Raw genomic sequence first — 55,153 nt, forward strand, 5'->3', positions numbered from 1 at the left:
GTGCACTGGAAAGCCGGCGCGCGCTGGAGGTGGCCCAGGCCGCCCGCGATCGCGTGGCTCAGTTGCGCGCCGCCGCGCCGGCGACGCCGCGGCCCGCCGCCCGCAGCCGCAGCGAGCCGGCCGAGAACCGCAGCGCTGCCGAGGCGCGCGCGCTACTCGGCATGCCCTGGGAGCCGCTGCTGAGCCGAGTCGAGACGGCCGGTGCCGAAGCGCGGCCGATTGCCTGGCTGGGCCTGGACGCCAAGGCCGGGCGTGGTGAATTGCGCCTCGAAGGCCTCACGCCCGACCGCCTGCTGGCGCTGCAACTGGCGGAGCAGCTGGGCACGACGCCGGGCTGGAGCCAGGTGGTGCTGTCGCGCTTTTCCACGGCCGAGACCGGGCTGGTGGGCCAGCGCTTCGAGATCGTCGCCCGGGTGCCGGCGGGAGGTGGCTCGTGAGGCCGGCGCAGCTCTGGCGCCAGCTCGGGTGGCCCGGCGCGGCCGGGCTGCTGCTGCTCGTGCTGGCCGCGCTGGCCTGGGGCTGGGGTCAGCGCTGGGACGCCCAGGCGGCCCTGCTGCAGGCCGAAGCCCGCGCGCTGCGAGCCCAGGCCCGGCCGGTGGCCACGGCATCCGCTCCGGTGAGCCTGCAGCAGTGGCAGGCCGCGCTGCCGCCGGCCAGCGCCCGCCAGCAGCGGCTGGCTGACCTGCTGGAAATGGCCCTGCGCCTGGACCTGAACACCGCCCGCACCGAGCACCGCCTGGCCAGCGCCGAGGGCCTGGAGCGCTTGCGCGTGACCATGCCGGTCACCGGCAGCTACGCCCAGGTGCGGCGCTTCATTGCGTCGGCGCTGGCGCACGACCCAGCCTTGAGCCTGGATGCGGTCAAGCTGCGTCGGGCCAGCCCCATGGCGGCCGAGGTCGAGGCCGAGCTGCAGTGGTCTTTGCACGGGAAGGCGGCGCCATGACCCTCGCACCGCGCCAACTGGCCCTGGGTGCCGCGCTGGCGGGCACGCTGGCCGCCACGGCCTGGGTGGCCCTGCAGCCGGACGACGAACCGGCTGCGGTGGCTGCACTGCCCGCACGGCGTACCGCGCCGGTGGCGGCTTTGTCAGCGAGCGGTCCCGCCCCGGCGACCTCCGCGGCGTCCACGGCCTCCTCGGCCGCAGCGCGTGAGCCCTGGGCCGAGCCCACGCCCGCGCAGCTGGCCGCCTGGCAACCCCCGCCGCCGCCGCCGCCGCCGCCCGCGCCACCGCCGGTGGCCGCAGCACCGCCACCGCCACCCGTGGCCCCGCCGGCGCCGTATCAGATGATCGGCCGGGTCATCGAAGGCGAGGGCGCGCGCGCCGTCGAGGTGGCGCTGCTCAGCGGCCCGAACAAGGCCGTCAGCGCGCGGCCGGGCGACGTCATCGACGGCCAGTGGCGCGTCGAGCAGGTGTCCGAGAGTGGCGTGCGCCTGACCTGGCTGCCCGGCCAGCTTCCCCAGAACATCGTCTTCAGGCAAGCCCCATGAAGCACTTCCTTCTTCTTTGCAGTGCCGTCCTGCTGACGGCCTGCGCCAACCCGGCGCTGCGCCAGGCCGAGGACCTCGGCCGCAGCAACCAGTGGCCGGCAGCGCTGCGCGTGCTGGACGATGCCGTCGCCAAAGACCCGACCGACCCGCAGCTGCGCGCCGCCCAGGTGCGGGCACGCGAGCAGGCCACGGCGCGGCTCATCCTGCAGATCGAAGCGCTGCGCGGTGCCGGCCGCTGGGACGAGGCGTCCGCGCTGCTGAGCCAGCTGGCCCTGGCCGACCCGCGCCACCCGCGGCTGGCCGCCCTCACCACCGAAGTGGAGCGCAGCCGCCGCCAGGACGGCCAGCTGGCCGCCGGCCGGGCCGCGCTGAAGGAAGGCCGCATCGAGCGTGCCGACGCCATCGCCCGCGAGGTGCTGGCGGAGTCGCCCCAGCATCCCGGCGCGCGGCTGCTGGCCAGCCAGGTGGCGCAGGCGCGGCCGCTGGAGTCCGCCGTGGGCGAGCTCGGCCCGGCCTTCCAGAAGCCGATCACGCTGGAGTTCCGCGATGCGCCGCTGCGCCAGGTGTTCGAGTCACTGGCGCGTTCCAGCGGCGTGAACTTCGTGTTCGACAAGGACGTGCGCTCCGACGCCCGCATCACCATCTTCCTGCGCAACGTGACGCTGGACGAGGCCATGCGCGTCGTGCTGAGCACGCAGCAACTGGACCGCAAGCTGCTCAACGACAGCTCGGTGCTGATCTTCCCGAACACCGCGGCCAAGCAGCGGGAGCACCAGGAGCTCATCACCCGCACCCTCTACCTCACCAATGCCGACGTGAAGCAGGTGCAGGCCATGGTGCGGTCCATCGCCAAGGTGCGCGACATCCACATCGACGAACGCCTGAATCTGCTGGTGGTGCGCGACACCCCCGAGGTGCTGCGGCTGGTGGAGAAGCTCATCGCCTCGGTGGACCTGCCCGAGCCCGAGGTCATGCTGGAGGTGGAGGTCATGGAGCTGGCCACCGACCAGGTCGAGGCACTCGGCCTGCAGTGGCCGGAGACGGCCCAGCTCGGCATCAGCGATGCGGCGGGCAACATCCCGTCCCAGGTGTTCGTGGGCGGCAAGAACCCGATCAACTTCCGCGCGAGCATCGCCAATCCGGTGGTGGTAGCCACGCTGCGCGGCACCTCGGGCAACTCCAACATCCTGGCCAACCCCAAGATCCGCGTGCGCAACCGCGACAAGGCCAAGGTGCACATCGGCCAGAAGCTGCCGGTGTTCACGACCACCACCAACTTCACCGGCTCCACGTCGGTGGCCGCGTCGGTCAGCTACCTCGACATCGGCCTGAAGCTGGATGTCGAACCCACCATCCAGCTCGACAACGACGTGGTCATCAAGGTGGGCCTGGAGGTCAGCAACCTGATCCGCCAGGTGACCGGCCCCGGCGGCACCACGGCCTACGAGATCGGCACCCGCAACACGTCCACCGTGCTGCGCCTGGCCGATGGCGAGACACAGGTGCTCGCCGGCCTCATCAACGACGAAGACCGCAAGAGCGCCTCCGGCATTCCGGGGCTGTCGCGCATCCCGCTGCTGGGGCGGCTCTTCGGCACCCACACCGACACGCGCAACAAGACCGAGGTGGTGTTGCTCATCACGCCGCGCGTGGTGCGCAACCTCGCGGTGCCCGATGCCTCGTTGACCCGCCTGGCCAGTGGCGTGGACGCCAGCCCCGGCGCCTTCAGCAGCCTGCTGCGGCGCGAAGCGCGGGTGGGCGGTGCGCCGGCCACGGCTGCGGCCAACCCGGCACCAGCCCCGGCGCCCGGCCAGGCACCGTCAGCTCCCGCCGCACCGCCCGCTGAAGCCGTGCTCAAGCTCGACGTGACCCCGCAGGTGCCGGCCGGCGGCACGATCTCGGTGGCACTCAAGAACGACAGCGGCCTGCAGATCAAGGGCGAGGTCGAGTACGACGCCACCAAGCTCGCGCCCGCCCAGCCGCTGCAGGGCGCCGCGCCCGGCCGCTACCCGGTGGAGCTGGCGCCGCGCGGGGAGCGTGTGGTGGCCTTGCGTGCTCTGCCCGCGGCGGCCGGCCAGGTGCTCAACATCAACCTGGGTGGCCTGTCGGCAGCCGGGTTGAACGGTGAGTCGGCGCCGGTGCGGGTCGACGGCAGCGGCCTGCTCACGGTGGACGCCGCCCGCTGAGGCCGGACATGCGCAGCCGCGGCTTCACGCTCGTCGAGATGCTGGTCGTGCTGGCCATGCTGGGCGTGCTTGCCTCGGCCGCGCGGCCGCTGCTGGAGCTGTCGGTACAGCGCAGCCGCGAGCAGGAGCTGCGCCAGGGCCTGCGCACGCTGCGTGAGGCGCTGGACGCCTACAAGCGCGCCGCCGAGTCGGGCAGCATTCCGCTCGGCCCCGAAGACAGCGGCTACCCGCAGAAGCTGCAGCAACTCGTCGACGGCGTGGCCGATGCGCGCAATCCCAATGGCCGCAAGCTCTACTTCCTGAGGCGCCTGCCGCGCGACCCCTTCGCGCCGGCCGAGCTGCCCGCGGCGGAGACCTGGGGCCTGCGGTCCTACGACAGCCCGCCCGATGACCCGCGTGCGGGCAAGGACGTGTTCGATGTCTTCTCCCGCTCCGAGCGCCGCGCGCTGGACGGCAGCCGGCTGAAGGACTGGTGATGCGCCGCACCCGCCTGCGTGGCTTCACGCTCATCGAGCTCATCGTCGTGATGGCCATCGTCGGCCTGCTCGCGTCCATCGTCGCGCCGCGCTACTTCGCGTCCCTCCACAAAAGCAAGGAGACCGCGCTGCTGCAGTCCCTCACGACGATGCGGGATGCGATCGACCAGTTCGCGGCCGACAAGGGCCGGTATCCAGAGTCACTGCAGGAGCTGGCCACGGCGCGCTACCTGCGCCAGGTGCCGGAAGACCCGCTCACCGGCAGCCGCGACAGCTGGGTGGAGCTGCCACCGCCCACCGACATGCAGGCCGCCGGCCGCGTCTGGGATGTGCGCAGCGGCGCCGCCGGCCGCAGTGCCGACGGGCGGCTGTACGCCGACTGGTGACGATGCGCCCCGCTCGCCGGGCCGCGCAGCGCGGCTTCACCTACCTGGCGGTGCTGTTCCTGGTGGCGCTCACCGCCGCGGGCCTCGCGGCGCTCGGCCAGGCCTGGAGCACGGCGGCGCAGCGCGAGAAGGAGCGCGAGCTGGCGTTCCGTGGCCAGGAGATCGCGCGCGCCATGCGGAGCTACTTCCGCGCCACGCCCACCCCGCCGCAGCAATACCCGGCGTCGCTGCAGGACCTGCTCGAAGACCGGCGCGGCCCCGTGGTGCGTCGGCATCTGCGGCGCCTGTATGCCGACCCCTTCACGGGCCAACCCGACTGGGTGCTGGTGGCGGCGCCAGGCCAGCCCGATCGTTTCAGCGGCGTGCACAGCCGCTCCAGCCAGCCGCTGCTGCGTACGGTCGCACCCGACGGGACCACCGCCGCCACGGCCGAACAGCGGGTCTTCCTGGCCGAGGCGGACGCGGCCGCCGTGCCGGGCCTGCCCCTGCCGGCCCCGGCGCCGGCCGCCTCCGCAGCCTCCCTGCCACGCTGAAGCCGTCCCGTTCATTCAGTTGTCACCGGTGAAAACCCTCCACCCCCGCAGGTGAAGGGCCGGAGAACTTGGGATATGCGTGAATTTTTGCGTGAACAGAATCGAGCGCTTCCGGCGGCGGCCATTCCTGCCCCGGTTGGCGCTTCGGCATGCGGTCGCCCGATCGGCGGCTGCCTTGTTGTCCGGCAGCACGTTTTTTCAACTGATCGCAGAAGGTAGGTAGTGCAATGAAAAAGGTTGGGATCCGATTGGCCCTGGCGGCCGCAACCCTGTTGACGTCCCTCGGCGTGCAGGCCGGTGTGTTGCGCTCGACGGTCACGTTCGACCCCGTCGACACGTCGGGCCTGTTCTTCCCGCCTGCCCTGGTCTACGGCGATGAGTTCTACCAGTCGGCCTTCGGCCGCACGATGTGGTTTGACCCGGCCTCCAACTCGCCGACCGGGCAGTTTGGCGACCTCGTTGGCGCCATCCAGACCGGCCCCTGCGCTGACCTGGTCTGCCCCGTCAACAACGCCACGAACTATGTGAGCCTGGTGAACGACGCCTTCCTGGCGTTCGGCATGGCTGACGGGTTCACGTTCTCCGTGAAGAGCCTGGACGCCAGCTTCATCGGCACGGGTGACCCCGTGGCCGCCACGCCGGCCTACCTCGCGCTGCAAGGCGTGCGCGGCGGGCAATCGCTGACGGCGTACTACGCGCTGACCGGCCTGGACGGCAATGGCAACCTGAACTTCAGCACCATCAACACAGGTGTGTTCGGCGACTACGAGTTTGACACCGTCTACGCCTTTGCCTACGTCTGCAAGGACTCCAGCTGCCAGGCCTTCTCGACCAACCAGGCCCAGTTCGCACTGGACAACATCAACGTCGAGCACGTGCCCGAGCCCGCCAGCCTGGCGCTCGTCGGCATGGCCGGCCTGGCCTGGATGGGCGCCCGCCGCCGCCGTGCCACCGCCGCCTGAGCCCGCTGCCGTCTCGAAAGGATCAACCCATGAAGATGAAACTCAAGCCCGCCGCGTTGGCGACTCTGCTGTTGGCCACGGGCCTGGCGACCAGCGCCTTCGCGCAGGACCGCAAGACCTACATCGTCCAGCTCAAGGATGAGCCGGCGGCCTCCTACCAGGGCGGCGTGACCGGCCTGACCGCCACGCAGCCCGCGCCCGGCGAAACCTTCAAGTTCGGCACCGCGGCCGTGCAGGCCTATGTGAACTATCTGGGCCAGCAGCAGAGCAACGTGCTGTCGCTGGTGGGCAATGCGCCAGTGCTGGCGCAGTACAAGGTGGTCTTCAACGGCTTTGCGGCCAGCCTGACCGATGACGAGGCCCGCACGCTGGCCGCGAATTCGCAGGTCGCTGGCCTGTGGCTGGACGAAGCCCGCAAGCTCGAAACCATCTCCACCTCGCGCTTCCTGAAGCTCACTGAACCCGGCGGCCTGTGGTCGCGCACCGTGGGTGGCCAGCCGCTCAAGGGCGAGAACATGGTCGTCGGCGTGATCGACGGCGGCATCTGGCCGGAAAACCCGGCCTTCTTCGACCGCGTCGACAGCAACGGCGTGCCCAGCAACAACCCGGCCGACGCGCAGGTCTACGGCCCCCCGCCGGCCAGCTTCACCGGCGGCTGCGTGGCCGGCCCCGGCATCGACCCGGCCAAGCACTGCAACAACAAGCTGGTCGGCATCAAGCACTACAACACCGGCTTCAAGGCCAGCGGCCGCGTGCTGCACTGGACGGATTTCGCCGACTCCGGGCGCGACTCGCTGTCCGGCGCGACCGGCCACGGCGGCCACGGGGACCACACCGCCTCCACGGCGGCCGGCAACTCCAACGTGCCGGTCATCCTCAACAACTCGATCATTGGCACGGCCTCGGGCATGGCGCCGCGTGCCCGTGTGGCCGCGTACAAGGTCTGCTGGACCTATGTTGCACCCGCTGCGACCGACGGCACCGGCAGCGAGAACCGCTGCTTCAACTCCGACTCGGTGGCGGCCATCGACGCGGCCGTGGCCGATGGCGTCAACGTCATCAACTACTCCATCAGCGGCTCGCAGACCACGGTCAACGACCCCGTCGAGCAGGCCTTCTACCGCGCAGCCCGTGCCGGTGTGTTCGTGGCAGCCTCCGCCGGCAACAGCGGCCCCGGCCAGGCCGTGGCCCACATCAGCCCGTGGCTGACCACGGTGGCGGCCTCCACGCATGACCGCAGCTTCTCCGGCAGCGCAACCGTCGGTGGCACGACCTACAACGGCGGCTCCACCACCGCGGTCGGCCTGCCGGCCACCGAGATGATCCTGGCTGAGAACGCCGGTGTCGGCGGCGGCAGCGCCAGCCTGTGCTTCAGCGCCGCGCCGCCGGCCGGCCAGGTGCTGCTCGACCCGGCCAAGGTGGCCGGCAAGCTGGTCGTGTGCACGCGGGGCAACAACGCACGCGTGGACAAGGGCGATGCGGTGCGCAATGCCGGCGGCGTGGGCATGATCCTCGTCAATGCGGCTGCCGGCCAGACGCTCGACAGCGACTTCCAGTCGGTGCCGACCGTGCAGGTCAGCAACACGGACGGCGCGGCCATCAAGACCTATGTGCAGGCCAATGCCGGCGCCAAGGGCACGATCAACCCGGCGGTCATCGGCACCAAGCCGGCGCCGATCATGGCCGACTTCTCCTCGCGCGGCCCCAACGGTGGCGACAGCAACGTGCTCAAGCCCGACCTGACGGCCCCGGGCGTGGACATCATTGCCCAGGTCACGCCGGCGCAGACGGAAGCCCAGAAGGACGCGATCGTGGCAGGCACCCTGGTGCCGCCGCCGGCCTGGGACAGCTACAACGGCACCTCCATGTCCAGCCCCCACGTGGCTGGTATTGCGCTGCTGCTGAAGCAGGCCAACCCGACCTGGGGGCCGGGCGCCATCAAGTCGGCATTGATGACGACGACCTACTCCACGCTGGACGATGGCCTGCCCTCGCCGCAAAACGGTCTGCTGCCCTGGGCTCAGGGTGCCGGTCATATCGACCCGCAGAAGGCGGCCGACCCGGGCCTGGTGTTCAACGCCGGTAGCAGCGACTGGATCAAGTACCAGTGCAAGGTCAACCGCAGCGCGGTCATCCCGGCCAGCGACTGCACGACCATCGGCACGCTGGACGAGACCTACAACCTGAACCTGCCGTCCATCACCGTGGGCACCGTGGTGGATACCGTCACCGTCACGCGCAGCGTCACCAACGTCAGCAGCAGCACCTCGACCTACAACGCCACCGTCACGTCGCCGGCCGGTTTCAACACCACCGTCTCGCCGACCCAGCTGACCCTGGCCCCGGGTGAGACGAAGAGCTTCACGGTCACGCTGACCAAAGCAGGTTCGGCGTTGAATGTCTGGAAGTTCGGTCAGCTGGTCTGGAGTGACGGAACGCACAGTGTGCGTTCGCCCATCCAGGCCCGTGTCGGTCAGGCCATCACGGCACCGGCGGAGTTCACCGATACCAAGGCGTCCGGCAGCAAGCTGTTCACGGTGCGCACGGCATTCGGCGGCCGCATGGGCGCGCTCAAGGGCGGCCTGAAGGATGTGACGATGTCTGCAGAGCGGTCTCTGACGCCGTTGGCCACCACCTCCGCGACGCTGGCCACCCGCTGCAGCAGCAGCACGAACTATGCGTCCATCGCCAAGTACGACGTCACCGTGCCGAACGGCACCATGGTGGCCCGCTGGGCGCTGCGCCAGGCGGACGTTGGCCGCTCGACGGATGACAACGACCTGATCGTCATCGACATGGGCTCGATGAAGGCGACCTACTCCGGCAACGATGGATCGGACGAAGCCGTGCAGATGCTCAATCCGACGCCGGGTTCCTATCGTGTGTGCGTGCTCGCCTATGCCGGTACGGCGCCGATGAAGCACAAGCTCTCGAGCTGGATCGTGTTGCCTGGCGATGCGGGCGGTCTGAATGCGCTGGTGCCTTCGCAGGTCTATCCGGGCAGTACCGCCACGGTGGGTCTGAGCTGGACGGGCGTGAGCGCTGGCAAGCGGACGGTGGGCGCGGCACAGTGGCTGGATGCCTCAGGCAACGTCCAGGCGACGACGGTCCTGCGGGTGTCCAACGACGGCAGCGTGCCGGTGCAGAACGTGCCGACCAATGTTGCCGGCAAGAACGTGGACGCGCCGCTGCCGGAATAAGTCATGCACCGCTGCCGGGGCCCATCGGCCTCGGCAAATCAGGCCGCACACCGCCAGGCGTGCGGCCTTTTCGTTTTCTTGGCGCTCAGGACGCGCCGCGTGAGGCAGGCGAGGGCACGTTGACCTGGCACCGGTGGGCCACGCAAGCCGCGCCGGGGTCGGTCAGCATGCGGCAGTTGGAACGCAGGCCGCTGGCCTCCTGCTCACGCTTCTCGGCCGCGGCCTGGCGTTGGGCCAGGGTGGTCAGGCGCTCGGCGTCGGTGTCCTGGGTCGACCAGGCCCAGTAGCCCGCCGGGCCGCCGCAGGGTTTGGCGCCGACGGCGACCGTGCGGCACTGGCTGTCGCTGCTGCAGGCCGCGGTGCCGATGAGGCTGCGCAGTTCGCGGGCCAGGCGCTGCGACTCCGGCTCGGCCGGTGTCTGGGCGCAGCTGGCGAGCATGAACAGCGCCAGGACGGCCCCGAAGGTGTGTTGCTTGAGCTTCATGGGGGCCATGTTGCGCCCTTGGCGGGGCGGCAGCAACTAGCATCGCGCCATGCGCCTTGCCTGCCTGTTGCTGTTGACGTCCTCCGCGGCCCTGGCCGAGCCGGCACCGACCGACTGCCAGCCCGCTGGCGAGGCCGTGCGCGCGGCGCTGGCCGCGCTGCGCGCCCAGCCACAGCAATGTGGCGCGCGGCTGTGGCCGGCCGTGCCTGCCCTGCGCGAGAGCCCGGTGCTGGGCACGACCGCACGGCGCTTTGCGCAGGAGCTGGCGGCGCGGGACCGCATCGAGCATGTCGGCGCGGCCGGCGATTCGCTGCGGGCCCGGTTGCGGGAGGCGGGCTACGCGATGCGCCTGTCGGCCGAGAACCTGGCCGGCGGCCCCGAGACGCTGGACGAGGCCCTGGCCCAGTGGCTGGCCAGCCCCGCGCACTGCGAGAACCTCATGCTGGCCGAGGTGCAGGAATTCGGCCTGGCCTGCATCAGCGGCCCCGGGCGCTTCCAGCGCTACTGGGTGCTGCACCTGGCCGCACCCGCGGGCGGCCCGACGGCGCGGTAACGGGCTAGATCCAGCCGAGGTCGATGGCGCGCAGCACGGCCTGCGTGCGGTCGCGCACGCCCATCTTGGAGAAGATGGCCGAGCAGTGGTTCTTGATGACGCCTTCGCTGTTGCCCAGCAGGGCCGCGATCTCGGTGTTGCTGCGGCCACTGGCCACGAGCCGCAGCACCTGCAGCTCCTTGGGGGACAGGGGGTCGGGATGGTCGGCCGCCGTGAAGGCGCGCTCGCCGCCCTTGGCCTCCATGCGCGTGGTGAGCGACGGGCGCAGCGCCGTGCCGCCGCCATGCACGTCGCGCAGGGCCTGGGCCAGCGTCTCGGGGCTGATGGCCTTGAGCAGGAAGCCGCGGGCGCCGGCGCGCACGGCTTCGTCGAAAGCGGCGGTGTCGTCGAACGTCGTCAGAAGCACCACCGGCAGGCGCAGCGCGCGGGCCGCCAGCGCACGGATCAGGCCGATGCCGTCCAGGCGTGGCATGCGCATGTCTGACAGGATGAGGTCGGGCATGTCGTCTGCGGCAGCGACCGACAGCCACTCCAGCGCCTCGGCGCCGTCGCTGGCCTCGCCCACCACCTTCAGCTCGTCATGCAGCGCGAGCAGCCCCTTGAGGCCTTCGCGCACCAGTTGCTGGTCTTCGACCAGCAGGATCTTGATCACACCCATCGTGGACATCTCAGCTCGATTCGAAACCCCGGGCTGGTGCGCGTCACGCGCATCTGCCCGCCCAGCTCGGCCATGCGCTCGGCCATGCCGGACAGCCCATTGCCCGCCCGACCCGCATGCCAATGCGGCGCACCCCGCCCATCATCGTCGATGCTGACCGCGACTTCATCGCCTTCGCCGTGCAATTCGACCGTCACGCGGCGTGCCGCTGCGTGGCGCACGCCGTTGGTCACGCCCTCCTGCACGCAGCGCAGCAGTGCGTGGGCCGCACGGGGGCCGAGGTCGCGGGCGGCGTCGTCCAGCGCCAGCTCGACGCGGGTGCTCGCAATGCCTTCCGCCAGTGCCTGCAGCGCCGCTGACAGGTCGATACGCTGCGAACTGCGCTGCTGCGACACCGCCTCGCGCACGTCCGCCAGCAGCTGCGCGGCCACGCCCTGTGCGCGGTCCAGCGCCTGGCTGGCACCGGCCGCATCCGCCCGGGCCAGCAGTGCGCCGCCGAGCTGCAGCTGCAGGTTCAGCGCAGTCAGGTGGTGGCCCATCAGGTCGTGCAGTTCGCGGGCGATCTCCATGCGCTCGCTGTAGCGCATCTGCTCGGCCAGCAACTGCTCGCCCGACAGCTGTTCAGCCAGCACCGCCTGCAGCCAGCGACGCTTCTCGGCCTCGGCCGAGGCCATGCGCCCCAGGCCGAAGGCCAGCCCGTGCAGCGCGAGCATGGACGACAACAGGCCGAGCTGGTCGAGCCAGGCGGTCGGTTGCGGGGCGGCGTAGATGCCGGTGTTCAGCAGCACCTGCGCGAAGCCGAAACCCAGCGCCAGGCGCGGCGGCAACAGCACCGCGGCCAGGGCCGTCACCAGGAAAGGCAGGCCCGGGGTCACGCCGAAGGCCAGCAAGTCCACGCCGAGCAACCAGGCCAGCCGACGGTCCACCGCCACGCCGATGCCGCCTTGGCTTGCCAGGCGCCACATCAGGGCCACGAACACCAGCAGCAGCGCCACGCACAGCAGCAGCAGGCCGCGGTCGTCTGCCTGACCGCCGGCCGCACGCCACAGCCGCGCCACCAGCCCGTCGTAGGGCTCGGTGCGTGCGCCCAGTAGCGCAGCCCCTGCGCTGACCAGCTCCATCGCGCAGACCACCAGCGCGGCCAGCCGCAGCACCACGCCAGGCTCGGCGAGGCGGGCGAGCAGCCGGTCGATCACGTGCGCCCCTCGCCCGGCGATGACGCCGCGCGAGCCCCCGGGGGAATCGCTGCTGGCGAGGTGCGGCCCGGCGCTGCGGGGCATGTCAGTGCGCCAGCGCGGCCGAGATGACGCCGCCGCCCAGGCAGACCTCGCCGTCATACAGCACGGCGCTCTGGCCCGGCGTCACGGCCCATTGCGGCTCGGGGAATGCGAGTTGCAGTTGCCCATCAGTCTCGAAGCCGACCTGGCAGGCGGCATCGGCCTGGCGGTAGCGCGTCTTGGCCGCGGCTTGCGTCAGCGATGGCGGCCGGCCGGCCGTCCAGCTCAGGTCATCGGCGCGCAGCGCGGGGCTCAGCAGCAGCGGGTGGTCGTGGCCTTGCACGACGATGAGCGTGTTGTTGGGGAGGTCCTTGGCCGCCACGAACCACGGCGCGTGCTCGCCGCCGCCGCGCTGGGCGCCCTTGTCCTTGATGCCACCGATGCCCAGGCCCTGGCGCTGGCCCAGGGTGTAGAAGCTCAGGCCCACATGCTCGCCGAGCTTGCGGCCGCGCTCGTCCTTGATCGGGCCGGGCTGGTGCGACAGGTACTTGTTCAGGAACTCGCGGAAGGGCCGCTCGCCGATGAAGCAGATGCCGGTCGAGTCCTTCTTCTTGGCGTTGGGCAGGCCGATCTCGGCCGCGATGCGGCGCACCTCGGTTTTGGGCAGGTGCCCGACCGGGAACATGGCCTTGGCGAGCTGCGCCTGGGTGAGGCGGTGCAGGAAGTAGCTCTGGTCCTTCAGCGGGTCCAGGCCCTTGAGCAACTGGAACTCGCCCTCGTGCTCACGCACGCGGGCGTAGTGGCCCGTGGCGATCTTCTCGGCGCCCAGCCGCATGGCGTGGTCCAGAAAGGCCTTGAACTTGATCTCGGCATTGCAGAGCACGTCGGGGTTGGGCGTGCGGCCGGCCTGGTACTCGCGCAGGAAGCTCTCGAAGACGCGGTCCTTGTACTCCGCCGCGAAGTTGACATGCTCGATCTCGATGCCCAGCACATCGGCCACCGAGGCGGCGTCCAGGAAGTCCTGCCGCGTCGAGCAGTACTCGTCGTCGTCGTCGTCTTCCCAGTTCTTCATGAAGATGCCAATGACCTCGTGGCCCTGGGCCTTGAGCAGGTGCGCGGTCACGGCCGAGTCGACGCCGCCGGACAGGCCGACGACGACGCGGTGCTTTTTGTCGGAACTCATGCGCCCGATTGTCCCAAACGGCGGCTTCAGCCCGGCGCGAACAGGCTTTCGGCGCGCTGGTAGAGCACCCAGCTCGTGGCGATGTACTTGTCGCCGCCCCGCGGCCGGTTGCCGCGGTGGGTGTGGGTGAAGCCGCCCGGCGCGATCAGCAGGCTGCCCGTGCGCGGCGTGATCTTGCGGCCCTGGTACAGGAACTCGGTCTCGCCCTCGGCGAAATCGTCGTTCAGGTAGATCGTCCACAGCACGGCGCGGTGCAGGGCCTCGCCCTGGTCGAGCTTGGGGTACTGCTCGCAATGCCAGTAGGGGTAGCCGCCTTGGTCGGCCAGGTAGCGCTGCAGGTTGATCGCGCCGGGGCGGAACACCTTGGCGATCAGGCCCATCAGGTGCTCGTCCCCGAGGCTGGCCACGCGCTCGGCGTCCAGCAGCGCCAGGCGGCCGTCGGGCTGCTGCATCTGCAGCTTCAGCGGCGCCAGGGCCAGGTGGGCATAGCGGCGCAGGTACTGCTTGAAGCCGGCGATGACGGCGTCGTTGAGCAGGGCGCAGGCGTCGGCCCAGGCAGGATGGCGGCTGATGGGGATGTCCCAGCTGTCCTTCAGGCTCAGGTCCAGCCCGCTGCCGGTTTCGCCCCGCTGCACCTCGGGGCTCGCCTGGAAGCGCTCGATCAGCGCGCGGCAGGCTTCGGGCGGCAGGGCGTGGTCGTAGACCTCGATGAAATCCGGCGGTGTCATGCGCGACATTCTCGGCGTGCCGCTCAGCCCTTGCGCTGCGGGTCCCGCAGCGAGACGTGGCTGAACACCGCTTCCAGCGGCAGGCGGCGGCCAGCGGCATGGTCTTGCACGCACTGCAGCACCAGCGGGCTGCGGTGGCGCTCGGCGCAGGCGGCGATCTCCTCGGGCGTCATCCACAGCGTGCGCACGATGCCTTCGTCCAGCGCGCGCCCGGCGATCGCTTCACCCACCTGGCCCGAAAAGGCCAGCCGAACATAGGTGACATCCTCTAAACGGGCCGGCCGCACGAAGCGGGCGAGGTAGACGCCCAGGAAAGCGTCCGGCACGAAATGCCGCGCCGTCTCCTCCAGCGCCTCGCGCACGACGGCCTCGATCGGGCTTTCCGCCTGCTCCAGATGGCCGGCCGGGTTGTTCAGCATCAGCCCTTCAGGTGTTTCCTCTTCCACGAGCAGGTAGCGCCCGGCATTCGCAATCACGGCAGCGACGGTCACGCTGGGACGAAAACGTTCTGTGGCAACCATGAAACCTCCTCTGGCATTCCCGCACTGGGTTGAAGCAAGCATTGTGTAAGCTGCCCCGGCACCTTCCCAAGGAGGAGACCCCATGCAGATCGGTGTTCCGCGCGAGCGCGCGGCCGGAGAGACCCGAGTGGCGCTGACGCCCGAGACGGCCAAGAAGCTCAAGGCCCAGGGCCACGTGTTGCGCGTCGAGAGCGGTGCAGGCGGCGCCGCCAGCGTGACCGATGCGGCCTACGAGGCGGTGGGCTGCGAGATCGTCGACCAGGCCGCGGCGCTCGGCGCCGAGCTGGTGCTGAAGGTGCGCGCCCCCGCGGCGGACGAGCTCGCGCTGATGAAGCCCGGCACGGCCCTGGTCGGCATGCTCAACCCCTTCGACCGCGACGGCCTGGCCGCCATGGCCGCCGCGGGGCTGACGAGCTTCGCGCTCGAGGCCGCGCCGCGCACCACCCGCGCGCAGAGCATGGACGTGCTGTCCAGCCAGGCCAACATTGCCGGCTACAAGGCCGTGATGATCGCGGCCGACAAGTACCAGCGCTTCTTCCCGATGCTGATGACCGCGGCCGGCACCGTGAAGGCGGCGCGCGTGGTCATCCTGGGCGTGGGCGTGGCCGGCCTGCAGGCGATCGCGACGGCCAAGCGACTCGGCGCGGTCATCGAGGCCAGCGATGTGCGGCCGTCGGTCAAGGAGCAGGTCGAGTCGCTCGGTGCCAAGTTCATCGACGTGCCCTACGAGACCGCCGAGGAGAAGGAAGCTGCCGAGGGCGTGGGCGGTTATGCCCGCCCAATGCCGCCCAGTTGGCTGGACCGCCAGAAGATCGAAGTCGCCAAGCGTGTGGCTCAGGCCGATGTGGTCATCACCACCGCCCTCATCCCCGGCCGCGCCGCGCCAGTGCTGGTGACAGAGGACATGGTCAAGGCGATGAAGCCGGGCTCGGTCATCGTGGACATCGCCGCGCCGGCGGGCGGCAACTGCCCGCTGACCGAAGCGGGCAAGACGGTGGTGAAGCATGGCGTGGTGATCGTGGGCGAGACCAACCTTCCAGCCCTGGTTGCGGCCGATGCCTCGGCGCTGTATGCGCGCAATGTGCTGGACTTCCTCAAGCTCATCATCACCAAGGAGGGCACGCTGACCGTGCCGCTGGATGACGACATCGTCGCGGCCTGCCGCGTCACGCAAGACGGCCAAGTCACCCGGAGCTGAACACCATGGAACTGGTTGATCACACCATCATCAATCTCATCATCTTCGTGCTGGCCATCTACGTGGGCTACCACGTCGTCTGGACGGTGACGCCCGCGCTGCACACGCCGCTGATGGCCGTCACCAACGCCATCTCGGCCATCGTGATCGTCGGCGCCATGCTGGCGGCGGCGCTCACCGAGACGCCGTTCGCCAAGGCCATGGGCGTGGTGGCGGTCGCGCTGGCGGCGGTGAACATCTTCGGCGGCTTCCTCGTCACGCGGCGGATGCTGGAGATGTTCAAGAAGAAGGAGAAGAAGTCAGCCGCCACGGAGGCCAAGCAATGAGCATGAACCTCGTCACGCTGCTGTACCTCATCGCCAGCGTCTGCTTCATCCAGTCGCTCAAGGGGCTGTCGCACCCGACGACGTCCATTCGCGGCAACGTCTTCGGCATGGTGGGCATGGCCATCGCCGCATTCACCACCGCCGCCCTCATCGTCAAGCTCGCCGGCCACGGCATGGGCCTGGTGTGGGTGCTGCTCGGCCTGGTGCTGGGCGGGGGCTTTGGCGCCTGGAAGGCCAAGACGGTCGAGATGACCAAGATGCCCGAGCTGGTAGCCTTCTTCCACAGCATGATCGGGCTGGCGGCGGTGGCGATCGCGGTGGCCGCGGTGGCCGAGCCGGCTGCTTTCGGCCTCACGCCGCCGCTGGATGCCGCGCTGGCCGCCATCCCCGCGGAAGACGGCGAGGCGGCGCGCGCCCTCGCGCCCATCCCGCCGGGCAATCGGCTGGAGCTGGCGCTGGGGGCCTTCATCGGTGCGGTCACCTTCACCGGCTCCGTCATCGCCTGGGGCAAGCTCTCGGGCGGCAGCAAGTTCCGCCTGTTCCAGGGCGCACCGGTGCAGTTCGCCGGGCAACATCTGCTGAACCTGGTGCTGGGTATCGCGGCGCTGGCCTTCTGCGCGATGTTCTTCGCCGGGCAGTCGGCGCTGGCCTTCGGCATCGTCGTGGCACTCGGCCTGGTGCTGGGGGTGACGCTGATCATCCCGATTGGCGGGGCCGACATGCCGGTTGTGGTGAGCATGCTCAACAGCTACTCGGGCTGGGCGGCGGCGGGCATCGGCTTCTCGCTGAACAACCCGATGCTCATCATCGCGGGCAGCCTTGTCGGCAGCTCGGGCGCCATCCTGAGCTACATCATGTGCAAGGCGATGAACCGCTCGTTCTTCAACGTGATCCTGGGCGGCTTTGGTGGCGAGGCGGGTGCAGCCGCTGCAGGCGCCACGCAGCAGCGCAGCGTCAAGAGCGGCAGTGCCGACGACGCGGCCTTCGTGATGGGCAATGCCGAGACCGTCATCATCGTGCCCGGCTACGGCCTGGCCGTGGCGCGCGCCCAGCACGCCGTGAAGGAACTCGCCGCCAAGCTCACCGAGAAGGGCGTGACGGTGAAGTACGCCATCCACCCGGTGGCCGGCCGCATGCCCGGCCACATGAACGTGCTGCTGGCCGAAGCCGAGGTGCCCTACGACCAGGTCTTCGAGATGGAGGACATCAACGCCGAGTTCGCGCAGGCCGACGTGGCCATCATCCTGGGCGCCAACGACGTGGTGAACCCCGCCGCCCACGTGAAGGGCAGCCCCATCTACGGCATGCCCATCCTGGAGGCCTACAAGGCCAAGACCATCATCGTCAACAAGCGCTCCATGGCCGCGGGCTATGCGGGGCTGGACAATGAGCTCTTCTACATGGACAAGACGATGATGGTGTTCGGCGACGCGAAGAAGGTGGTTGAGGACATGCTCAAAGCAGTGGAATGAGGTTCTGGGCCGACCCGCCTGCCGCGGTGGCTGCGGCAGGCCGTGTACGGCTGATGCTGGTGCTGCTGGCCTATCTGGGGCTCGTGTCCTTCGGCTTCGGGCCCGAGCTGACCGACGACCACGCCTTTCGCCAGACGCAGACGGCCATCACGGCACATTTCATCCACGGCCTGGGCGACCTGTGGCGCTACGAGACGCCGGTGCTCGGCCCCCCTTGGCCGGTTCCTTTCGAGTTTCCGCTCTACCAGGCGCTGGCCAAGGGCCTGAGCGTGGTGGCCGGGCTGTCGCTGGAGACGGCCGGGCGTCTCGTGGGCGTCGCGGCCATGCTGCTGTGTGTCTGGCCGCTCACACGCATCGCGCAGGCGCTGGGCGCGGGCCAGCCGGCATGGGTGCTGGCGCCCGTGTTTCTGGCACCCCTGTACGTCTTCTGGTCGCGCGCGTTCATGATCGAGACGACGGCCCTGCTGTTCGCGTTGATCTACCTCGACATGCTGCTGCGCATGCTGAGGACCGGCCGGGCGGGCTGGTGGTGGCTGGCCGGCCTGGTGGTGAGCGGTCTGCTGGCGGCGCTGGTGAAGGTGACGACCTTGCTGCCCTTGATGCTGCTGGCCGGGCTGGCCATGGCGTGGCTGGCGTGGCAGGTGGTGGGCCGGCGCACCGACGCCAGGCTGCTGGGCAGCTTGTTGCTGGCCCACCTCCTGATCGTGGTGCCGGCGTGGATCTGGCTGGCACACGCCGATGCGCTGAAGGCGGCGAATCCTGTGGGCGCGTTCCTGACCTCCCAAGCGTTGACGCAATGGAACTTCGGCACGCCTGCACAGCGGCTGGATCCGCAGGTCTGGTTCCAGGTGGCCGACCACGCGGCCGACATGCTGTTCCCCTTGCCCGAGCCGATGCGCGGCCTCAAGGCCTTGCTCGTGGGGATCTGGCTGGCGGTGTTCGTGTTTTTCTTGCGCCGCTGCGACAGCGACCGGCGGGTGCAGGTGGCGGCCGTGCTGGCCTTGTTCCTGGCCCCCTTCCTCGTCTTCACCAACTTGCACCGCGTGCATACGTACTACCAAGCGGCCAACGGTGTGTTCCTGCTGCTGGCCTTCGGACTGGCTGCCGAAGGGGCGCTGGCGAGCGGCGGCCATGCGCGGCGCGCGGTGCCCTGGGCCTTTGGGCTGTCGGTGTTGGCCTTGGGCGTGGCGAGTTTCTGTGACCTGCACGTCAAGGGCACGCAGGCCGGGCAACTGCGGGAGATTTCGGCGCAATTGCAGGCCCAGACTTCGGCGGATGAGGTGGTCGCCATCACCGGGCAGGATTGGTCACCCGTCATCCCCTATCAGGCCGGGCGCCGGGCCCTGATGATTCCCCCGTTCGCCACGCTGGACGTGGTGCGTGCCAATGCCCGGGAACTGCGTGCTGCGGGCGCCAAACTCACGGCGCTGGTGCGATGCGGGACGGGACAGGAAGACGCGGTCCGTCTGCTGCTGTCGGAGCTTGGCCTGCAGCCGCAAGGGCCGCGGTGGGTCGCCGATGGCTGCACCCTCACGCGCTTGGCGCCGCGTCATATGGGGACGCTACAGTCGCCGGCAAAAGGATGAAGCCGGCGTCCAGAGGGAGCCAGGGAGGGGCCATGAGAAAGCGAGTGCAAGCACCCAGGGAGGCCGCCGCCGCGTGCCGGGCTGAGGCCGGACGGCGGTCTGCCTCTGCCTTTGCCGAAGAGGGGGCGATGGATCGATCGCTTGTCGCGTTGATGCACCTGGGCGGGGCCGGCGACGGCGCCAGCCACGCCCACGAGATGCCGCCAGTGCAGGCCACGGAGTGCGCGCTGTGAGCCGGGATCGGGTGCTGTCGGCCGCTGCGGCGCTGCTGTGCTTGCTGGTCTTCATGCCGATCGTGCAAGTCGGCGTGAACGTGTTCGACGAGGGCTTCATCAGCGCGGGCGCCATGCTGATCCGCCGCGGCTGGTTGCCGATGCGGGACTTCTTCGTCATCTACGGGCCGGGGCAGTACTACGTCAGCGCGGCCCTGTTCAGCGTTTTCGGCGAGGACCTGTTCGTGCAGCGGGTGGCGCATGTGCTGTTGCTGAGCCTGATCGGCCTCGGCCTGCTGTCCCTGGCTCGGCGGCTGGGTGCAACGCGCGGCGCCCAGGTCTGGCTGTTGGTGGCCTATGTGGCCGTGAACGCGCTGTTCATGCCGACGCCGGGTTATGCCGCCGTGCTGGCCTGTGGGCTGCTGCTGTGGGCGGGCGTGGTGCTGGTCGAGGGGCTCTCGGGCGAGCGACAGTCCCGCCTGGTTCAGGCATCCGTGCTGATCGGCGTGGCCGGTCTGGTGCGCTGGGACTTCGGCATCTTCGGACTGGTGACCGCCGCCACGGCGGCCCTCGCGCACGGGCGCCTGCGCCTGCGCTGGCGGGCCCTTGCGGCGCTGTTCGGCCCGGCCCTGCTGGTCTGGCTGCTGCTCTTCGTGCCGTTCGTGATGGCGGGCGGCTGGGAGCGCTGGTGGGCCGAAGTGCCCGTCTTCCATTCCCGCGAGTTCGCAGAGTGGCGAGGCCGCCCCGTGCTCCGACCGACGGTCTGGGCCCTGGCCAGGGCCTGGGCCCAGGGCGACATGGGGAGCGTCAGCGAGACGGTGACGCTGCTGTTGGCCGTGTGCCTGCCCTTGGTGCTGGCCTTGCCGACCATGGTTGTGGCCGGCATGCGCCTGTGGCGCCGTGCGTCGACCGCGCCCGTGGACCTGCTGGCCTGGGTGCTGGCCTTGCTGACCCTGACCCTGCTGAACCAGGTGCGGGTGCGCTCCGGCCTGCCCCAGGGGCTGCCGGCCTTCTACGCGGCCCTGCCGCTGGCACCCTACCTCTGGAGGGCATGCACGAGCCCCGCAGGACGCCGCGCGGTGGCCGCCCTGGCGGCGCTGGTGCTGGTGATGCCGGCCGTCAGCGCGGTGCAGGTCTGGTGCCAGGCGGTCTGGAACACGGAGCCTGTGGCGCTTCCGCGGGCGAGCCATGTGCGGGTCGACGGTCGCGACCGTGAAGCCTGGAAGACCTATGGCGCCATGCTCAGGCATCTGAGCACCTGCCTGCCGCCCCAGGCGCGGCTGTTTTCGGGCGTGCAGGACACGAGCCGGCTCTACGTCAACGATGCGGCCCTGTACTTCCTGACCGACCGGCTGCCGGCGACGCGCTGGGTGGAGATGGAGCCGGGCCTCACCAATTCATCCCGGGCCCAGGCCGCCCTGGCGCGTGACTTGCTTGAGCCGACGGTGGGTGCTGCGGTGCTGTGGCAACGGGTGTCGAACGAACCGAATGCGACGAGTCGCTCCAACGGTGTGCACACCGTCGATGAGACCGTCGCGGTGCGATTCGCGCCGGGTCGCCGGTTTGGTGCCTATGAAGTGAGGTTCCGGGCGGACACGGGGCCGCCAGACACCACGCAGTGCGATTCAGGCAAGTAAGGGCGCGACGACGTCTTTTGCTGCTTCGGAGTTGAAGCTAAAGGGAGGGCGGAATGGATCGAGAAGACAGGGGGGCGGCGAACTGGTTCGCCATCGGGGTGTTGACCCTGCAGTGGGTGCTGATGCTGCTGCCGTCGCACCCGTGGAGCCAGGCAGACTTCCCCATCAATGATGACTGGGCCCACCAGGCATCCGTGGCGGCCCTGGTGCAGGAGGGGCGCTTCGTCATCCCGGACTGGACGGCGACCAACTTCCTGGGTCTCCTGATCTGGGGGGCGCCCTGGGGTTGGCTGCTCCAGCCCAGCCATGAGGTGCTTCGCTGCAGTGGCTTGCTGGCCGGGCTGCTGGGCGTCTGGGCCTGTTACGGGCTGATGCTGGAAATCGGGCTGGGTGCGCGGCTGGCGATGCTGGTGGCGGCCTGCTGGGCGGCGCATCCGTTGTACCTCTCGCTGTCGGCCAGCTTCATGACGGATGTGCCCTTCATCACGGCCAGCGTGGTCGCGGTCTGGGCCATGTTGCGTTATCAGCGGCTGGCTTCGGTTGGATGGCTGGTCACGGCCCTGGTAGCGGCCAGTTGGGCCATGTTGATCCGCCAGACCGGGTTCTCGCTGTTCGTTGCCTTTGCTGTCGCCGGCGCGCTTCAGCCTGGCCGTCGGCAGCGTTATGTGGCGGTCTCCGTGCTGGTGCTGGGATTGCTCCTGTTGCTGGGTTACCCGTGGCTGCTGGAGCGGCTGCACCTCCTGCCGGCCATGCGTCACGCCGCTTCCGAGCAGGTCCGCGAGAGCTTGGCGCTGCCGGCAGGGCAAGTGGTGTTGTCGGTCCTCAACTGGATCATGCGCCTCGGCCTCTACTTGGGTCTGGGCGCCGCGCTGCCCTTGATCCTGCTGGCGGCCCGGGTGAACTGGTCAGCCCTGACGCGTCGCAAGCTCCTGGTGTGGACGGTCGTGAGCCTGCTGGTGCTGGTGGCGGGCTACGCCCTGGGCTCTTCGTCGTGGCGTATGCCGCTGCTGGGTAAGGATCTCATCGAGACCGGTCTCGGGCAACGGATGCTGCATGGGAAGTCCGCCACTACCCCCTTGCTGTGGCGCGGCTGGTTGGTCGTGACCGTGTTGACTGTGTTGGCCAGCTTTTGGGTCCTGGCCCTGATCGTGCCGGCCCTGTGGCGGCTCTTCCAGCAAAAGGCATGGCGTCGTCCTGCTGGCTATGTGCCGGTCGCGCTGGCGATCTGGTTGATGTTGCAGGTCGCACCGGTGCTGCTGCTCACCAGCGTCTATGACCGCTATGTGCTGCCGCTGCAGGTGCCCGTGCTGGCGCTGCTGGCGTGGGCCTGGTCGTCCCAGGCCCTCACGTTGACGGCGACGACGGGCCCGGTGCTGCGGTATGCGGGCACGGCGATCGTTTTGGGTGCCAGCCTGTGGGCCGCTGCGTTGATGCACGACTACTTCGCCTGGAATCGTGTGCGCTGGCAGTGGTTGTCCGATCTGCCGGCCCAACTCGGTGTGGCGCCTGACCAGATCCAGGGCGGGTTCGACTACCTCGCACCTCTGCGCTACCACGGCGGCGTGGTGCAGCCGCATCCTGATGGCTGGTTCAGGGAACCTACGCCGTACGCGTTGTCCATCGGCGGGCCGCTGAAACAGGAGGTGCTCGACACCCGGCCTGTCGACACCTGGCTGCCTTTCAGCCCGAATCGGTTGTATCTGAATCGCAGCGCCCAGTAACAGGCGCGCGAGGCGTTTGCCAAGGTGGCATGACCGCACCTTTGCTGTGCCTGAGCTCCGGCGATGGTGTCGCTCCGATTCCCCGCTCTTCGGGGGGATCGCATCCATCGCGAAGACCGCACCGGGGCTTACAGTCGTTCGGCTACGCCGGCGTGGCATAGCGTGAGTCCGGTCGTCGACGGGAGATCAGGGATGCATAGCCAAAACGAGCTCGCCACGATTGCGGACAGCACACAGTCGGGGGCGTTGCCCGACATGTTGACCGCCACCTTTTCGCTGGTGATCCCGGTCTACATGAACGAGGGGTCCATCCCCGATTTGCTGCGCGCCATTGCTGCGCTGGCAGATGGCATGAGGCAACGCTGGGGCATCGCACTGGAAGCGGTTTTCGTGGTGGATGGCAGCCCTGACCGGAGCTTTGCCATGCTCAGCGAACGATTGCCGCATGTGGGCTTCAAGTCGCAACTGCATCTGCATGCGCGCAACTTCGGTTCTTTCGCGGCCATTCGTACCGGCCTAGGCGTCGGCGAAGGGCAGTTCTTCGGTGTCATGGCGGCCGATCTGCAGGAGCCTCCAGAGCTGATGCTGAAGTTTGCCGAGTTGCTGCAGGCCGATCATTGCGACGTGGCCGTTGGCGTTCGCAGTTCGCGAGCCGACCCGTGGCGATCCAAGCTCGCGTCCACCATCTTCTGGCGTCTGTATCGGCGTTTCGTGCTGCCCGAGATGCCTTTCAACGGCGTTGACGTGTTTGCCTGCAGCCGCACGTTTCGTGACCACCTGATGGCGCTCGAAGAGGCGCACTCTTCCTTGGTGGGACTGGTGTACTGGTTAGGGTTTCGCCGCGCAGAAGTGCCCTATGAGAGGCGCGCTCGCGAGCACGGCAAGAGTGGCTGGACCTTCAAGAAGAAGGTCAAGTACTTGATGGACAGCGTCTTCTCCTTCACCGATCTGCCCATCCGCATGTTGACGGTGTTTGGCATGCTGGGCCTGTTCATTTCGATCCCGTTGGCGATCGGGGTCATCGTGGCGCGCGTTTCGGGGTTGATCGCCGTCCCCGGCTATGCCGCAACGATGGTCGCGGTGGCATTTTTTGGCGCCATCAATGCACTTGGTCTCGGCGTCATCGGGTCGTACGCCTGGCGTACCTACGAAAACACCAAGTCGCGACCGCTTTCGCTCGTTCGGTTGTCTAGTCGCTTCGGTGTCCCGGCGGCATCCCGTGCCGTGGATCGATGAAGAGCCCCGCCTTCGTCCGTTTTGTGTTGGCCGGCGCACTCAACACCGCGGCTACCTGGGGCCTGTTCGAGGTGCTTCGTCACTCGTTGCCCCATCTGCTGGCTTACTCGCTGACCTATGTGATCGGCATCGGCATCGCCTACGTGCTCAACACGCGATTCGTGTTCCGCACCGGAGCCAGTCTGAGGTCGGCATTGCGATTTCCGCTGGTTTACGTCGGGCAGTACCTGTACGGGCTCGCCGTGATGTGGCTGCTGGTGGATGCTGGCGGGATTTCACCGTCCTACGCGCTGCCAGTGGTTCTGGTGACGAGCATTCCGCTGACCTTCCTTGCCACGCGCAGTCTGATGCGCCGCACGGCAGTGCCGCTGCTGCAAGCGCAGGAGCGGCGATGAGTTTGCGCGAAGCTTGCCTCGCGTGGGCGCTCAACCACCGTGGTGTTGCCCTGCATTTTGAGTGGACCGTGGTCCTGCTGGCGGCGCTCTTTGTCTTGGTGGCCTTGTGGCCGGCACTGCGCCCGGGGGCCGCGGCTGCCGGCCGAGGCGGGCGATTCGTCTTCTTCGCCACGTTGGTCGTCTTCTTCCTCGTGGCGCGCCTGCCGGGGCTGCTGGCGCCGCAGTTGAATCCGGACGAAGGCCTGTTTACGGCCGCTGCCGAGGCCCTGCTTCGGGATGGCCGCTTCTGGATTTCAGTGGACACGGGTTCGTCCGGCTTGCTCAATGTCTGGCCGCTCACCTGGCCGGCCCTCTTCGGTCTGCGGCCTGACTACAGCACCGCTCGCCTGACCGGCCTTGTTGCTTTGCTGAGCTCGCTGGCCTTGCTTTACGGCGCCTTTCGCGCCTGGTTCGGCGAAGCTGTGGCCAGGATCGCTCTGGTGCCAGTTGCGCTGGTGCTGGCGTGGGTCCAGCATCCCCACCTTCTGCACTACGGCAGCGAGCACATCCCCGCGTTGCTCACTGCCCTGGCTGTCTATGGTCTGGCGCAGGTGCAAACGCAGCCGCGGCCACCGGCCTGGGCCTGCTGGTTGCAGGGTCTAGCCGTAGGCGCCATGCCGCTGGTGAAGATGCAGGGCGTACCCATCGCGGCCGCCTTGGCGTTGCTGATGCTGGCGACCCTGTGGTCCGTCCGTCGCACGGAGCCCCGTCACTTCCGGCAGGCGGCGTTCACATGGCTGGTCGGCGCGGGTACGGCCCCGCTACTCGTGGGACTGCATCTGCTCGCTACCGGCGCTTGGCCGCTCTTCGTGCAGTCCTACCTGCAGCTGAATCTGGTGCATTACGCGGGGATGTCGATTACGCAACCGCCAACCGGTCGCCCGTCCTCGGTCCGCTACCTGCTGTGGTCGCCGCACCTGCGGCTGCTGGTGTTGATCGTCGGCGGATGGGCGCTCATGGCTGCCTGGGCGTGCTTTCAGCGAAAACCTGCGAATCGTGACGTGGGGCGCATCGCAGGGGCGTTGCTGGTCTGTGCCGCCGCCGCGTTTGCTGTGATGAAGCCGGGCACCCAGTTCGTCCACTACCTGTTGTTGTTCGTGGTGCCTTTGGGTGTTCTCGGGGGGGCCTTGCTGCATGTCGTGCTGGGCGATCGGCCCGACCTGAGTCGATGGACGGCTCGAATCGCGCTACTGATCCTGCTGATATCGCCAATACCGACGGTCAAGTCACTGACCTCTACGGCGAATCCCTTCCTGGCCCAAGCGCCTGTCTATGCGCGCGACTTCCACTCGCCGCTGGTGAGCAGGTTGCGGGAACTTGCACCGCCCGGCTCTTTGATGACGGTCTGGGGCTGGAGCCCGGACCTGTACGTTCAGTCGGGTCTGGTGCAGGCCACCCGATTTGGTTTCTGTTCCTGGTTGGTGGAACCCAATCCTTGGAGAGATGGCCTGCGTGCCCAGTTTCTGCAGGAACTGCAACAAAACCGACCGCTTTTGTTCGTCGATGCCATGGCACCGGAGCAGTTCTACTTTCCGCTCAGCACGCCGGTGGCTGACCGGGTGCACGAGCGCTTTCCGGCGCTGGTCGACCTTCTCGCCCGGGACTACGAGTTGGTGGACACCGTCGCGGGCGCCCGCATCTACCGTCGCCGGGCGCCTTGAACTCAGCGGAAGGTCAAATACCGATGCCCGAAGTAGCTGGTGATGACGGGCACCGCCACGCCCACCGCGTGTGAGATGGCCTCGTAATTGCCCGGTGCGCCCAGGGCGGGCAGAACGACGCGGGCGAGCAGGCTGCTGACCAGCACGGTCTGCAGGACCGCCGCGCCATTGACGATGCAGAAACCGAGCACCTGCTGCCGCGTGCTGGTCTGGCTGTCGGTGAAGGCGAAGCGGCGCATCAGCAGGAACGCGGTGACCATGCCCACGAGATAGGCCGCGACCACGGCGGCCTCGAAGGGCAACCACAGGCTGAACACGAACCGTGAGCCGTAGTTGGCTGCGGCGGCAATGCCGCCCGAGGCCAGGTAGCCGATGACGCTGGTGTTACGCGCCACCGCGCGGGTCCTTCTGTGCAGCGGCTGCCAGGTCCCAGCCGACGCGAATGCTCTCGTTGATCGACCGATCCTCAGGGTAGTAGTAGCTCGTGTCCGCCATGAAGAAACCTTCCAGCGAGGTCTTCATGGCCGGCAGCTTGTCGTAGAAGCCCGGCGGGCACAGCGGCTGCGCGTATTCGTAGCGCGACACATGGCGGGCAATGATGTCCTCGCGCTTGAGGTGTGGCTGGGTGAGCAGCAGGTAGCCAGTGGCTTCGTCCAGCAGGCGCTCGTCATCCCAGGCCCACTTGGGGTGGGTCTTGGGCATGTAGTAGGGCACGTAGACGATCTTCTCGGGCAGCGGGTTGAGGTTGCTGTACTCGATGAAGCCCGGCACCTCGATGCGCGGGTCGTTCACGTTCATCCAGAAGTACTTGGTGGCGGGCTTGCGCAGTTTCAGCAGCACGCAGGCGACCGGGATGTTGTCGATGGACTCGATGCGCTGGCGCTCGTCCAGCCGCAGGTCCGGCGCCAGGCGCGGCACGTAGCGCAGCGGCACGGTGGACAGCACGCGGTCCGCGGCCAGCGTTTCGCGGCCCAGGTCCAGACCGGTGACCCGGCCGTTCTCGGTCAGCACCCGGCGCACCGGCGCGCTGAGCTTGATCTGCGCACCCTTGGCCTGAAGCCGCTGCTCATAGGCGTCCAGCAGCACCTGCGAGCCGCCCTGCAGGTAGCCCATCTGCTCCTGCAGCAGGCTCTTGCGCGAGAGCGCCACCCGCTTGATGCGGGTGCCGATCCAGGCGGCCGACATGTTGTGCATGTGTTCGAAGAACTTCAGCTCGAACAGCCGCTCCCAAAGCACCTTGTAGGCGCGCTCGCCGATGGCGTTGCGGATCCAGTCGGTGGCCTGCAGCTTGTCCAGCTCGGTCCAGTCGGTCACGGCCTTGGTGCGCAGCACGTGCAGAGAGAACTTGACCTTGTCGGCCAGCGACAGGTGCGGGAAGCGCAGCAGCGCCAGCGGCTTGCCCCAGTCGTACCACTGGCCGTTGTAGTAGAAGCCGAGTTCGGTGTCCGTCCACTTCAGGCGGTCGGACAGGCCGAATTCGCGCAGCGTCTCGAACAGCGGGTAGTCGGTCTTGCAGATGAAGTGGTAGTAGCGCTCCAGGCGCAGGCCATCGAAGTCGAAGGCGGCCGACATGCCGCCCAGGCGGTCGTCCGCCTCCACGACGGTGACGCGGTGGCCGGCCTGGGCGAGACGGTCGGCGGCGGCCAGGCCCATGGGGCCGGCGCCGATGACGGCGTAGTGCAGAGGGGTCGAGGTCATCAGTGGGGGCTTTCGAGCACGACGCTGCTGTAGCGGGGGTGGTTGAACGTTTCCTTCACGGCCTCGGCGAAGCCCAGTGGCCGGAAGCCGAAGACCTGTTCGATGTCGACGCCGGTGAACTCGTCACCGGCCATCAGGGCGTGCATCTGGTCGACCGTGAAGGGCGGCTTCTTCATGACGAGCGCGGCGGCGCGCAGCATCAGGCCGAACAGCGGCACAGGGATGCGCACGATGGGCGTCTTCAGGCCCTTGGCGTCGCGGATGAGCCGCATCATGTCGATGTAGTCGATGCGGTCGGGGCCGGTCAGGTCGTGGATGGGCGTGCCGTCGGGCTGCTCGCGCATCATGACGTGGATGGCGCGGCAGAAGTCAAGGTTGTAGAGCGGCTGGCGCATGTAGCGCCCGTGGCCCGGGATGGGGAAGACGGGAATGCGTTCCATCAAGCGCGCCAGCCAGCCCAGGTGCTTGGGGTCGAACCAGCCGAACATCAGTGTCGGGCGCAGCACGCACAGCCGCTGCCCCTGCGTGGCGGTGGCCAACACGATCTTCTCCTGCTCTGTCTTGCTGCGCACGTAGTCGTCATCGGCCACCGAGTTCACGACCGACGAGCTGGCGTGCACCAGGTAGGCCTGCGGCGCGCGCTCGCGCATCACGCGCAGCACCTGCCGGGTGGCTTCGATGTTGTTGCGTGTGAAGGGTTCGGAGGTCTTGCCGGCAATCTGCGCATGCAGTTGCACGACGACGACGGCGCCGTCGAACTCGGCCTCCCAGGCGCCGGGTTCGGCCAGGTCGGCCAGCACGGTGCGCACCGACGGATGCAGCCGGGCCTGGATGCCGAGGTTGACCTCGTGCTTGTCGATGGCCACCAGTTGCTGGTAGCCGGCTTCCACGAGCAGCGTGACCAGGTTCTGGCCGACCAGGCCCGCGGCGCCGGTGATGACGATCTTGTCGTTGAGTTGCAGCATGGTGTCGATCAGAGCTTGGTGCGCAGGAAAAGAGCGTTGGGCAGGTGGGTCACGATGGCCATGATCCAGCGCCAGAACCAGGGGGTGTAGAGCGTGCCGTTGCGCGTGTCCAGGGCCCGCGTGATGTCCGCGGCCACCCGCTCGGGCTGGGCCCACAGCGGGCCCTTGGGCAGGCTGGCAGTCATGGGGGTGTCCACGAAGCCCGGCAGCACGGTGACCACGCGCACGCCGCGGTTCACGAGCCGATGGCGCAGGCCGCTGGCGAAGTTGGTGACCGCGGCCTTGGCCGCACCATAGACGTAGTTGCTCGCACGGCCGCGGTCACCGGCGGGTGACGAGATCACGCCGATCACACCGGAGCCCTGGGTCTCGAAGCGGTTGGCCAGATCCGTCAGCAGCGCGATCACGGAGCCGGCGTTGGTGTGCAGGCAGGCCAGCGTTTCCTGAACGCTGGATTGCGCGGTCGCCTGGTCGGGCATCACGCCGTGGGCGATCAATGCCACGTCCAGCCCACCCCAACGTTGCCAGGCCTGTGCCAGCACCGCGGCATGGTCGTCGATGAGGTTGGCATCGAGAACGGCCGTCTCCACCTCGGCGGCACCGCGCACCCGCAGATCGGCGGCATTGGCCTGCAGCGCGTCGGCGCGGCGGCCCACCAGCAGCAGCCGGGCGCCGCGACCTGCGTAGACGCGGGCCACCGCCTGGGCGATGGCCGAGGTGGCGCCAATCAGCAGCACGCGGGGTGCGGTGGCGGAGGAAGCAGAGGTCATCGGTCAGTGTCCAAAGATGCGGCGCGACATCGCGCTGGAGAGGCCCGGGTCGCGGAAGGCCAGGAAATCGGTGTGCCGGGGGTAGCCGGCTTCGAACATGGCGCGGCTCTGGCGGCCATCCTTGGCCGGGTAGAGCCGGCCGCCCGCCTCGCGCACGATGGCGTCGAGGCGGTCGAACAGCGCGAGTGTCGACGCCCCGTGGTCCGGGAAGTCCAGGGCCACGGTGGTGCCCGGCAGTGGGAAGCTCAGCAGCCCGAGGCCCTCGCGCTCGCCGAACGTCTTGAGCACGGCGAGGAAGGAGCCCTGCCCGCTGGCGCGGATGGCCTTGAGCAGCTCGGCGGTGGCGGCCTGTTCGTCGCGGCGTGGCAGCGCGCACTGATATTGATGGAAGCCGCGCGGGCCGTAGATGCGGTTCCACTCCAGCAGACTGTCCAGCGGGTAGAAGAAGGGCAGCAGATGCTGTCGCTGGGCGCCCGCCCGCGCGGCATGGCGGTGGAAGTAGGCCTGGTTGAAGGCGCGCAAGCTCAGGCCGTTGATCAACGAGACCGGCGGCGTCAGCGGCACGCGGCGGGCCCGCGCGGGCGGCGGCGGTGGGGGGCCTTCCGTGGCATGGCTGGCCGAGAACAGGATGCCGCGTGCGTCCTGGCCGCTGCCGCTGGCGTGCACGCAGTCCAGCCACGAGACCACATAGTCGTGCCGCGTCTCGGCCGCGGCCGACAGCGCGAAGAACTCGGCCAGCGAGCGGAAGGGCTGGCTCTCGCCTTGCATCCATTCGCTGCGCACGGGCATCAGTTGCAGTTGCGCCGTCAGGATGACGCCGGTCAGGCCCAGGCCGCCGACGGTGGCTGCAAACCACGCCGGGCGCAGGCCGGGCCCGCAGTCGATGCGCTCGCCGTCCGTGCGCAGCAGGCTCAGGCCGAGCACGTGGTGGCCGAAGCTGCCTTGGCCGTGGTGGTTCTTGCCATGCACATCGTTGGCGATGGCGCCGCCCACGGTGACGAAGCGCGTGCCGGGCGTGACCGGCAGGAACCAGCCTTGCGGCAGCGCCACGCGGATGATCTCGTCCAGCAGCACGCCGGCTTCGCAGGCCAGAACGCCGGTGGCGGCGTCGAAGCTGATGAAGCGGTCCAGCCCGCGTGTCATCCACAGCGTGCCGCCCGGGTTCAGCGCCACGTCGCCATAGCTGCGGCCATTGCCGTGGGGCAAGCCGGGCCGGGCTGCCGCGGGCAGCGGGGCGCTGCGCTCGGTCAGGCGGTGCACGGCGTGCTCCGCCGCTTCAAGACGGCCCCAGGCCTGGACGCGCGCGGTGGTCACGCCGTTCAGTGGGCCAGGCCCAGCAGAAGGCCGAACAGTCCGGCGCACACCAGGCTGTAGCGGTCCTTGACGGCGAACACCACCGGGTCGTCGCTCAGGTGGCCGCGTTGCGCCTGCATCCACATGCGGCTGATCCAGTACAGCACCACGGGCAGGGTCAGCCACAAGCGCTCCGGGTGTGCATAGCGCTGGGTCACGACGTCGCTGTTCAGGTAAAGCGCCAGCAGCAGCACGGCGCAAAAGCCGGCGGCCACGCCCATGGCCATCACCAACGGCGCGTCACTGGCCAGATAGCCGCGGCCAGCGGCACCCGTGCGGCCCAGGGCGGCCATGGCCTGCAGCTCGGAGTAGCGCTTGACGAAGGCCAGGCTCATGAACAGGAACAGCGGGAAGGCGAAGAGCCAAAACGAATGCGGCAACTGTGTGGCCGCGACACCGGCCACGATGCGCAGCGTGTACAGCACGCCCAGCGTCACGCAGTCCACCAATACGCGGCGCTTCAAGTAGAAGGTGTAGGCCAGCGTGAGGGCGTAATACACGCCGAGGGCCAGGCCGAACGCCGGCGGCAACTGCAAGGCGAAGACCACCGACAGGCTCAACAGCAGCACCGTGGCCACCAGGGCCTGCGGTACGCCGATGAGGCCGCTCGCAAAGGGCCGAAGCCGCTTGCGCGGGTGAGCCCGGTCGCTTTCGAGGTCCATCAGGTCATTGACGACATAGACCGACGACGCACACAGGCCATAGGCCAGGAAGGCCAGCAGCGCCTGCATCACGAGATGGGATTCGAAGCGGAAGGCGCCCAGCAGCGGCAGGAACACCAGCAGGTTCTTCAGCCACTGATGCAGGCGCAGGGCCTTCAGCCAGGTGCGCAGGGACGCCGTGGCGGCTGGAAACTCGCGCGCCACCTGGCCCTGCGCCCGCGCCGCCTTGGCGACGCTGCTGCCCGCGGCCACCACCACCGCCTCGCGGGCGCGCCGCCAGACGGGCAGGTCATCGGACGAATTGCCGGCGTAGTCGAAGCCGCGTTCGCCGAAGCGAGCCACCAGGCGGCTGGCCTTGGCCTCGCCGGACAGGTTGGTCTGGCCATCGCTGCCGATCACTTCGTCGAACAGGCCCAGGTGGCCCGCCACGCCATCGGCCAGGCGCTGGTCCGACGCGGTGCACAGCACCAGTTGCCGCCCGCCCGCCCGCTGCTCGCGCAGCCACGCGAGCAACTCGGGCGCGTAGGGCAGGCTGGCGTAGTCGGGGGCGACGTGGTCGACGATGCGCTGCTTCATCCAGGCCTTGCCGCGGGCGAGCCACAACGGCAGCGACAGCAGCGACAGTGGGCTTTGCCGGGCCAGCAGCAGCGTGGTCTCGTGCAGCAGGTCGGTCTGGATCAGCGTGCCGTCGAGGTCGACGACCAGCGGCGGCTGGTTCATGGTGGCGGAAACGTTCATGCTTGAGCGGTGGACAGCGGCGCCGGGGTGCTCCGCACGAGGGTGGGCAGGACCAGCAGGCCCAGACCGCTCGGGATCCAGAGTGTGCAGAGTCGGGTCAACAGGGTGGCGGCCACGGCGTCTTCCCAGGTGGCGCCCATGCGGGTGAGTGCAAAGGCGAGTGTCGCTTCCATGGCGCCCAGGCCGGCGGGCAGCATGCTGGCCGCGCCCACGAACAAGGCGGCAGAGAAGGCGGCGATGCAGGCGGCCAGCCCCAGCTCCGCCGATACCGTCTGCGCGAACAGGCCAAAGACGGCGGCCTGCACGCCATAAGCCAGCCCGCCCAGACTGACCCAGACGGGCAGGCGAGTGGGTGTCCACAGGGGGGCCCAGGCCCGCAGCGGCGCGATCAGGCGCCAGCGCTCGGGCAGGTGGCCGCGGCGCACCCAGGCCGCCACGGCCAGGGAGGCGATGCCACCGAGGCCGACGATGGCGATGAAGAGGCGGGTCTCGACGCCGGCGCAGGCCGCAGCGATCAGGCCCAGCAGGGCGACGCCGATGACGTCAGACAGGCGGTCAGCCAGGAAAGCCGCCAAGGAATCGGGCACGCGCACGCCGTGGGGCTTCAGCAGCAGGCTGCGCAGGGTCTCGCCGACCTTGCCGGGCGTCCAGGTCAGCGCGATGCCGGCCCAGTAGATCGCCAGGCTCGTGCGCCAGGGCGGCGTGCGCCCGAAGCAGGCCAGCAGCAGTTGCCAGCGCAGGAAGCGGAACAGGATGGCGGCCGTGCAGAGCAGCCCGCCCCACAGAGCCGTAGGCAGGCCGATGCGGCGCAGCGCGGCCGTCACGGCGTCCAGGTCCGATTGGGCCAGGGCCGCGACGTACAGCGCCAATGCTGCGACCAGCGCGATGAGTAAAGGTCGCGCCCAGCGCCCCTGCAGCATGAGTTCCCCGCTCTGTTGCTTTGCAGCATTCTAGAAAGCAGACATGACCTTCAGCCACCCGCATTGAAGGGGGCTGAGAGCGCTATCGAATCCCCTGACCGGCCCACTGTCAGCTATCGGTCAGAATCTGCGCCATCGAGAAGGAGACAAGGCCATGGAGCCCATCTGGTTGAAGCACTACCCGGCCGCCGTGCCTCGCGACGTCAACACGTCGCTGTACCCGAGCCTGGTCGACCTGCTGGACACCTCGTTCAAGAAGAATGCCGCCAAGCCCGCCTATCTGATGATGGGCAAGCGCATCAGCTTTGCGCAGGTCGACGAGGCCTCGCGGGCGATGGGCGCCTATCTGCAGAGCCTGGGCCTCGAGAAGGGCGATCGCGTGGCGATCATGATGCCCAACCTGTTCCAGTATCCGGTCGCCGTCGCCGCGGTGCTGCGGGCGGGTTTCGTGGTGGTCAACGTCAACCCGCTCTACACGCCGCGCGAGCTGGAGCACCAGCTCAAGGACTCGGGCGCCAAGGCCATCGTCATCATCGAGAACTTCGCCTCGGTGCTGCAGCAGGTGCTGGCGCATGTGCCCACCAAGCACATCATCCTGGCCAGCATGGGCGACATGCTCGGCTTTGCCAAGGGCATGATCGTCAACTACGTCGTGCGCAAGGTGAAGAAGATGGTGCCGGCCTTCGAGCTGCCCGGCGCCGTGCGCTTCAATGATGCGCTGGCCAAGGGGCGCAGCCTGGGCTTCAAGCCGCACAAGATCGGGCCGGACGACATCGCCGTGCTGCAGTACACCGGCGGCACGACGGGCGTGTCCAAGGGCGCGGTGCTGCTGCACCGCAACCTGGTGGCCAACATCCTGCAAAACGAAGCCTGGTACCAGCCCGCCATCAAGAAGGTGCCGGCTCGCGAGCAGATCGTGACCATCTGCGCGCTGCCGCTGTATCACATCTTCGGCTTCAACGTGAACATGATGTTGTCCATGCACATGGGCGGCGCCAACGTGCTGATTCCCAACCCGCGCGACCTGCCGGCCATGTTCAAGGAGTTGAGCGCGCATCGCTTCCACAGCTTCCCGGCGGTGAACACCCTCTTCATGGCCATGGCCAACCACCCCGAGTTCGGCACGGTGGACTGGAGCCATCTGGTCATCGCGGTGGGCGGCGGCATGGCGGTGCAGCAGGCCACGGCCAAGCTCTGGCTCGAAAAGACGGGCTGCCCCATCGTCGAGGGTTACGGCCTGTCCGAGACCTCGCCCACGGCCAGCTGCAACCCGACCGACAGCACCGCCTACAGCGGCACCATCGGCCTGCCCATGCCGTTGACCGAGCTGCGCCTGCTGGACGACGACGGGCACGAAGTGCCGATGGGCCAGCCCGGCGAGATCGCCATCAAGGGTCCGCAGGTGATGGCCGGCTACTGGCAGCGGCCCGACGAGACCGCCAAGGTCATGACGGCCGATGGCTTCTTCCGCACCGGTGATATCGGCACCGTCGACGAACGCGGTTACTTCAAGATCGTCGACCGCAAGAAGGACATGATCCTCGTCAGTGGTTTCAATGTGTATCCGAACGAGGTGGAGGATGTGCTGACGCAGATGCCGGGCATCCTGGAGTGCGCGGCCGTCGGCGTGCCCGATGCCAAGGCGGGCGAGGCGGTCAAGGTGGTCATCGTGAAGAAAGACCCGAATGTCACCGAAGCCGACGTTCGTGCTTACTGCGAGGCCAACCTGACTGGCTACAAACGTCCGAAGATCGTGGAGTTCAGAACCGAACTGCCCAAGACGCCCGTGGGCAAGATCCTGCGCCGGGAGCTGCGGGACAAAAGCTGAGGCTGGTTCCAACCGGCATCGCGCCTGGGCGTGATGCCAACCGTGGGTGAGGCCTGACATCGTGTTCGAACTGCTCTACGCCAAGACTGAAGCCGGCCGCGCGGAAATCCGTGCCCGCGCGCTGCCGCTGTCGCGCACCGCGCGCAACCTGCTCCTCGTGCTGGACGCCAGCAAACCGGCCGCCGACTGGCTGCGGCTGGTGGCGGGTGCCACCGAGGCCGACTTCGAGACCCTGCGCCAGCAGGGCCTGATCGCGCCGCAGAATGCAGCTGGACAGCCCGTGGCGGTGCCGCCCGTCACCGCGCCCGCTCCGCTGACACCGGCGGCAGCGCCTGCGGCGGCACCGGTGTCCGCACCGCCGGCCGGCTCGCCGCTGCTGGACCGCGCGGCCCTCTACACCTACCTCAGCGGCGAGGCCACCAAGCTGCTTGGCCCCTTCAAGGGCTATGCCTTCGCGCTGGAAGTGGAGCGAGCCGACAGCCTGCCGGCCTTGCAAGCGCTGGCGCTGCAGTTCGTCGAGCGGGTGCAGAAGGCCAAGGGCGACGCCGCCGCGGCGGGTGTGCGCGAGGCGCTCGGCCTGCGCTGATCTGGGACACTGGCGGGCCTGCCCGCTGCCACGCTTCGCCTTGCCACGCTTTTACGTCGACACCCCGCTCACCGGCGCCGGTGAGCTCGCCCTGCCGCCCAGTGCCGCCCGCCATGTGCAGGTGCTGCGCCTGCAGCCGGGCGATGCCCTGACCCTTTTTGATGGCAGCGGCCCCGAATGGCAGGCCGAGGTCACCGCCATGGGTCGCAGCGAGGTGCGGGTGAAGCTGCTCGCTGCCGTGCAACCGCAGCGCGAACTGGGCCGCCAGGTGACGCTGGCGGTCGTGATGCCGGCCAACGACCGCATGGATTTTGTTGTCGAGAAGGCCACCGAGCTGGGCGCCGCGGTGCTGCAGCCCCTGATGAGCGAGCGTTCGGTGCTGCGCCTGACCGGTGACCGCGCCGACAAGAAGCGCGCCCACTGGCAAGGCGTGGCCATTGCGGCGGCCGAGCAATGCGGGCGCACGGTGCCGCTGCAGGTGGCGCCGGTGCAGACGCTGGCCGCCTGGCTGGCTGCGCTGCCGCCCGCCATGCCTGACGAATGGCGCGGCCTGCTGAGCCCGCGGGCCGCCGAGCCCCTGGCGCCGCTGGTGCAGCCGCGTGCGGTCTTCCTGAGCGGCCCGGAGGGCGGGCTGAGCGAGGCGGAGGAGGACGCCGCCCGCGCCCGCGGCTTTGCGGCCGTCAGCCTCGGCCCGCGCGTGCTGCGTGCCGACACGGCGCCGCTGGCGGTGCTGTCCTGGATCGCGCTCACGTGAACCGGCGCCTCGCCCTGCTCGTGCTGGCGCAGGGCCTCTTCCTCACCAACAACATCTGCTTCATGGCCATCAACGGCCTGGTGGGCCTGGCGCTGGCGCCGCAGGCGTGGATGGCGACCCTGCCCATCTGCGCCTACGTCGCCGGCGGCGCCTTGATGGCGCGGCTGGTGGGGCGTCACCAGTTGCGCTTCGGGCGTCGGCGGGGTTTTCAGATCGGGCTGCTGGTGGCCATGGCGAGCTGCACGCTGGCCTGGTGGAGCGTCACTGCGCACCAGTTCTGGGGTGTGGTGCCGGCCACGCTGATCGCGGGCTACTACAACGCCGGCGCGGCGCTGTACCGCTTTGCCGCCACTGAGCTGGTGGCACCGCAGCGCCGCGAGTCGGCCATCTCCTGGGTGCTGGCCGGAGGCTGCCTGGGCGCGGTGCTCGGGCCCTGGGTGGCGCGCACCAGCCGCGATCTGCTCGTCACGCCCTTTGCCGGTGCCTACCTGATGCTGATCGGTGTGGCGCTGGCCGGGCTGGTGCTGGTGTCGCTGATCGACTTCCCGCCGTTGGTGCGCCCAGCGCCCGGCGCGGGCGGGCGGCCCAGCGCCGAGTTGCTGCGCCAGCCGGTGTTCCTGGTGGCGCTGGCGGCGAGTGCGCTCGGCTATGGCGTCATGAACCTGCTGATGGCCGCCACACCCATCGCCATGGGCCAATGCGGGCTGCCGTTCAGCGATGCGGGCCTGGTGCTGCAGTGGCATGTGCTGGGCATGTTCGTGCCGAGCTTCTTCACCGGGGCCGTGATCCGGCGCTTTGGCGTGCTGCGCGTGATGGGGGTGGGCGTGCTGCTCAACCTGGGCTGCGTGGCCTTTGCGCTGGCCGGCCAGGACCTGCCGCATTTCCTCGGCGCGCTGCTGCTGCTCGGTGTGGGCTGGAACTTCCTGTACATCGGCGGCACCACGCTCTTCACGCAGGCCTACCGGCCCGAGGAGAAGACCCGCGCCCAGGGGCTGCTGGACACCGGCGTTTACACCACGATGACGATCACCTCGTTCTCCTCCGGCGCGCTGGTCACCACCGGCGGCTGGCAGTGGATGAACTGGGCGAGCCTCGTGCCGCTGGGGCTGTGCGCGATGGCGCTGGCCTGGCTGGCCGGCGTTCAGCGCCGGTCGCGCTGAAGGTATTCCTCAGCCATCTGCTGGCCGATCAGCGCCAGCTTCATGCGCGCCAGCGCGCGGCGGTCGAGGTCGCGCTGGGTGACGAACAGCGGCGCGCCGATGCGCAGCCCGGTGATGCCGCCGCTGTCGCCCACCGTCGGCAGCAGAGGGTAGATGCGCAGGCGCAGCACCAGCGTGTCCTGCTCGTCCACGAACACGGCCGTCTCGGCGAGCGTCAGGCAGCGCAGCCGCTCGGCTTCCTGCAAGAGGGCGTGGCCCGCGCCTTCCGGGTTGATGTGGACCGACGACACGGTCATCGGGTAAACACGCCGGCCCGCGGCATCCAGCGTGTCGGCCACGGCGGCATTGAAGCGCCGGTTCAACTCGTCCCAATCGGGCGCGCCCTGCTGCGGCGGATTCCGGCCCTGGCCAAACACCAGCATGCACGGGCTGGCCGCCTGGGCGAGCGTTGCCGCCAGCGCCAGCAGCGCGGCGACCAGGCCTTCACGCCAGCTCATGGCGTCACGCGGTCAGGCCGGGGCATCGCCCTCGGCCGGCTTGCGGGCTGAACCCTTGACCAGGTCGAAGCGGAACAGCCGGCATTCGATGGGGCCGTTCCACATCGGCACGCGGCGGGACTCTTTCAGCCGCATCCGGCTTGGCAGCTTCATGTCCGGGCTGAGCATCCAGGCCGTCCAGCCGGCGGGGTTCTCGGTGTACTGGCGCTTCCAGTGCGTGGCCAGGCGGGGGAAGAAGTCATCGCCGCCGTCACGGGCTTCGCTGCCGCCCGCGTCCCGCGTCATGGCGGACTTCCCGCGCACCTCGATGCGCTCGCCATAAGGTGGGTTCATGACGATGCAGCCGGGCATGCCTTCGGGCAACTGCGGGGCCGGGCGCTCCAGCGCGTCGCCGCCGTTGAACTGGATGTACTGCGCCACGCCTGCGCGCTCGGCGTTGCGTCGTGCGAAGTCGACCATGCGGAAGGCCACGTCGCTCGCGTAGATGGGCACGGCCGGCGGGTGAATGCGGGCGCGGGCGGCCTGCGTCATCTCGCCCCAGGCGGCTTTCATCGGCCCGGTGGCAAAGGGCAGCTGGCGCTCGAAGGCGAAGCGGCGCTGCAGGCCAGGCGCCGAGTCGCAGGCGATGAGGGCGGCCTCGATCGGGATGGTGCCGGAGCCGCAGCAGGGGTCGTGCAGCGCGCCGCCTTCCTCGAACGTGCCGCGCCAGCCCGCGGCGGCCAGCATCGCGGCGGCGAGGGTCTCCTTCAGCGGGGCGTCGCCCTTGTCGATGCGCCAGCCGCGCTTGAAGAGCGGCTCGCCGGAGGTGTCGACGTAGAGGGCCGCGCGCTCGGGGCCCACGTGCAGCACCACCGGCAGGTCGGGGCGCTGGGTGTCCACGCTGGGCCGCTCGCCGGTGTGCTCGCGGAGTTGGTCGCAGATGGCGTCCTTGATGCGCAGGGCGGCAAAGTTCAGGCTCTTCAGCGGCGAGCGCTGGGCCGTCACGTCGACGCGCAGCGTGTGCTTCGGGGTGAGCCAGTCGCGCCAGTCCACGCGGCGGGCCAGGGCGTAGAGGTCGTCGTCGTGGCGGTAGGGGCCTTCGATGATCTCCACCAGCACCCGCTGGGCCAGGCGGCTTTCGAGGTTGATGCGCAGGACGTCCTCGGCCGTGCCCAGCACGCCGCAGCCGCCGCGCAGGGCCTCGACCTTGCTGCGCACGCCGGGCGGCAGGAAACGCTTGAGCTCGGCCTCCAGCAGCGGCTCGACACCACCGGGGCAGGACACGAAGAGGGACAACTTGTTGGGCAGGCTCACGGGCCCGATTGTCGCTGCGTACCTACACTGCGGCATCTCCACCTTCGCGGCTGGCCATGAAGCGACGCTTGTTGATCCCGAGTCTGGCGCTGGTGCCGGCCTTCAGTGCCATGTCCCTCGCCTCGGCCGACGAGGCGCCCACACGGGCGCCGTACACCCTGCCTGGCACGCAGACGCTGACCCTGCCCGCCACGCCCGAGGGGCGGCGCTACCAGCTGTCGGTGCAGTTGCCGGCCTCGTTCGGCCGTGACGCGCAGCGGCGCTACCCGGTGCTCTACCTGACGGATGCCTACTGGGACTTCCCGCTCGTGGCCGCGTCCTACGGCAACCTCGCCTACGACCGCGTGGTGCCCGAGTTCATCATCGTGGGCCTGGGCTACGCAGGCGAGAAGCTCGATCACGATGCGCTGCGGCTGTGGGAGTTGTCACCCGTGCGCATGCCTGGCGCCCAGGGCGACTCCGGCCATGCCGATCGCTTTCTGGACACCCTCGAGAAGACCATCTTCCCGCTGGTGGAGCGCGAGTTCCGAGGCGACCCTGCGCAGCGCTACGTGGCGGGCAGTTCGCTGGGCGGCCTGTTCGTGCTGCATGCGCTGTATGCGCGTCCGCAGCTGTTCAAGGGCTACATCGCCGCCAGCCCCGCGGTGGTGGTGGGCGGCGACTGGATCATCGGCCGCGCGAAAGCCTTTGCGGCGAGTGGCAAGCCGCTGCCGGCGCGGCTCTACGTGACGGGCGCCGAGCACGAGTGGCCCGGCTTTCTCGCTGGCATCCGGCGCTACCAGGCCCTGCTGCCGGAGCTCAAGCAGCCGGGCCTGGTGTTCGAGTCCCGCCTCATCGACGGCGAGCGCCACGCCGGCACCAAGGCCGAGAGCTTCACGCGCGGCCTGCGCTTCGTGTTCGCGCCGCTGGCGCCGGAGCAGGGACCGTCCAAGGACTGAGTCACGACCGAGGACAGGCCCTGCGGCCTGTCCGACGCGTGATGAAGGACAACCGGCATGCAAGCCGGTTGGCCTGAGCCCTTCAACCCGCTTACTGGCGCACGAAGTCCAGCAGGTCCTGGTTCAGGCGGTCCTTGTGCGTGTCGGTGATGCCATGCGGCGCACCGGGGTACTCGATCAGGCGGGCGCCCTTCACCAGCTTGGCCGTGGCGCGGCCGGTCGTCTCGATCGGCACGATCTGGTCATCATCGCCGTGGATGACGAGCGTGGGCACATTCACCTTCTTCAGGTCCTCGCGGAAGTCGGAGTGGAAGAAGGCTTCGATGCTGTCGTAGGTCGCCTTGGCGCCGGCTTGCATGCCCTGCACGTAGAAGCTGTCGACCAGGCCCGCCGAGGCCTTGGCACCCGGGCGGTTGAAGCCGAAGAAGGGGCCGCCGGCGATGTCCTTGTAGAGCTGCGCGCGGTTGTCCAGCGAGGCCTTGCGCAGGCTGTCGAACACGGCTTCGGGCACGCCGTTCGGGTTCGTGGGGCTGGCGCCCATGATCGGGGTGACGGCGCTCACGAACACCGCCTTGGCCACACGCGCGGTGCCATGCCGCCCGATGTAGCGAGCCACCTCGCCACCGCCGGTGGAGAAGCCCACCAGCGTCGCGCGCTTCACGCCCTTGGCGCGCAGCACGGCGTCCAGGTCGTCGGCGTACTGGTCCATGGTGTTGTTGGCCCAGGGCTGGCCCGAGCGGCCATGGCCGCGGCGGTCATGGGCGATGACGCGGTAGCCGCGCTCGGCCAGGAACTGCATCTGCGACTCCCAGCTGTCGGCGTTCAGGGGCCAGCCGTGGCTGAACACCACGACCGGGCCGTCCTTGGGGCCCCAGTCCTTCACGTAGATCGGGGTGCCGTCGTTGGCCGTGACGTATTGGCTGGCGACGGCTGCGGTGGCGGTCGGCGCCGGGGTGGCTGCCTGGGCCGTGTTGGCGGCAGTCAGCACGGCAGAGCCGCCGATGGCGAGGGTGGCGGCAAGGGCGAGGCGGGTGAGGGCTTGCATGGTGGATCTCCGGGAAAGGTCAGTGGGTCAAGGGAGGAGGGGGGAAGGGTGGCCGCTCAGGCCTTCGAGGCGGTGCGGACGGTTTCACCGCGGCGAGCGGCGTACTCGGCCACCAGGGCGGCATAGCGCTCACCTTGGCGCAGGGCGGCGTAGCGCTGGCGGGCGGCATGCAGGGCGGGCGTCTCGACGCCGGTCTCCGCGGCGGCGCGTTCGGCGGCGGCCAGGCCCGACTCCTGGTAGATCTTCAGGTCGGCCAGCACTTCGGCGCGGGAGACGGTCGACTGCGTGCTGACGCTGACGCCGGACTCGGGGTCGATCAGGAACGATTCGGCGTGCACCGAGGCGGACGCGGCGATGGCGGCGCCGAACACGAGTTGGAGGACGGCACGGTTGAAGCTGTGGTGGCGGGACATGGCAGGCTCCTGGTCAGGTGGGTGGGTTGCTGTCTTGCGACGGGATGAACTTTGCCGGGATGGGCAGAACTGAAGATGCCGTAAAGTACGTTTAACTTTGCATTTCGTACTTTCGACGCTGCCATGGCTGACCGACTCGCTGCGCTCTTCACCCACTTCGCCGTCCGCGCCGAGACCTTCCAGGCGGGCCCGCTGTGCGGCGTCAACACCCTGGAGCCGCAAGCCGGGCGGGGCGAACTGCACCTGGTGCGCGACGGCGGTGTGGTGGTCCACCACGGCACGCCTGAGCCGCTGTGCATCGACGAACCCAGCCTGCTGCTCTACCCCCGGCCGCTGCCGCACCGCTTCGTGACCGATGCCGAGCACGGCGCGTCCTTCCTGTGCGCCCACATGACCTTCGATGGCGGCGCCAGCCACCCGATTGCCGCGGCGCTGCCCGACTGGGTCTGCCTGCCGCTGGCGAGCGTGCCGAGTTGCGAGCCCGTGCTGACCTTGCTGTTTGCCGAAGCCGAGAGCACCCACTGCGGCCGCCAGCTCATGCTGAACCGGCTGTTCGAGGTGCTCATGATCTGGGTGCTGCGCGAGCTGATGGCCCAGGGGCGGATGGAGGCGGGCATGCTCGCCGGCCTGGCCCACCCCAAGCTGCGCGGCGCACTGGTGGCCATGCACGACCTGCCGCAGGGCGACTGGCCACTGGAGGCGCTGGCCGAGGCGGCTGGCATGTCACGCACCGTGTTCGCCAACACCTTCCGCGACGTGGTGGGCTGCACGCCAGGCGCCTACCTGCAGCGCTGGCGCATCGGCCTCGTGCAGAAGGGCCTGCGCGAGGGCCGTGCGCTCAAGCACCTGGCCGACGAGGTGGGCTACGGCGGCGAGGCGGCCTTGTCACGCGCCTTCCGCGCGCAGACGGGGCAGTCGCCGCGGGAGTGGCGCAAGGGGGCGCTGGCGGGCGCTTGACGGCGCTGGACCGTGCTTGAAGCCGCCTACAGCGCCTTGCGCAGATTCGCCGGCGCGATCTTCATCGCCTCGCGGTACTTGGCGACCGTGCGCCGTGCGCACTGGATGCCTTGCTCCTCCAGCATGGCCGCGAGCGCGCTGTCGGACAGCGGCTTCTTGCAGTCCTCGGCGGCGACGAACTGCTTGATGAGGGCGCGCACCGCCGTGCTGGAGGCTTCGCCGCCGGCTTCCGTGCTCAGCCCCGAGCCGAAGAAGTACTTCAGCTCGAAGGTGCCCCACATCGTGGCCATGTACTTGGCGGTGGTCACGCGGGAGATGGTGGATTCGTGCAGGCCGAGCTCGTCGGCGATCTCGCGCAGCACCAGCGGCTTCATGGCGAGCTCGCCGTGTGTGAAGAAGCCGCGCTGGCGCTCCACGATGGCCTGGCTCACCCGCAGGATGGTGTCGAAGCGCTGCTGGATGTTCTTGATGAACCAGCGCGCCTCCTGCAGCTGCCCGCCCAGCGGCGAGTTGCTGATGCCGCCGCGCGTGGCGCGCAGCGCGTTGGCGTAGAGCTCGTTGATGCGCAGCTTGGGGGCGACCTCGGGGTTGAGCATCACGCGGAACTCGCGGCCCACCTTGCGCACGATCACATCCGGCACGATGGCGGCGGCCGCGCCCTGCGCGAAGCGGCGGCCCGGCTTGGGTTCGAGCTGGGTGATGAGGCCCTGGGCTTCGCGCAGCAGGGTTTCGTCGGCGCCGGTCTCGGCCATCAGCCGGCGCATGTCGCGCTTGGCGAGCAGTTCCAGATGACCCTTGCAGATGAGGATGGCGATGATCTGCGCCGGGCTCTTGGGCAGGGCGCGCAGTTGCAGCACCAGGCATTCGGACAGGTCGCGCGCGCCGATGCCCAGGGGCTCCAGGTTCTGCAGCAGGCGCAGCGCGAAGCGCAGGCGGTCCAGCAGTTCTTCGCGGTCCTCGGGGTCGTCGGCCAGGGCTTGGGCGATGTCTTCCAGCGGGTCTTCGAGGTAGCCGTCTTCGTTGAGCGATTCGATCAGCACCTGCATCACCGCGCGGTCTTCCGGCGACAGGTGGTGGCCGGCGAGCTGCTGGGCCAGGTGCTCGGCCAGCGTGGTGTCAGCCGACTCCTGGCTCTCGCGCTCGTCGTCGCCGTCTCCGCTGCCCGTGCCGGCGGAGGAGGGCAGCTCGCGGATGCCGTCGAAGTCGTCCCGCTCGGTGCCGTTCTCCCAGTCCTCGCGCTCGGTGCCGCCGAAGTCTTCGGCACTCAGCTCGGGCGCCTCGGCCTCGCCGCCACCGTCGCCGGCCGTGTCGGCAGCGCTGTCGCCCGCCTCGGCCGGCGCGTTGGTGGCCAGCTCCGGGGTGCTGACGCTGAATTCTTCCTCGGTCTCCAGCAGCGGGTTGCTGGCGAGCATCTGCTCGACTTCCTGATGCAGCTCCAGCGTCGAGAGTTGCAGCAGCCGGATGGACTGCTGCAGCTGGGGGGTCAGCGCCAGGTGCTGACTGAGGCGGACCTGCAGCGTCTGCTTCATGGCGCGAACCTGGCGCGTGTTGCATTCGGGCCGAGCGCCGGGCCGCTCCCAAGCCGGCCCGCCATGGCGACGTGCTTGCCGCTCCATGCGGCAAGCATCGCCGCCCCCTCGGGGGGCCGGTCAGGCTGGCCCGCGTTCAGCGGGGCAAGACTGGACGGGGGGCGCATCACATGCGGAAGTGTTCGCCGAGATAGACCTTGCGGACGTCCGCGTTGGCCACGATCTCGTCGGGCGTGCCTTCGGCCAGCACGGCGCCCTCGCTGATGATGTAGGCGCGATCGCAGATGCCCAGCGTCTCGCGCACGTTGTGGTCGGTGATGAGCACGCCGATGCCGCGGCTCTTCAGGAAGCCGATGATGCGCTGGATCTCCAGCACCGCGATCGGGTCCACGCCCGCGAAGGGCTCGTCCAGCAGGATGAAGCGCGGCTGCGTGGCCAGCGCGCGGGCGATCTCGACGCGGCGGCGCTCGCCACCGGACAGCGCCGGCGCCGGGCTGTCGCGCAGGCCTTCGATGGACAGGTCGTGCAGCAGGCCGTTCAGCAGCTCGTCGATGCGAGCCTTGGACAGCGGCCGGCCGTTGTCGTCCTGCTGCAGCTCCAGCACCGCGCGGATGTTCTGCTCGACCGTGAGCTTGCGGAAGATGGAGGCTTCCTGCGGCAGGTAGCTCAGGCCCAGCCGGGCGCGCTGGTGGATGGGCAGGCGCTGCACTTCCGAGCCGTCGATGCGGATGATGCCGGCGTCGGAGCGCACCAGGCCCACGATCATGTAGAAGCTGGTCGTCTTGCCTGCGCCGTTGGGCCCAAGCAGGCCGACCACCTCGCCGCAGTCCACGCGCACATGCACGTCCTTGACGACGCGGCGCACGCCGTAACTCTTGGCCAGGCCCTCGGCTTCGAGCCGGCTGCCACAGGACGGGGTCGTCATCACGAGGGCTTGCCGGGTTGCAGCGTGGTGGAGGGCTTGAGCGGCAGCGGCGCGGCGGGCGCGGAGGCCGCCTCGTCGCCCGGCTGCACGCGCGGCATCATGACGATGCGGGTGCGGCCGTTGGGGTTGGGCGAGGCGCTGCCGCCCTCCAGCGTGAAGACTTCGGTGCGGCTGTCGTACACGATGACAGCGCCCGTCACCTCCTCGGCCACCGAGGTGCCCCGCAGGCGGCGCACGGTGGCATTGCCGATGAAACGCACGGTCTCGGTGCGCGTGTCGTATTCGAGCTGGTTGGCCACGCCATCGATGGATTCGCCGGGCACATCGCGCGCCTGGCGAAAGGTCACCGGCTGGCCGGCCACGCCGCTGGCGAAGGCTTGGTGGTAGCCGTCGCGGGTTTCGCGAACGTCGACTTTCTCGGCCTTCAGCAGCAGGGTGCCTTTGGTGATGATGACGTTGCCCTGCAGCTCGGTGCGCTGGTTCACGCCGTCCAGCCGGCCCTGCTTCTCGGCCGTGAAGACCATCGGCTTGAGCCGGTCGGCCTTCTCCGCCCGGGCGGCGGGAAGGGCGAGCGCCAGGGACAGCGCTGAGGCGATCAGGATCAGGTGGCGAGACATGGCGGCACGGAAGTTGCAGGCCATTCTAGGGGCCTGAATGCGTCGCCAGCCTTTCCGGCGCGACAAGCGAGTCAGGAAGTTTTGCCGCTTCGCGCCTGCTGGATCAGGAAGCTGGCCACCGCCAGCGCCTGCTGACCCTGGGCGGCCTCGCTCTGGCCGGGCGTGCCGGCCATGCCGGGGCCGGTGCGCCAGCGGCCGGCGACCACCAGCGCGGGCACGCCGTCCACGCCCGCCACCTCGGCGAGCTTCAAGCCCTGGTTGACCTTGGCCTGCACGCCGAAGGCGTTGAAGGCTGCCTTGAACTTGGCCGTGTCCACGCCCAGCTTGCCCACCAGCGTCACGATCGCGTCTTCGTCGTTCGCCTGCACACCCGCCCGGTGGAAGGCGTTGAAGATGCCGGCGTGGACCTGCGGCGTCAACGCGCCCATGGATTCCAGCGCGTAGAACATGCGTTGGTGCAGCTTCTGCACCAGGGTCATGCCCACCGGCACGCGGCGGAAGCTCACGTCCGCCGGCAGCTGGTGTACCCAGGCTTCCAGCAGCGGGTCGAAGGCGTTGCAGTGCGGGCAGAGGTAGAAGAAGAATTCGACCACCTCGATCTTGCCCGCCGCAGTGGGCAGGGTCTGGCCCAGGCGCGCGTAGTGGCGACCTTCGACCGGCCCACCCTGCGCGCGGGCGAGCGGGCTCAGGCCGGCGGCGATCAGCGCGGCGGTCGCGTGGCGGCGCTTCATGCCTTGTTGCGCACGCGCTGGATCAGGAACTCGGTGATCTGCAAGGCGCGCTGGCCCAGCTCCAGCTCGGACAGGCGCTGGCCCAGGCCGGCCTGGCTGGGCGAGGTCAGGAAGCGGCCGCCGATGCCGATCGAGGGCACGCCATCGATGCGGTAGGCCTCGGACAGCTTCTCGGCCTGCTGGCACTTGGTGACCACGCCGAAGGAGTTGTAGGCCTCCTGGTACTTCACGGGGTCGATGCCCAGCGGGCTCAGGAACTTGGCCTGGCTCTTGGCGTCGTCCAGCGTCAGGCCTTGCTGATGCATGGCGTTGAAGATGGCCGGGCGGGCCGCGGCTTCCTTGCCCAGGGCTTCCAGCGCGTAGAACATGCGCTGATGGATCTTGACGTTGGCGCGGAAGGCGACGTGCGCCTTGCGGAAGACCACGTCGTTGGGCAGCTGCTTGCTCCAGGCCTCGATGGCAGGCTCGAAGGCGTAGCAGTGCGGGCAGCCGTACCAGAAGAACTCCACCACCTCGATCTTGCCCGGCGCCGTCGGCAGGGGCGGGGTGATGACCTGGTAGTGGCGGCCCTCGACCGGGCCACCCTGGGCATGGGCGCTGGTGGCGGCACCCAGGGCGGGCGCGGTGGCGAGGAGGGCGGAGAAATCGCGGCGCTTCATGGCGGCAGTCTTCCTGGTGGGCTAACGTGGATCAGCGTTGTACACGAACGAGATTGGCCTCGAAGCCCGCAGCCTCAATCTTGCGCTGCAGGTCTTCCGCGGCTTCGCGGGTGTCGTTGGGGCCGAGGCGCACACGGTAGACCGTGCGGCCGTTCTGCTCGCGCTCCATGACCTTGGCGGTGAAGCCTTGGATGGCCAGCTTGGCCTTCTGGGTCTCGGCCTCCTCGGGGCGGGTGAAGGCACCAGCCTGCACGAAGTAGACATAGGCGTCGGCCGCAGCGGTGGCCGGCGCAGGGGCGGAGGCTGCCGCGGGCGCCTCCGCCTTGGCGGGCACGGGCTTGGCGGTCGTGACCGGGGCCGGCACGGCGGTGGCCGCGGCGGCGCTGGCCGTGGCGGCTGCGGTGGCGGGCGGCGTGCTGGGCGGCGGCACGGCGGCTGCCGGGGCGTTCACCACACCGCTGGCACTGCGGGCGGCCTTGCCCGCCAGCGGGGCGTTCGGGTCCCAGTTCTTGTTGCGCTCGGCCTCGGCGGCGTCTTGTTCGGCCGTGCGCTGCGGCACCTTGTTCACGAACGGAATCGGCACCTTGGTGATGTAAAGCGCCACGCCCAGCGCCACCGCCAGGCCCACGAGCAGGCCGACGATCAGGCCCAGGACAAAGCCGCCCTTCTGGCTCTTGCCAGCGGGCTTGGAGGAAGCACTCATTCGGTCTCCGAGGTGTCGGGGGTATCAGAAGTGTCGGCGGCGTCGCGGCTCATCTGCTCGGGCGCGCTCACGCCCAGCATGCCCAGCGCGTTGGCCAGCACCTGGCGCGTGGCCTGCAGCAGCGCCACGCGGGCGCGTGTCAGGGCGGGGGCCTGGTCGAGCACACGCTCCGCCGCATAGTAGGCGTGGTAGGCGCCAGCCAGGTCGCGGGCGTAGAAGGCCACGTCATGCGGGGCGATACCGTTGGCAGCACCCGTGAGCATGTCGGGGTAGGCAGCGAGCTTGAGCATCAGCGCCTCCTCGGTCGGCGCGGTCAGCAGGCTCAGGTCGGCGGGGCTGGCCAGGTCGCCACCCCATTTGCGGATGACGGAGCAGATGCGGGCATGCGCGTACTGCACGTAGAACACCGGGTTCTCGTCGTTCTGCTTGAGCGCCAGGTCGACGTCGAAGACGAACTCGGTATCGGCCTTGCGGCTGATCAGGAAGAAGCGCACCGCATCGCGGCTGGTCCAGTCGATCAGGTCGCGCAGCGTCACGTAGGAGCCGGCGCGCTTGGAGATCTTGACCTCCTCGCCGTTCTTCATGACCGTGACCATCTTGTGCAGCACGTAGTCGGGGAAGCCGGGCGGGATGCCCATGTCCACGGCCTGCAGGCCCGCGCGCACCCGGGCGATCGTGCCGTGGTGGTCGGTGCCCTGGATGTTGATGCACTGCGTGTAGCCGCGCTCGAACTTGTTGATGTGATAGGCCACGTCGGGCACGAAGTAGGTGTAGCCACCTTCCTTCTTGCGCATCACGCGGTCCTTGTCGTCGCCGTAGTCGGTGGTGCGCAGCCACAGGGCCCCGCCTTCCTCGTAGGTCTTGCCGCTGGCCACGAGGCGCTCGACGGTCTTTTCCAGTTGCCCACCCTTGTAGACGCTGGTTTCGAGGAAGTAGCTGTCGAACTTCAGGCCGAAGGCCTGGAGATCCAGGTCCTGCTCATGGCGCAGGTAGGCGACCGCGAACTGGCGGATGCTGTCGAGGTCGTCCACGTCGCCCGAGGCGGTGAACTCGCGGTCGTCGGCCTTGACGGTCTCCTTGCGCAGGAAGGCGTCGGCGATGTCCTGGATGTAGTCGCCGTTGTAGGCGGCCTCGGGCCATTCGGCATCACCGGGCTTGAAGCCCTTCAGGCGCATCTGCGTGGAGTTGGCGAGCGTGGCGATCTGCACGCCCGCATCGTTGTAATAGAACTCGCGCGTGACCTGGTGGCCCTGGCTCTGGAACACCGAGCACAGCGAGTCGCCCAGCGCCGCCTGGCGGGCATGGCCCACGTGCAGCGGGCCGGTCGGGTTGGCCGACACGAACTCGATCATCACGTGCTTGCCGGTGGGCGCGCGGTGGCCGAACTTCTCGCCCGCAGTCAGCACTTCGGCCACCACGGCCTGCTTGGCCGCGGGCTTCAGGCGGATGTTGATGAAGCCGGGGCCGGCGATCTCCAGGGACTGCACCCACTGCTGAAAAGCCGGCTTGGCTTCGAGCGCGGCAATCAGGCGGGTGGCCAGTTCACGCGGGTTGGCCTTGAGCGGCTTGGCCAGCTGCATGGCGGCGGTGCAGGCGAAGTCGCCATGGGCGGCCTGCTTGGGGGATTCGAAGGCCGCCGGGGCGTTGGAACCCGGGGCGATTTCCTGGAGGGAGTCGGCGAGTGCGGCGAGCAGCGCCTGCTTGGCTTGGATCATGGGCGGGATTCTAGGAGGCCTGCCTGCAACGCCTGGGCCGCTCGGCGCGCTGACTCAGCCGGCTGTCGCCGCTTCGGCCTCATGCGGCTTCATGGCAGGCCACACCCAGCTTGTTGCCATCCGGATCGCGGAAATAGGCGCCGTAATAGTGCGGGTGGTAGTGCGGCCGCAGCCCGGGCGGCCCCTCGCAGCGCCCACCCAAGGCCAGCGCCAGCGCATGGGCCTGGTCCACCTGGCCTCGCGTCGCGGCAAGCAGGGCCACCATCTGCCCGTTGCCCGGTTCATGTCCGCCCTCGAAGGGCACGCCCAGCAACAGCAGCGGCCGAGGGCCGGGCGAACTTTGCCAGCCGGCCCAGGGTCGGGCCGGGTCGCAGAAACGTTCGGTCACACCGAGCAGCGCCATCAGCGGGCGGTAGAACGCCAGCGCGCGATCGAAGTCACGGGTGCCGAGGTGAACGTGGGACAGCATGGCGGGGTCTCAGCTGAGAGGTTTCGTTGAATCGGCGTTCGCCGGGGCGATGCCGGGGCAGGGCGCTTCAGCCCAGATCACGCTGTCGTTTGACGCACCGGCTTGCGCATCGCCCAGGCGGCGCCAGCCAACGCCCGTGGAGACGACGGTCACGCCGCGAAGGGCGAAGAGCCGAGTGACATAGTCCGCGCGCTCTCGTTCCAGGGCAGTCAGGTCAGTGATCGGTCCGCCCGATCGCGTGAGGCCCACCTCGACGCACCAGGGCGCGGGGCTGCGCTGCGTGATGCCGTCGAGCGTCTGCCGCTGCGCTGCGGTGAGCGCGGACGCTGCCGGGGCGAAGTTCAGCGTGCCCACGTGGATGACGGGTTCTGCCGCTGCCTGTGAAGTGACGCACCCGATCACGATCGCGGCGCATGGGCCGGCGGCGCCCTGCAGACTTAGGGACCGCGGCCGCGCAAACCCGCGAATGACGAGAAATACGTGGGACAACAAAGGGGCGGCACCTCCGGAACCGGCCCGTATCATGCCCCGCGTGAGTGCCCCCGCCGACGACCTGCCCTCCCATATCGGCCGCTACCAGGTGGTGCGCCGGCTGGGTGAAGGTGCGACCAGTGACGTCTTCCTCGCCCGCGACCCCTTCCAGGGCACCGAGGTGGCGATCAAGCGCATGCGGGCCTGGGCGCCGCCGCCGGATGCGCCGGGCAGCGACTTCAGCAACCGCTTCTTCACGGCCGAGGCCGCCCTGGCCGGTCGGCTCCATCACCCCAACGTGGTGGCCATCCTGGATGCGGTGTCGGAGGAGTCGGCGCCTTATCTGGTGATGGAGTACGTGCCGGGCGTCACCCTCAAGCACTTCTGCCGCACCGACCGGCTGCTGCCGCTGGACCAGGTGGTGGAGCTGGGCTTCAAGTGCGCGATGGCGCTCAGCTATGTCTATCGCCAGGGCGTCATCCATCGCGACGTGAAGCCGGCCAACCTGCTGGCGGTGCTGGACCCGGGCGGCCAGGTGGTCGACGTGAAGGTGACCGACTTCGGCTCGGCGCTGAACCTGCTGGCCGACGCGACCCAGATCCACCGGGTGGGCTCGCTCGCCTACATGCCGCCCGAGCAGATCGAGGGCGGCGATGTCGACTGCCGGGCTGACATCTATGCGCTCGGCGCGGTGCTCTACCACCTCATCAGCGGCCGCCCGCCCTTCGATGCGCCGCACCAGATGGCGCTGATGCACCAGATCTACCACCAGCCGCCGCTGCCGCTGGTGGGCCAACGGGGCGGCGTGACCGAGGCGCTGGACGCGGTCGTGCTGCGCAGCCTGGCGAAGTCGCCGCATGAGCGCTTTGCCGATTGGGAGGCATTCGCGCAGGCGCTCTCGGCGCTGGTGGCCAGCCAGCAAGTGCCGCTGAACCGGCTGGGCGAGGTGCGCGACTCCGAGCGCTTCAACCTGCTGCGGTCCCTGGAGTTCTTTGCCGAGTTCGGTGACGTGCAGCTGTGGGAGGTGGTGCGCCGCGCCCGCTGGAAACGCTACCCGGTCGGCTATTCGCTCTTCAAGCGCGGCCAGGAGGGCAACAGCTTCCACATCATTGCGCAGGGCGAGGTGGAGGTCTTCCGCGACGGCCGGCAGGTGGCGACGCTGGGCCAGGGCACGTCGGTGGGCGAGATGGCCTACCTCGCGCCCAACCCCGACCTGCGCCGTCACAGCACCGACATCAAGGTGAGCCAGGAGTGCACCACCATCTCCTTCACGCCCGAGTCCATCGGCCAGCTCAGCCCGGAATGCCAGCACCGCTTCGACCGCGGCTTCATCCGCGTGCTGGTGCGGCGACTGCACGCGGCGCACGAGGCCCTGGCGCATCCGCGGCGCATCCTGTAAGCCTCCCGAGGGGTAGGGGGCTTGGCGACCTACCAGCCCCATGCTTGAATCAGCCCGCCCCCATACCTTTCGAGGAAGGATCACCCGATGAAACGTTTCGCCATCCTGCTGGCCTGTGCGGCCGTCGCCTTCGGTGCCCAGGCCACGCCTCAGCAAGACAAGATGAAGGCCTGCAACGCCGACGCCAAGACCAAGGACCTCAAAGGCGACGAACGCAAGGCCTTCATGAAGGAATGCCTCGCCGCCAAGCCGGCGGAGGCCGCCACGCCGGCCGGCGCCGCCTGTGAGAAGTCCGCCGCCGACAAGAAGCTGCACGGCGCTGCCGCCAAGAGCCACATCAAGAAGTGCATGGCCGACGCCGCCTCGGCGCCCAAGTGACCGCCGGCCCTGCGCCCGCGCTCTGCCACAGCCACCTCCGGGTGGCTTTTTTGTCGCCCGTGGTGGGGCCGGAGCGGTAGGTCGCGTCCGACATCGACGCTGGCTCCCGGCTGGCTCCGGCGCCGGGGCGGCGCATGGACAGTAGAGCCATCGCCAAACACTCGGAGCGACCCATGAACCACTCCCGTCTGACCTCGAATTCCGGCTACGTCCGCGTCACGCTGCTGTCCGTGGCGGCGGCGGCCACCCTGGTGCTGACCGGCTGCGCCGGCATGTCGGCCCGTGAAACCAGCACCGTCGTCGGTGCCACCGCAGGCGCCGTGGTCGGCGGTGTGGTGACCGGCACCACCGCGGGCGCCGCCGTCGGTGCGGCAGCCGGTGGCGTCATCGGCAACGAGGTCTCCAAGAAGCGCTGACCGGTGCGGGGCGACGGCCGTGTCATGAAAAAAGGCCGGCCACCCCTGCGGGTGCCGGCCTTGTCACGTCAGCCTGCTCTTGCCAGACCTTGCGGGCTCAGAACTTGTAGCGGGCTTCCAGGTAGTACTGGCGGCCGGACACGTCGACCTTCTGCGGTTCCAGCTCGCTGTAGCGGTACTGGCCGCGGCCCGGGTTGGTCAGGTTGGTGCCGCTGAAGGACACCTCCAGCCCCGGCATGACGGTGTAGTTGACGGTCAGCGCGACGTTGGTCACCGGCGCCTGGATGGTGGGTGCGGTCGGCATGGTGATGCCCTGCACCACCGACAGGCCCTGGCTGTTGGCCGTCGGCGCCGGGGCGGTCGTGCTGTTGACGTACTCGCTGCGGTAGTTCCAGGCCAGGCGCACGCTGAACACGTCGTTCTCGAAGTAGCCCACGAGGTTGGCGCTCTTGCGCGAGGCGCCCACCATCGGGCGGCCGTCTTCCACGCTGGTGTCGGCATAGCTCAGGTTGGACTGGAAGCCGAAGCCGCCCCAGATGGGCTGCTCCCAGCTCAGCTCCGCGCCCTGGATGCGTGCGCGTTGCTGGCCGGTGGTGTTGATGCGGTAGGTCTGCACCACGTTCTGGCTGTCCAGCAGGTCAACCGTCACGCCCTGCTGCACCGTGCCGGTCTTGGGGTAGCCGCGCACCAGGGAGTCGAACAGGCTTAACACCACAGCCGAGCGGCGGGCGTAGTACCAGCCCAGCGACAGGTCGGTGTTCTGCGCCGTCATCGGCTCCAGCGCCGCGTTCGGGCCGTTGACCGTGCAGCCCTGCGAGTTGCAGCTCTGGCCGGTGAAGCCGGCGCCGTAGAGGTTGTAGTTCTGGCGGCCCAGGGTCTTGGACAGGCCGGCGCGGGCGATCCAGTTCGGCGCCAGCTGCCAGCGCGCATTCAGGCTGGGCAGGATGTCGTCGAACACCTTGTGCTGCGGCACCTTGTAGTAGATCGTGCCCTGGTTGGGGTTGAAGGCCACACCGTCGAAATAGGTGGCGCCGTCACCCGCCGTGACGATGGCCGTGGGGTAGGCCGCGCAGGGCACGACCGTCTTGCCGGGCTCGATGCGCTGGCACTTGCCGGTCGGCACGGGCGTGGCGATCTGCGCGTCGACGATGGTGCGCGCATAGCGCAGGCCCACGTTGCCGCTGAGCTTGCCGTCGGCGGTTTCCAGGTTCTGCTGGAAGTACAGCGCGCTTTGCTGCTCGCGCAACTCGATCTCGTTGGCCACCAGGCGCTCGAACTCGGGCGTGGTGGTCTTGTACTTGTCGGCGAAGTACTGGCGCAGGAAGTCGCGCGAGTAGTAGAAGCCCGTGTTGTCGAAACCGCTGCCCAGGCCGTTGCCAAAATCGGCCGGGTAAGGCACGGCCAGCGACGGGTCGGGCGCGGTGATCGTCGAGCTCTTCAGCTTGAGCTGCGAACGGCGGTGGTCGCGGTGGTGGTCCGCATGGCGGAAGCCGAATTCCAGCGACTGGAACACGCCACTGTTCTGCTGGTACTCGGCATCCAGCGCCACGCTGCTTTCGCGGTCCACCGTCTTGTAGCGGTTGGGCGCGTTGGTCGCGATCAGCGTGTAGTTGCTGGCGACCGGCGATGTGCCCGGGCCGGCGCCCTGGTAGCTCCAGGTGGGCGCTTCGTTCACACCCTGCAGCTGGAAGGTCACGCCGGTGCCGTAGCGGGCGTAGGTCAGGCCGCGGTCCTGGTCGGTGGTGCCCACGCCGCGCGTGGTGCTGACGAGGCCCTTGACCTTCAGGTCGTTGCTGAACTTGTAGGTGGCGTCCAGGTCCAGGAAGCCGCTGCTGGCACTGGCGCCGCTGCGGAAGAACCCTTCGGAGTTGCCGATGTACTGCGGCGTCACGCCCGGCGCAAACGCGATGGTGGCGCCACGCAGCACGCGGATCTTGTCGCCGTAGATCGTCGTCTCCTCGACGATCTGCGGGTTTTTGATCGAGGCGAAGACCTGCTGGCCGTTGAAGTTGGTGTTGGCCGCGGCCGCGGTGACGGCGCCGAAAGGCTCGGCCTTGCCGACCAGCATCGAGTACATCGCGCCGGAGGTCAGCCGGCCGTAGTTGTCGGAGTTCATCTTGGAGTGGAAGCCCGTCAGGCCCACGTCCAGCTGCTCCACCGGGCGCCATTGCACCGACAGCATGCCGCCCTTGCGGTCGCGCACGCCCTCCACGAACTCGGTGGACATGCTGCCCGGCAGGCGCACGCCGTTCAGGTCAGCCGCGGTGTAGCCGGTGCCTGCGAGCGATGCGTCGGTGATGCCCTTCATCGTGGTCGTGTTGATGACGTCCCAGCCGCTGCTGGCGCCGTAGGCGAAGCGCGAGGCCGAGTCGCGGCGCACATAGCGCTTCTCGGCGAACACCTGGCCGATGACGCCCAGGCGGTTGTCGTCGCTCTTCCAGTTCAGCATGGCGCTGAGCTGCGGGCTGGTCTTGTCGGGCAGGGTGGCGTGCACGCCGCCCACGCT

General features: G+C 69.1%; 55 protein-coding genes (2 of these 55 cut by a window edge). 28 read left to right on the top strand and 27 right to left on the bottom strand.

Going from position 1 to position 55,153, the window contains the following annotated elements:
• The 9 genes from CDO81_RS07565 to CDO81_RS07605 all read left to right on the top strand — a co-directional run.
• A protein-coding gene (locus CDO81_RS07565; RefSeq protein ID WP_088482574.1) for a hypothetical protein crosses the window boundary here: on the top strand, positions 1-437 show its 3' portion. 706 nt of this gene lie to the left of the window's left edge; 437 of the gene's 1,143 nt are visible here — the last part of the coding sequence; the start codon falls outside the window, past its left edge; it ends in the stop codon at positions 435-437.
• Positions 434-943, top strand: coding sequence for a GspMb/PilO family protein (locus tag CDO81_RS07570; protein WP_088482575.1), 510 nt, complete (start codon positions 434-436; stop codon positions 941-943). The genes CDO81_RS07565 and CDO81_RS07570 overlap by 4 nt, the downstream gene beginning before the upstream one ends.
• A complete protein-coding gene (locus CDO81_RS28325) occupies positions 940-1,488 on the top strand; it encodes a hypothetical protein (RefSeq protein WP_088482576.1) in 549 nt (182 codons plus the stop codon). The genes CDO81_RS07570 and CDO81_RS28325 overlap by 4 nt, the downstream gene beginning before the upstream one ends.
• Positions 1,485-3,674 (top strand): secretin N-terminal domain-containing protein, encoded by a 2,190-nt coding sequence (locus CDO81_RS07580; RefSeq protein WP_088482577.1) that lies wholly within the window; start codon positions 1,485-1,487, stop codon positions 3,672-3,674. Before CDO81_RS28325 ends, CDO81_RS07580 begins: the two co-directional genes overlap by 4 nt.
• A gap of 8 nt (positions 3,675-3,682) precedes the next feature.
• Positions 3,683-4,150, top strand: coding sequence for a type II secretion system protein (locus CDO81_RS07585; RefSeq protein ID WP_088482578.1), 468 nt, complete (start codon positions 3,683-3,685; stop codon positions 4,148-4,150).
• Positions 4,150-4,536: a type II secretion system protein gene (locus CDO81_RS07590; RefSeq protein WP_088482579.1), complete on the top strand. Its 387-nt coding sequence runs from the start codon at positions 4,150-4,152 to the stop codon at positions 4,534-4,536. Before CDO81_RS07585 ends, CDO81_RS07590 begins: the two co-directional genes overlap by 1 nt.
• Before the next feature lie 2 nt (positions 4,537-4,538).
• A complete protein-coding gene (locus tag CDO81_RS07595; RefSeq protein WP_088482580.1) occupies positions 4,539-5,069 on the top strand; it encodes a type II secretion system protein in 531 nt (176 codons plus the stop codon).
• Between the two features lie 227 nt (positions 5,070-5,296).
• Positions 5,297-6,031, top strand: coding sequence for an NF038120 family PEP-CTERM protein (locus tag CDO81_RS07600; RefSeq protein ID WP_088482581.1), 735 nt, complete (start codon positions 5,297-5,299; stop codon positions 6,029-6,031).
• Between the two features lie 29 nt (positions 6,032-6,060).
• A complete protein-coding gene (locus tag CDO81_RS07605) occupies positions 6,061-9,231 on the top strand; it encodes a S8 family serine peptidase (RefSeq protein WP_241516909.1) in 3,171 nt (1,056 codons plus the stop codon).
• 85 nt (positions 9,232-9,316) lie between these two features.
• Here CDO81_RS07605 and CDO81_RS07610 read toward each other — a convergent pair whose 3' ends face one another.
• The gene (locus CDO81_RS07610; RefSeq protein ID WP_144397163.1) at positions 9,317-9,715 is read right to left on the bottom strand and encodes a hypothetical protein; all 399 of its coding nucleotides are present in this window, start codon (positions 9,713-9,715) and stop codon (positions 9,317-9,319) included.
• A gap of 49 nt (positions 9,716-9,764) precedes the next feature.
• On the opposite strand from CDO81_RS07610, the gene CDO81_RS07615 reads away from it, so the two are divergent.
• Positions 9,765-10,268: a CAP domain-containing protein gene (locus tag CDO81_RS07615; protein ID WP_088482583.1), complete on the top strand. Its 504-nt coding sequence runs from the start codon at positions 9,765-9,767 to the stop codon at positions 10,266-10,268.
• A gap of 4 nt (positions 10,269-10,272) precedes the next feature.
• Here CDO81_RS07615 and CDO81_RS07620 read toward each other — a convergent pair whose 3' ends face one another.
• Genes CDO81_RS07620 through CDO81_RS07640 form a run of 5 tightly spaced genes read right to left on the bottom strand, consistent with a single transcriptional unit; the run spans position 10,273 to position 14,575 of the window.
• Entirely contained in the window at positions 10,273-10,926 is a 654-nt protein-coding gene (locus tag CDO81_RS07620) for a response regulator (RefSeq protein ID WP_088482584.1), read from the bottom strand.
• Positions 10,917-12,206 (bottom strand): sensor histidine kinase, encoded by a 1,290-nt coding sequence (locus CDO81_RS07625; protein WP_088482585.1) that lies wholly within the window; start codon positions 12,204-12,206, stop codon positions 10,917-10,919. The genes CDO81_RS07620 and CDO81_RS07625 overlap by 10 nt, the downstream gene beginning before the upstream one ends.
• A 1-nt stretch (position 12,207) precedes the next feature.
• Entirely contained in the window at positions 12,208-13,326 is a 1,119-nt protein-coding gene (mnmA, locus tag CDO81_RS07630; protein ID WP_088482586.1) for a tRNA 2-thiouridine(34) synthase MnmA, read from the bottom strand.
• Positions 13,327-13,352: 26 nt separating this feature from the next.
• The gene (locus tag CDO81_RS07635; RefSeq protein WP_206602084.1) at positions 13,353-14,054 is read right to left on the bottom strand and encodes a 2OG-Fe(II) oxygenase; all 702 of its coding nucleotides are present in this window, start codon (positions 14,052-14,054) and stop codon (positions 13,353-13,355) included.
• 23 nt (positions 14,055-14,077) lie between these two features.
• Positions 14,078-14,575 (bottom strand): NUDIX domain-containing protein, encoded by a 498-nt coding sequence (locus CDO81_RS07640; RefSeq protein ID WP_088482588.1) that lies wholly within the window; start codon positions 14,573-14,575, stop codon positions 14,078-14,080.
• 82 nt (positions 14,576-14,657) lie between these two features.
• Between CDO81_RS07640 and CDO81_RS07645 the strand changes: the two genes are divergently transcribed.
• The 9 genes from CDO81_RS07645 to CDO81_RS07690 all read left to right on the top strand — a co-directional run bounded on the left by CDO81_RS07645 (position 14,658) and on the right by CDO81_RS07690 (position 26,058).
• Positions 14,658-15,773 (top strand): Re/Si-specific NAD(P)(+) transhydrogenase subunit alpha, encoded by a 1,116-nt coding sequence (locus tag CDO81_RS07645; protein ID WP_088482589.1) that lies wholly within the window; start codon positions 14,658-14,660, stop codon positions 15,771-15,773.
• Positions 15,774-15,778: 5 nt separating this feature from the next.
• Entirely contained in the window at positions 15,779-16,099 is a 321-nt protein-coding gene (locus tag CDO81_RS07650) for an NAD(P) transhydrogenase subunit alpha part 2 (RefSeq protein ID WP_088482590.1), read from the top strand.
• Entirely contained in the window at positions 16,096-17,571 is a 1,476-nt protein-coding gene (locus CDO81_RS07655) for an NAD(P)(+) transhydrogenase (Re/Si-specific) subunit beta (RefSeq protein WP_088482591.1), read from the top strand. The genes CDO81_RS07650 and CDO81_RS07655 overlap by 4 nt, the downstream gene beginning before the upstream one ends.
• A complete protein-coding gene (locus CDO81_RS07660) occupies positions 17,568-19,157 on the top strand; it encodes a glycosyltransferase family protein (RefSeq protein ID WP_088482592.1) in 1,590 nt (529 codons plus the stop codon). Before CDO81_RS07655 ends, CDO81_RS07660 begins: the two co-directional genes overlap by 4 nt.
• A 229-nt stretch (positions 19,158-19,386) precedes the next feature.
• Positions 19,387-21,006: a hypothetical protein gene (locus tag CDO81_RS07670; RefSeq protein ID WP_144397164.1), complete on the top strand. Its 1,620-nt coding sequence runs from the start codon at positions 19,387-19,389 to the stop codon at positions 21,004-21,006.
• Between the two features lie 53 nt (positions 21,007-21,059).
• Positions 21,060-22,727, top strand: a complete 1,668-nt coding sequence (locus tag CDO81_RS07675; protein WP_088482595.1) for a glycosyltransferase family 39 protein — start codon at positions 21,060-21,062, stop codon at positions 22,725-22,727.
• A gap of 192 nt (positions 22,728-22,919) precedes the next feature.
• On the top strand, positions 22,920-23,963 hold the full coding sequence (locus tag CDO81_RS07680) for a glycosyltransferase family 2 protein (RefSeq protein WP_241516910.1): 1,044 nt from the start codon (positions 22,920-22,922) through the stop codon (positions 23,961-23,963).
• Positions 23,960-24,358: a GtrA family protein gene (locus CDO81_RS07685; protein WP_088482597.1), complete on the top strand. Its 399-nt coding sequence runs from the start codon at positions 23,960-23,962 to the stop codon at positions 24,356-24,358. The genes CDO81_RS07680 and CDO81_RS07685 overlap by 4 nt, the downstream gene beginning before the upstream one ends.
• The gene (locus tag CDO81_RS07690) at positions 24,355-26,058 is read left to right on the top strand and encodes a hypothetical protein (RefSeq protein ID WP_088482598.1); all 1,704 of its coding nucleotides are present in this window, start codon (positions 24,355-24,357) and stop codon (positions 26,056-26,058) included. Before CDO81_RS07685 ends, CDO81_RS07690 begins: the two co-directional genes overlap by 4 nt.
• Before the next feature lie 2 nt (positions 26,059-26,060).
• On the opposite strand, the gene CDO81_RS07695 is transcribed toward CDO81_RS07690, so the two are convergent.
• The 7 genes from CDO81_RS07695 to CDO81_RS07725 are packed head-to-tail and all read right to left on the bottom strand — an operon-like array spanning position 26,061 to position 33,164.
• Complete coding sequence (locus CDO81_RS07695) at positions 26,061-26,453, bottom strand: GtrA family protein (protein WP_241516911.1); 393 nt, start codon at positions 26,451-26,453, stop codon at positions 26,061-26,063.
• Positions 26,443-27,756 carry an NAD(P)/FAD-dependent oxidoreductase gene (locus tag CDO81_RS07700; RefSeq protein WP_088482599.1) on the bottom strand — a complete coding sequence of 438 codons (1,314 nt, stop codon included), beginning with the start codon at positions 27,754-27,756 and terminating at the stop codon, positions 26,443-26,445. The genes CDO81_RS07695 and CDO81_RS07700 overlap by 11 nt, the downstream gene beginning before the upstream one ends.
• Positions 27,756-28,721, bottom strand: a complete 966-nt coding sequence (locus tag CDO81_RS07705; protein ID WP_088482600.1) for an NAD-dependent epimerase/dehydratase family protein — start codon at positions 28,719-28,721, stop codon at positions 27,756-27,758. The genes CDO81_RS07700 and CDO81_RS07705 overlap by 1 nt, the downstream gene beginning before the upstream one ends.
• A gap of 8 nt (positions 28,722-28,729) precedes the next feature.
• Positions 28,730-29,491: an SDR family oxidoreductase gene (locus tag CDO81_RS07710; RefSeq protein WP_088482601.1), complete on the bottom strand. Its 762-nt coding sequence runs from the start codon at positions 29,489-29,491 to the stop codon at positions 28,730-28,732.
• Positions 29,492-29,494: 3 nt separating this feature from the next.
• Positions 29,495-30,805 (bottom strand): FAD-binding oxidoreductase, encoded by a 1,311-nt coding sequence (locus tag CDO81_RS07715; RefSeq protein WP_088482602.1) that lies wholly within the window; start codon positions 30,803-30,805, stop codon positions 29,495-29,497.
• Between the two features lie 5 nt (positions 30,806-30,810).
• On the bottom strand, positions 30,811-32,244 hold the full coding sequence (locus CDO81_RS07720; protein ID WP_241516912.1) for a UbiA family prenyltransferase: 1,434 nt from the start codon (positions 32,242-32,244) through the stop codon (positions 30,811-30,813).
• Entirely contained in the window at positions 32,241-33,164 is a 924-nt protein-coding gene (locus CDO81_RS07725; RefSeq protein ID WP_088482604.1) for a lysylphosphatidylglycerol synthase transmembrane domain-containing protein, read from the bottom strand. Before CDO81_RS07725 ends, CDO81_RS07720 begins: the two co-directional genes overlap by 4 nt.
• Positions 33,165-33,318: 154 nt before the next feature.
• Here CDO81_RS07725 and CDO81_RS07730 point away from each other — a divergent pair, with 154 nt between their 5' ends.
• The 4 genes from CDO81_RS07730 (at position 33,319) to CDO81_RS07745 (ending at position 37,492) form a co-directional block, all read left to right on the top strand.
• Positions 33,319-34,992 (top strand): long-chain-fatty-acid--CoA ligase, encoded by a 1,674-nt coding sequence (locus CDO81_RS07730; protein WP_088482605.1) that lies wholly within the window; start codon positions 33,319-33,321, stop codon positions 34,990-34,992.
• Between the two features lie 61 nt (positions 34,993-35,053).
• Positions 35,054-35,578 (top strand): hypothetical protein, encoded by a 525-nt coding sequence (locus CDO81_RS07735; protein WP_241516913.1) that lies wholly within the window; start codon positions 35,054-35,056, stop codon positions 35,576-35,578.
• A gap of 40 nt (positions 35,579-35,618) precedes the next feature.
• Positions 35,619-36,332 carry a 16S rRNA (uracil(1498)-N(3))-methyltransferase gene (locus tag CDO81_RS07740; protein ID WP_088482606.1) on the top strand — a complete coding sequence of 238 codons (714 nt, stop codon included), beginning with the start codon at positions 35,619-35,621 and terminating at the stop codon, positions 36,330-36,332.
• Positions 36,329-37,492, top strand: coding sequence for an MFS transporter (locus CDO81_RS07745; RefSeq protein ID WP_088482607.1), 1,164 nt, complete (start codon positions 36,329-36,331; stop codon positions 37,490-37,492). The genes CDO81_RS07740 and CDO81_RS07745 overlap by 4 nt, the downstream gene beginning before the upstream one ends.
• Here the strand turns inward: CDO81_RS07745 and CDO81_RS07750 are convergent.
• Both CDO81_RS07750 and CDO81_RS07755 read right to left on the bottom strand, forming a co-directional pair.
• Positions 37,474-37,989 carry a hypothetical protein gene (locus CDO81_RS07750; RefSeq protein ID WP_088482608.1) on the bottom strand — a complete coding sequence of 172 codons (516 nt, stop codon included), beginning with the start codon at positions 37,987-37,989 and terminating at the stop codon, positions 37,474-37,476. The genes CDO81_RS07745 and CDO81_RS07750 overlap by 19 nt on opposite strands.
• 12 nt (positions 37,990-38,001) lie before the next feature.
• On the bottom strand, positions 38,002-39,282 hold the full coding sequence (locus CDO81_RS07755) for a THUMP domain-containing class I SAM-dependent RNA methyltransferase (protein ID WP_241516914.1): 1,281 nt from the start codon (positions 39,280-39,282) through the stop codon (positions 38,002-38,004).
• Between the two features lie 56 nt (positions 39,283-39,338).
• Between CDO81_RS07755 and CDO81_RS07760 the strand changes: the two genes are divergently transcribed.
• Positions 39,339-40,220 carry an alpha/beta hydrolase gene (locus CDO81_RS07760; RefSeq protein ID WP_088482610.1) on the top strand — a complete coding sequence of 294 codons (882 nt, stop codon included), beginning with the start codon at positions 39,339-39,341 and terminating at the stop codon, positions 40,218-40,220.
• A 91-nt stretch (positions 40,221-40,311) separates the two neighbouring features.
• Here the strand turns inward: CDO81_RS07760 and CDO81_RS07765 are convergent, their stop codons facing one another.
• Both CDO81_RS07765 and CDO81_RS07770 read right to left on the bottom strand, forming a co-directional pair.
• Positions 40,312-41,265: an alpha/beta fold hydrolase gene (locus CDO81_RS07765; RefSeq protein WP_088482611.1), complete on the bottom strand. Its 954-nt coding sequence runs from the start codon at positions 41,263-41,265 to the stop codon at positions 40,312-40,314.
• 56 nt (positions 41,266-41,321) lie between these two features.
• Positions 41,322-41,678 carry a hypothetical protein gene (locus tag CDO81_RS07770; RefSeq protein ID WP_088482612.1) on the bottom strand — a complete coding sequence of 119 codons (357 nt, stop codon included), beginning with the start codon at positions 41,676-41,678 and terminating at the stop codon, positions 41,322-41,324.
• A gap of 123 nt (positions 41,679-41,801) precedes the next feature.
• Between CDO81_RS07770 and CDO81_RS07775 the strand changes: the two genes are divergently transcribed.
• Entirely contained in the window at positions 41,802-42,635 is an 834-nt protein-coding gene (locus tag CDO81_RS07775) for an AraC family transcriptional regulator (RefSeq protein ID WP_088482613.1), read from the top strand.
• 26 nt (positions 42,636-42,661) lie between these two features.
• Here the strand turns inward: CDO81_RS07775 and CDO81_RS07780 are convergent, their stop codons facing one another.
• The 9 genes from CDO81_RS07780 to CDO81_RS07820 form a co-directional block, all read right to left on the bottom strand.
• Positions 42,662-44,164 (bottom strand): RNA polymerase factor sigma-54, encoded by a 1,503-nt coding sequence (locus CDO81_RS07780; protein ID WP_088482614.1) that lies wholly within the window; start codon positions 44,162-44,164, stop codon positions 42,662-42,664.
• A gap of 166 nt (positions 44,165-44,330) precedes the next feature.
• The gene (lptB, locus tag CDO81_RS07785) at positions 44,331-45,089 is read right to left on the bottom strand and encodes an LPS export ABC transporter ATP-binding protein (RefSeq protein ID WP_088482615.1); all 759 of its coding nucleotides are present in this window, start codon (positions 45,087-45,089) and stop codon (positions 44,331-44,333) included.
• Positions 45,089-45,706 (bottom strand): lipopolysaccharide transport periplasmic protein LptA, encoded by a 618-nt coding sequence (gene lptA / locus CDO81_RS07790; protein ID WP_158218188.1) that lies wholly within the window; start codon positions 45,704-45,706, stop codon positions 45,089-45,091. The genes lptB and lptA overlap by 1 nt, the downstream gene beginning before the upstream one ends.
• 71 nt (positions 45,707-45,777) lie before the next feature.
• A complete protein-coding gene (locus tag CDO81_RS07795) occupies positions 45,778-46,437 on the bottom strand; it encodes a thiol:disulfide interchange protein DsbA/DsbL (RefSeq protein ID WP_088482617.1) in 660 nt (219 codons plus the stop codon).
• Positions 46,434-47,096, bottom strand: coding sequence for a thiol:disulfide interchange protein DsbA/DsbL (locus CDO81_RS07800; RefSeq protein WP_088482618.1), 663 nt, complete (start codon positions 47,094-47,096; stop codon positions 46,434-46,436). Before CDO81_RS07800 ends, CDO81_RS07795 begins: the two co-directional genes overlap by 4 nt.
• A gap of 31 nt (positions 47,097-47,127) precedes the next feature.
• A complete protein-coding gene (locus CDO81_RS07805) occupies positions 47,128-47,799 on the bottom strand; it encodes an SPOR domain-containing protein (protein WP_088482619.1) in 672 nt (223 codons plus the stop codon).
• Complete coding sequence (gene argS, locus CDO81_RS07810; protein ID WP_088482620.1) at positions 47,796-49,514, bottom strand: arginine--tRNA ligase; 1,719 nt, start codon at positions 49,512-49,514, stop codon at positions 47,796-47,798. The genes CDO81_RS07805 and argS overlap by 4 nt, the downstream gene beginning before the upstream one ends.
• A 79-nt stretch (positions 49,515-49,593) precedes the next feature.
• Complete coding sequence (locus CDO81_RS07815; protein WP_088482621.1) at positions 49,594-49,983, bottom strand: VOC family protein; 390 nt, start codon at positions 49,981-49,983, stop codon at positions 49,594-49,596.
• Between the two features lie 9 nt (positions 49,984-49,992).
• Positions 49,993-50,337: a hypothetical protein gene (locus tag CDO81_RS07820; protein WP_088482622.1), complete on the bottom strand. Its 345-nt coding sequence runs from the start codon at positions 50,335-50,337 to the stop codon at positions 49,993-49,995.
• Positions 50,338-50,506: 169 nt separating this feature from the next.
• On the opposite strand from CDO81_RS07820, the gene CDO81_RS07825 reads away from it, so the two are divergent.
• The 3 genes from CDO81_RS07825 to CDO81_RS07835 all read left to right on the top strand — a co-directional run bounded on the left by CDO81_RS07825 (position 50,507) and on the right by CDO81_RS07835 (position 52,647).
• Positions 50,507-51,853 carry a serine/threonine-protein kinase gene (locus CDO81_RS07825; protein WP_088482623.1) on the top strand — a complete coding sequence of 449 codons (1,347 nt, stop codon included), beginning with the start codon at positions 50,507-50,509 and terminating at the stop codon, positions 51,851-51,853.
• An 87-nt stretch (positions 51,854-51,940) separates the two neighbouring features.
• Entirely contained in the window at positions 51,941-52,231 is a 291-nt protein-coding gene (locus CDO81_RS07830) for a PsiF family protein (protein ID WP_088482624.1), read from the top strand.
• Positions 52,232-52,404: 173 nt separating this feature from the next.
• Entirely contained in the window at positions 52,405-52,647 is a 243-nt protein-coding gene (locus CDO81_RS07835) for a glycine zipper domain-containing protein (RefSeq protein ID WP_088482625.1), read from the top strand.
• Positions 52,648-52,744: 97 nt separating this feature from the next.
• Here CDO81_RS07835 and CDO81_RS07840 read toward each other — a convergent pair whose 3' ends face one another.
• On the bottom strand, positions 52,745-55,153 hold the 3' portion of the coding sequence (locus tag CDO81_RS07840) for a TonB-dependent receptor (protein WP_088482626.1). The gene runs 576 nt beyond the window's last position; 2,409 of the gene's 2,985 nt are visible here — the last part of the coding sequence; its start codon lies off the right edge, out of view — the gene reads right to left on this strand; its stop codon occupies positions 52,745-52,747.

The organism is Roseateles puraquae (assembly GCF_002205845.1).
Taxonomy (GTDB): Bacteria; Pseudomonadota; Gammaproteobacteria; order Burkholderiales; family Burkholderiaceae_C; genus Pelomonas; species Pelomonas puraquae.

Excerpts from the sequence above, each read along its gene's own strand:
- CDO81_RS07645 (WP_088482589.1), top strand. The coding sequence starts at position 14,658 with ATGCAGATCGGTGTTCCGCGCGAGCGCGCGGCCGGAGAGACCCGAGTG.
- CDO81_RS07600 (WP_088482581.1), top strand. The coding sequence starts at position 5,297 with ATGAAAAAGGTTGGGATCCGATTGGCCCTGGCGGCCGCAACCCTGTTG.
- CDO81_RS07675 (WP_088482595.1), top strand. The coding sequence starts at position 21,060 with ATGGATCGAGAAGACAGGGGGGCGGCGAACTGGTTCGCCATCGGGGTG.
- CDO81_RS07770 (WP_088482612.1), bottom strand. The coding sequence starts at position 41,678 with ATGTCCCGCCACCACAGCTTCAACCGTGCCGTCCTCCAACTCGTGTTC.
- CDO81_RS07835 (WP_088482625.1), top strand. The coding sequence starts at position 52,405 with ATGAACCACTCCCGTCTGACCTCGAATTCCGGCTACGTCCGCGTCACG.
- CDO81_RS07700 (WP_088482599.1), bottom strand. The coding sequence starts at position 27,756 with ATGACCTCGACCCCTCTGCACTACGCCGTCATCGGCGCCGGCCCCATG.
- CDO81_RS07690 (WP_088482598.1), top strand. The coding sequence starts at position 24,355 with ATGAGTTTGCGCGAAGCTTGCCTCGCGTGGGCGCTCAACCACCGTGGT.
- CDO81_RS07680 (WP_241516910.1), top strand. The coding sequence starts at position 22,920 with ATGCATAGCCAAAACGAGCTCGCCACGATTGCGGACAGCACACAGTCG.
- CDO81_RS07620 (WP_088482584.1), bottom strand. The coding sequence starts at position 10,926 with ATGGGTGTGATCAAGATCCTGCTGGTCGAAGACCAGCAACTGGTGCGC.
- CDO81_RS07795 (WP_088482617.1), bottom strand. The coding sequence starts at position 46,437 with ATGAAGCGCCGCCACGCGACCGCCGCGCTGATCGCCGCCGGCCTGAGC.
- CDO81_RS07830 (WP_088482624.1), top strand. The coding sequence starts at position 51,941 with ATGAAACGTTTCGCCATCCTGCTGGCCTGTGCGGCCGTCGCCTTCGGT.
- CDO81_RS07780 (WP_088482614.1), bottom strand. The coding sequence starts at position 44,164 with ATGAAGCAGACGCTGCAGGTCCGCCTCAGTCAGCACCTGGCGCTGACC.
- CDO81_RS07765 (WP_088482611.1), bottom strand. The coding sequence starts at position 41,265 with ATGCAAGCCCTCACCCGCCTCGCCCTTGCCGCCACCCTCGCCATCGGC.
- CDO81_RS07725 (WP_088482604.1), bottom strand. The coding sequence starts at position 33,164 with ATGCTGCAGGGGCGCTGGGCGCGACCTTTACTCATCGCGCTGGTCGCA.
- CDO81_RS07635 (WP_206602084.1), bottom strand. The coding sequence starts at position 14,054 with ATGACACCGCCGGATTTCATCGAGGTCTACGACCACGCCCTGCCGCCC.
- CDO81_RS07685 (WP_088482597.1), top strand. The coding sequence starts at position 23,960 with ATGAAGAGCCCCGCCTTCGTCCGTTTTGTGTTGGCCGGCGCACTCAAC.
- CDO81_RS28325 (WP_088482576.1), top strand. The coding sequence starts at position 940 with ATGACCCTCGCACCGCGCCAACTGGCCCTGGGTGCCGCGCTGGCGGGC.
- CDO81_RS07655 (WP_088482591.1), top strand. The coding sequence starts at position 16,096 with ATGAGCATGAACCTCGTCACGCTGCTGTACCTCATCGCCAGCGTCTGC.
- CDO81_RS07590 (WP_088482579.1), top strand. The coding sequence starts at position 4,150 with ATGCGCCGCACCCGCCTGCGTGGCTTCACGCTCATCGAGCTCATCGTC.
- CDO81_RS07705 (WP_088482600.1), bottom strand. The coding sequence starts at position 28,721 with ATGCTGCAACTCAACGACAAGATCGTCATCACCGGCGCCGCGGGCCTG.
- argS (WP_088482620.1), bottom strand. The coding sequence starts at position 49,514 with ATGATCCAAGCCAAGCAGGCGCTGCTCGCCGCACTCGCCGACTCCCTC.
- CDO81_RS07640 (WP_088482588.1), bottom strand. The coding sequence starts at position 14,575 with ATGGTTGCCACAGAACGTTTTCGTCCCAGCGTGACCGTCGCTGCCGTG.
- CDO81_RS07605 (WP_241516909.1), top strand. The coding sequence starts at position 6,061 with ATGAAGATGAAACTCAAGCCCGCCGCGTTGGCGACTCTGCTGTTGGCC.
- CDO81_RS07585 (WP_088482578.1), top strand. The coding sequence starts at position 3,683 with ATGCGCAGCCGCGGCTTCACGCTCGTCGAGATGCTGGTCGTGCTGGCC.
- lptA (WP_158218188.1), bottom strand. The coding sequence starts at position 45,706 with ATGTCTCGCCACCTGATCCTGATCGCCTCAGCGCTGTCCCTGGCGCTC.
- CDO81_RS07775 (WP_088482613.1), top strand. The coding sequence starts at position 41,802 with ATGGCTGACCGACTCGCTGCGCTCTTCACCCACTTCGCCGTCCGCGCC.
- CDO81_RS07815 (WP_088482621.1), bottom strand. The coding sequence starts at position 49,983 with ATGCTGTCCCACGTTCACCTCGGCACCCGTGACTTCGATCGCGCGCTG.
- CDO81_RS07595 (WP_088482580.1), top strand. The coding sequence starts at position 4,539 with ATGCGCCCCGCTCGCCGGGCCGCGCAGCGCGGCTTCACCTACCTGGCG.
- CDO81_RS07805 (WP_088482619.1), bottom strand. The coding sequence starts at position 47,799 with ATGAGTGCTTCCTCCAAGCCCGCTGGCAAGAGCCAGAAGGGCGGCTTT.
- CDO81_RS07580 (WP_088482577.1), top strand. The coding sequence starts at position 1,485 with ATGAAGCACTTCCTTCTTCTTTGCAGTGCCGTCCTGCTGACGGCCTGC.
- CDO81_RS07615 (WP_088482583.1), top strand. The coding sequence starts at position 9,765 with ATGCGCCTTGCCTGCCTGTTGCTGTTGACGTCCTCCGCGGCCCTGGCC.
- CDO81_RS07610 (WP_144397163.1), bottom strand. The coding sequence starts at position 9,715 with ATGAAGCTCAAGCAACACACCTTCGGGGCCGTCCTGGCGCTGTTCATG.
- CDO81_RS07750 (WP_088482608.1), bottom strand. The coding sequence starts at position 37,989 with ATGAGCTGGCGTGAAGGCCTGGTCGCCGCGCTGCTGGCGCTGGCGGCA.
- CDO81_RS07660 (WP_088482592.1), top strand. The coding sequence starts at position 17,568 with ATGAGGTTCTGGGCCGACCCGCCTGCCGCGGTGGCTGCGGCAGGCCGT.
- CDO81_RS07825 (WP_088482623.1), top strand. The coding sequence starts at position 50,507 with ATGCCCCGCGTGAGTGCCCCCGCCGACGACCTGCCCTCCCATATCGGC.
- CDO81_RS07710 (WP_088482601.1), bottom strand. The coding sequence starts at position 29,491 with ATGACCTCTGCTTCCTCCGCCACCGCACCCCGCGTGCTGCTGATTGGC.
- mnmA (WP_088482586.1), bottom strand. The coding sequence starts at position 13,326 with ATGAGTTCCGACAAAAAGCACCGCGTCGTCGTCGGCCTGTCCGGCGGC.
- CDO81_RS07730 (WP_088482605.1), top strand. The coding sequence starts at position 33,319 with ATGGAGCCCATCTGGTTGAAGCACTACCCGGCCGCCGTGCCTCGCGAC.
- CDO81_RS07760 (WP_088482610.1), top strand. The coding sequence starts at position 39,339 with ATGAAGCGACGCTTGTTGATCCCGAGTCTGGCGCTGGTGCCGGCCTTC.
- CDO81_RS07650 (WP_088482590.1), top strand. The coding sequence starts at position 15,779 with ATGGAACTGGTTGATCACACCATCATCAATCTCATCATCTTCGTGCTG.
- CDO81_RS07720 (WP_241516912.1), bottom strand. The coding sequence starts at position 32,244 with ATGAACGTTTCCGCCACCATGAACCAGCCGCCGCTGGTCGTCGACCTC.
- lptB (WP_088482615.1), bottom strand. The coding sequence starts at position 45,089 with ATGACGACCCCGTCCTGTGGCAGCCGGCTCGAAGCCGAGGGCCTGGCC.
- CDO81_RS07625 (WP_088482585.1), bottom strand. The coding sequence starts at position 12,206 with ATGCCCCGCAGCGCCGGGCCGCACCTCGCCAGCAGCGATTCCCCCGGG.
- CDO81_RS07800 (WP_088482618.1), bottom strand. The coding sequence starts at position 47,096 with ATGAAGCGCCGCGATTTCTCCGCCCTCCTCGCCACCGCGCCCGCCCTG.